We start from the raw sequence: 57671 nt of genomic DNA on the forward strand, positions 1-57671 counted from the left end.
CAATATATACGCAATATGTGCCAAAAGCTTCTCGCTAATACGGTTATTGAGGATTATCGCTATGAAATCGAGGAGGTAGTAGCACAATGAAGTTTGCGGTGATTGTTTTTCCCGGTTCGAACTGCGATGCCGATATGTATCATGCAATCAAAGATGAGCTTGGTGAAGAAGCGGAATATGTCTGGCATACTGAAAAGAATCTGGATGGCTTTGACGGCATTCTGCTGCCTGGGGGATTTTCATATGGGGATTACTTGCGCTCAGGAGCCATTGCCCGCTTTTCCAACATTATGGCGGAGGTTATAAAGGCAGCAGAGGCCGGAAAACCTGTCCTGGGAGTGTGCAACGGATTTCAAATTTTACTTGAAGCAGGATTGCTGCCGGGCGCGATGAGAAGAAATACAAACCTTAAGTTTATGTGCCGACCGGTCTCTTTGCGAGTAGAAAATAATACTACCATTTTTACAAACAGCTATGATAACGAAGAAATCATTTCTGTTCCAATTGCACATGGAGAAGGAAATTATTATTGTGATGAAGCGACACTGTCCCAATTGAAAGAGAATAATAGAATTGTATTCAAATACCACGGGGAAAATCCTAATGGCAGCCTTGGGGACATAGCTGGCATCATCAATGAAAAAGGAAACGTCCTGGGAATGATGCCGCATCCGGAACGCGCGGTAGATCCGCTCTTGGGTAGTGCTGACGGATTAAAACTGTTTCAATCAATCGTAAAAAGCTGGAGGGAATCATATGTCTTTACTGCTTGAGCCAAATCCGGAATTGATCAAAACTAATAGAATTTATGCGGAGATGGGATTATCGGACGAGGAATTTGAGATGGTTGAGAAGATTCTAGGACGTCTCCCAAATTACACGGAGACGGGGTTATTCTCGGTTATGTGGTCTGAGCACTGCTCATACAAAAATTCAAAACCTGTGCTGAAAAAGTTTCCTGTTACCGGGGAAAGAGTGCTTCAGGGGCCGGGAGAAGGTGCAGGAATCGTCGACATTGGAGACGGCCAGGCGGTAGTATTCAAGATTGAGAGCCATAACCATCCTTCTGCGATCGAGCCATATCAGGGAGCGGCTACAGGTGTTGGGGGAATTATCCGAGATGTATTCTCGATGGGAGCGCGTCCCATTGCCCTTTTGAACTCTCTGCGTTTCGGGGAACTGGATAATGATCGTGTTAAATATTTATTTAAAGAGGTTGTAGCCGGAATTGCAGGTTACGGCAATTGCATCGGAATCCCTACAGTGGGCGGAGAAATCCAGTTCGATCCTTCCTATGCGGGCAATCCGCTTGTAAATGCAATGTGCGTAGGATTGATAGATCATAGGGACATTAAAAAGGGCCAAGCCCATGGTGTCGGAAATACTGTAATGTATGTCGGGGCAAGAACCGGCCGCGACGGAATACACGGGGCAACCTTTGCATCAGAGGAATTATCTGAAGCATCTGAAGAAAAACGCCCGGCCGTACAGGTAGGAGACCCTTTCATGGAGAAGCTCCTTTTGGAAGCATGCCTGGAATTGATCCAGTCAGATGCACTTGTCGGGATTCAGGATATGGGAGCAGCAGGCCTTACGAGCTCTTCGGCTGAGATGGCAAGCAAGGCTGGCTCAGGTATTGAAATGCACCTGGATCTTGTGCCGCAGCGGGAAACAGGTATGACTGCTTACGAAATGATGCTGTCTGAATCACAGGAAAGAATGCTGATCGTGGTGAAAAAAGGAGGCGAACAGGAAATAGTGGATTTGTTTTCTAAATACGGCCTTGAGGCGGTTTCAATCGGAAAGGTTACCGATGACAAAAATCTTACCCTTTACCATAATGGCGAAATTGCTGCACGAGTGCCTGTCGATGCATTGGCGGAAGAGGCTCCAGTATATCATAAGCCATCCAGCGAGCCGCAGTACTATCGTGATTTTCAGGAAATGGAGGCATGGATTCCTGACGTATCCGACTACAAGGACACGCTGCTGCGGCTTTTATCCCAGCCTACCATTGCCAGCAAAGAATGGGTTTATGACCAATATGATTATATGGTACGTACAAATACAGTAGTTGCACCGGGATCCGATGCCGCTGTGCTGCGAATCAGGGGAACAGAAAAAGCGCTGGCTATGACGACTGACTGTAATTCCCGCTATTTATATCTGGACCCTGAGACGGGCGGGAAAATTGCCGTTGCGGAAGCAGCCAGAAATATAATCTGTTCGGGTGGAGAACCTCTTGCCATTACCGATTGCCTCAATTTCGGGAATCCTGAGAAACCGGAGATCTTCTGGCAAATTGAAAAGGCCGCCGACGGGCTAAGCGCAGCTTGCCGTGCTTTAGAGACTCCTGTAATCGGTGGAAATGTGTCTTTATATAATGAAACGAACGGTGTTGCCGTTTACCCAACACCGGTGGTAGGAATGGTAGGCCTTGTAGAAAATATCAGGCATATCACTACACAGCATTTTAAAAATGAAGGCGACCTGATTTATGTTTTGGGAGAAACCAAGGCTGAATTTAGCGGCAGTGAACTTCAAAAAATGGAGGAAGGCCGAATTTTTGGGCAGGCTCCCGAGATCGATTTAGAAGTAGAATCAAGACGCCAGCTTGAAATTTTAGCGGCAATCAGGGAAGGGCTTGTTGCTTCTGCGCATGACCTTGCTGAGGGCGGTTTGGCAGTCGCTATTGCTGAAGCCTTATTCAGCAAAGGGCAATTAGGGGCAGAGATTACCCTTCAAGGGGACGTTATCGTAGAATTGTTCAGCGAAACGCAATCCCGATTCTTAATCTCGGTCAGACCTGAAAACAAGACAGCTTTCGAAAAAATGGTGGAAGATGCAAAGTTGGTAGGAAAAGTGACAGACCAGGCAGTTTTAACATTCACAAAAGACGATACTGTCATTCTGGAAGCAGAAGTAGAACAGCTGCACAATTCCTGGAAAGGAGCTATTCCATGCTTGCTGAAATAAAAGGTCTTAATGAAGAGTGCGGAGTATTTGGGGTTTGGGGACATTCGGATGCGGCACAAATCACGTATTACGGACTTCACAGCCTGCAGCACAGGGGACAGGAAGGCGCCGGAATGGTGTTGAAGCAAGACGCTCTGCTTAAAGGAGTCAAAGGTGAAGGCCTCGTAACTGAGGTCTTTACCGCCGAAAAGATGTCCGGGCTTTCCGGGATGGCAGCAATCGGACACGTGCGTTATGCTACTGCTGGAGGCGGAGGCATTGAAAATGTCCAGCCTTTGCTGTTTAATTCACAGAGCGGCAGCCTGGCACTCGCACACAATGGGAACCTGGTAAATGCAACCCAGTTGAAGGTACAACTGGAGGCGCAGGGCAGCATTTTTCAAACCACCTCGGATACCGAGGTACTGGCGCATTTAATAAAGCGCGGCGGATTTTCCGGAATGAAGGATCGTGTAAAAAATGCGCTTGGCATGTTAAAGGGCGCATATGCGTTCCTTATCATGACTGAAACAGAACTAATTGTTGCGGTAGACCCGCACGGTCTGCGTCCGCTTTCCCTGGGCCGGCTGGGCGATGCTTATGTAGTGGCATCGGAAACCTGTGCGCTTGATATAGTAGGAGCAGAATTTATTCGCGATTTTGAGCCGGGAGAACTTGTTATCATGAACGATGAAGGCATTTTCTCAGAACGCTTCGCCATGTCAAGCCAGCGTTCCATGTGCACGATGGAATATGTTTATTTTTCACGTCCTGACAGTAACATTGATGGGATTAATGTTCACACTGCCAGGAAAAACCTTGGCAAACAGCTGGCTGCTGAAGCGCTTATAGAGGCTGATGTCGTTACTGGAGTTCCGGATTCCAGTATCTCGGTTGCGATTGGATATGCTGAGGCCTCAGGTATTCCTTATGAAATGGGTTTGATCAAGAATCGGTATGTCGGAAGGACATTCATTCAGCCTTCTCAATCACTAAGAGAACAAGGCGTAAAGATGAAGCTGTCACCGGTAAGGGGAGTAGTCGAAGGGAAACGTGTCATTATGGTGGATGATTCTATCGTTCGCGGCACAACAAGCAGACGGATTGTCACCATGCTTAAGGAAGCAGGCGCGAAAGAGGTGCATGTGTGCATAAGCTCGCCGCCGATTAAAAACCCTTGTTTTTACGGAATCGATACGTCGTCCCGGGAAGAACTGATTGCTTCCGAAAAATCGGTGGAAGAAATCAGGGAACTGATTGGAGCAGATTCGCTAACCTTTTTGACAGTGGAGGGAATGGTTCAGGCGATAGGCAGAGACTTTGCTGGGGAAAACCGCGGCCAATGCCTGGCTTGCTTTACAGGACAGTACCCGACAGAAATCTATGACCAGGCACTGCCTGATTATCAAAAATGCTAAAAATGGAGGAATTCCCTTGGCAAATGCATATAGACAGGCTGGTGTAGATATCGAGGCAGGCTATGAGTCAGTAAAGAGGATGAAGAAGCATGTAAACCGGACCATGCGTCCGGAGGTTCTCAGCGGGCTCGGCGGCTTTGGGGGGATGTTTGATCTGTCCTCCCTTGGACTAAAAGAGCCCGTATTGGTTTCAGGTACGGACGGCGTTGGAACGAAGCTGATGCTCGCCATGATGATGGATAAGCATGATACCATCGGGATTGATTGTGTGGCAATGTGTGTCAACGATATTGTCGTCCAAGGTGCACAGCCTTTATATTTCCTTGATTATATCGCTTGTGGTAAACAGGAACCGCTGCAGATCGAGAATATTGTAAAAGGTATAGCTGATGGCTGTGAGCAGGCAGGGTGCACCCTGATTGGAGGAGAGACAGCCGAAATGCCAGGCATGTACTCCCCGGGAGAATATGATTTGGCTGGTTTTACGGTCGGAGCATGTGAAAAATCCGCCCTTGTGAACGGCAGCAGCATCAAACCTGGTGACACTGTCATTGGACTTGCCTCCAGCGGCATTCACAGCAATGGCTACTCCCTGGTTAGGAAGACCTTGCTTGAGAATGGAAAGCTGAAGCTGGAGGATTATATAGAAGAGCTAGGCTGTACTCTTGGAGACGAGCTCCTCAAACCTACAAAAATTTATGTAAAATCCATTCTATCCGCGATGGAGAGATTTACACTTAAGGGCATGGCGCATATTACCGGCGGCGGCTTTATTGAAAACATCCCGAGAATGCTTCCCGAAGGCATAGGGGTCGAGATTGAAGAAAATACATGGAGCATCCCTCCGGTGTTTGACTTGATTCAATCAACAGGCCATATTTCCCGCCATGAGATGTATAACATATTTAATATGGGAATTGGCATGGCGATCGTGGTAGATTCGCAGGATGCGGAAGCGGCTGTCGGGCATTTTACAAGCCGCGGCGAACAGGCAAGCATCATCGGCCGGGTTGTAGCCGGGGAAGGAGTTTCCTTTTCCCGATGAAACAAATGGCCGTATTTGCATCCGGCAATGGCAGCAACTTTCAGGCTCTTGTTGATGCGATTAAGTCAGGCTCCTTGCAAACTGAGTTAAGTCTATTGGTATGTGATAATAAAAATGCCTTTGTCCTGGAACGGGCGCTGGCTGAAAATATAAAGGTATTCGTATTTGATCCAAAACAATATGAGACGAAATCAAGCTTTGAAAAAGAAATATTGCGGGAGCTTGCTATCCATGATATTGACTGGATCGTGCTGGCAGGATACATGCGATTGATCGGACCGACACTGTTAAGCAAGTATTCAGGCAGGATCATCAATATACATCCGTCTTTGCTGCCGAGCTTTCCCGGAAAGGATGCAATCGGTCAGGCACTGCAGGCTGGAGTGGGCACAACCGGGGTAACCGTCCATTATGTCGATGAAGGGATGGATACAGGAACAGTAATTTCTCAAAGAGAAGTACCGATTCTTTCAACCGATAGTAAGGACAGCTTACAAAAAAGGATTCAGGCTGTCGAGCATGAATTATACCCGGCCGTTTTGGCAGAGCTGCTCCGCAAATAGGTTGGTTCGGACCGATACAAGACATATACTGTGCTTTGATAAAGCAGATTTGGAACTATGGGAAAATCACATAAGAGGGGGTACAAGTATGTCTAAACGGGCATTGCTAAGTGTTTCAGATAAAACTGGGATTGTTGAATTTGCCAGAGGGCTTAAGGAAGCTGGTTTTGAGATTATTTCAACAGGCGGAACGAAAAAAACTTTGGTGGATAACGGTGTTGAGGTAATTGGAATCAGCGATGTTACAGGGTTTCCTGAAATACTGGACGGACGTGTAAAGACCCTGCATCCAAATGTGCATGGTGCTCTTTTGGCGCGCCAGGATGATAAAAGCCATAAGGAACAGCTGGAGGAGCATGGCATTATGCCAATCAGTCTGGTTTGTGTGAATTTATATCCATTTCAACAGACTATCGCAAAGCGGGACGTTTCTGTAGACGATGCTATTGAAAATATCGATATCGGCGGTCCTACGATGCTGCGTTCGTCAGCAAAAAACCACGATTATGTGACTGTGATTACCGATCCTAAGGATTACAGCAACGTCTTGGCTGAACTGTTTCAAAATGGGGAGGTGTCTCAAACAACCCGCAGAAAGCTTGCTGCGAAGGTCTTCCGCCATACAGCAGCTTACGATGCCGTTATAAGTGAATATATGACTGCGCTTGCCGAAGAGGAAAATCCCGAAAGCCTGACTGTAACTTATGAATTGAAGCAGTCGCTAAGATATGGAGAGAATCCGCATCAAAAGGCAGCCTTTTATAAAAAGCCGCTGGGCTCCGCTTTCTCCATTGCATATGCAAAACAGCTCCATGGCAAGGAACTGTCATACAATAACATTAACGATGCAGACGCAGCTATCCAATTGGTTAAGGAATTTTCCGAGCCGGCAGCCGTAGCGATCAAACATATGAATCCATGTGGAGTGGGTACGGGTACGACAATCTTCGAGGCTTTCAGAAAAGCATATGAGGCTGATGAAACCTCTATCTTCGGGGGAATCATTGCTTTAAACCGGGAAGTTGATAAAGAAACGGCTGAATTGTTAAAGGACATCTTCCTGGAAATTATCATTGCGCCAGGATTTACTGAAGATGCATTTGAGATCCTTACAGTGAAGAAAAATATTCGTCTGCTGGCAATAGACTTTAACGGCGAAAAGAAATCAGAAAAGAAGCTGACTTCTATTGAAGGCGGATTACTGGTTCAGGATATGGATACATACGGGTTGGAGCAGGCAAATATCACGGTCCCTACAGAGCGCCGGCCGACAGATGCGGAATGGGCTGCATTGAAACTTGGATGGAAGGTAGTCAAACATGTTAAATCAAACGCAATCGTCGTTTCGAGTGACAGCATGACGCTGGGTGTTGGTGCTGGCCAGATGAACCGGGTAGGTGCTGCAAAAATAGCATTGGAACAGGCCGGTGACAGGACGAAAGGCGCTGCACTGGCATCAGATGCATTTTTCCCAATGGATGACACGGTAGAAGCAGCAGCGAAAGCAGGAATTACTGCAATCATTCAGCCAGGCGGCTCGGTTCGGGATGAAGATTCTATCAGAAAAGCTGATGAATATGGAATTGCAATGGTATTCACTGGAATCCGCCATTTTAAACATTAATTTCCTTCTGCTGAAAGACTGATTTATCGGGATCCGGGGTAAAAACAGATAAATCATTTTAATCAGTAACAGAGGCGTCAGCATATTCGGCAATGGACAGAAAAAACGAAGGGCGGACCCGAGCAAGAATAAGGAAGAATGCGAGTCGGAAGTTCCTAAGGTGCAATATCAGGACGGCTTAGGAATCTAGCGGCGCCCATGTTTGAGTTAGATAACTTATTGCAGCCATTGACTGGATTTTGCAGGCGTTTCATTTTACAAATGGGGTGTAAGGATGAACGTATTAGTTGTTGGAAAAGGCGGAAGGGAACATGCAATTGCCCGTAAGCTGGCTGAAAGCAGCAGGGTAGGAAAGGTTTATGCGGCACCTGGGAATCCAGGTATGGAAGATGTCGCAGAGCTTGTCGATATCCAGGAAAACAATCATAAAGCCCTGATTTCTTTTGCGAAAGAAATGCAGATCGGGTTAACCATCATTGGTGCAGAGGTACCCCTTCTGGATGGGCTGGCAGATGACTTTGTCAAGGAGGGGCTGCGTGCGTTTGGACCAAGCAGGCTGGCTGCAGAGATTGAGGGCAGTAAATCCTTTGCGAAAGACCTGATGGAAAAATATAATATTCCTACAGCACAATTTGCCACCTTTACCGATTATGAAGCTGCAAAAGCATATGTGGAGGAAATGGGTGTTCCCATTGTAATCAAAGCTGATGGATTAGCTGCAGGCAAGGGAGTGGTTGTAGCTAAAACAACGGAAGATGCACTGAAGGCACTTCATGAAATGCTTGTTGACAGACGATTTGGTTCCTCCTCTGCCAAAGTAGTCATTGAAGAATTTCTGGATGGCGAAGAGTTTTCCTTCATGGGTTTTGTCAATGGAGAAAAGGTATACCCCATGGTGATTGCCCAGGACCATAAACGTGCATTTGACGGAGACACAGGCCCTAATACAGGCGGAATGGGAGCATATTCGCCTGTCCCTCAAATACCTGAGGTGATCGTTGAAAAGGCGCTGGAGAATATATTAAAACCGGCGGCTGCCGGTATGGCTGCAGAAGGGAGACCCTTTACAGGTATCTTGTATGCAGGTTTAATTACAACCAAGCAAGGCACGAAGGTGATTGAATTTAATGCCAGGTTTGGAGACCCAGAAACACAAGTGGTGCTTCCACGGCTTAAAACCGATTTTATCGATGTGATCGAGGCGGTACTTGATAAACGGGATATTGAACTAGAGTGGGATAAACAGCCGGTGCTAGGAGTTGTCATTGCAGCCAAGGGCTATCCGGCAGAGTATGCACAGGGTACCGTCATCACAGGTCTGGAAAAACTTGATGGCAATGTCCACGTATACCATGCGGGAACCGATAAAAATGAAAAGGGCCAATATATTGCGAACGGGGGCCGTGTCCTTTTGATAGCGGCTAAGGGTGATGATTTATTGGCTGCACAGGCTGCAGTCTATAAAGAGGTGGAATATTTGGAGAACAGCGGATTGTTTTGGAGGAAGGATATCGGGCATAAAGCCATACAATTCGATTTCTCCTAGTAATATTTCTTTTTACAACAAATTATTGTCCAATATTGCAATTTAGCCGCTGGACCTGAACCATGTTTTTATTGGCGCAAAAAACCCGGATCGTCAGAGACCGGGTTTTTGCATGCTTTGTGTAAAAATCTTTTATTGTAAAGATATATTCCGGCTTTGCTCTTCATCCTGGCTGTCCACCCTGCTTTGTTCATACAGGTCTGTCAATGGGCAATAGCGGAGCATTCCTTCGCCGACCTTCATTCCGCCAAGCATTGCGGCGACCAAATAGGAATCGCGGTGCCTTTTTCTGGAAAGTCTTGCAGTTGCCCAGGCCAGCATTGTAAATCCGCATGTAATCCGGATTAAAGCGTTCATTATACTGATATTTTGTTTGAATTGCATGTAATGGCACTCCCTTTACACAAATATTGCATTTAAATTTTAAAACTTTAATGTGTTAAATTAATACATATGTTAAAATAAATAAGAATTAGTAGAAAATTGTAACTATTTTTGTAAGCGCTATCTTTCAGAGCGTTCTAATAAATGATGATCAGCCTATGGCAGGTAAGACAGGAGGAATAATGTTCATGCTTGAACAACGATACAGGTGGAAAAACATACATTTGCGTGAACATGTGGATGTGTTGGATGGTGGAAAAGCACCAACCATATTATTAAAAAATGCTACATACCTAAACCAGGTGTTGCGAAGATGGATGACAGCCAACATTTGGATTTATGAAGATCGGATTGTATATGTTGGAGATAAGCTGCCGGAAAAGCTAAATAATTGTGAAGTAGTGGATTGTGAAGGACGTTACCTCGTCCCTGGCTATATAGAGCCCCATTCTCACCCTTTTCAAATATATAATCCCCTAACGCTGGCCAGGTATGCGTCTAATTTCGGGACAACAACTTTAATCAATGATAATCTGGTGCTTTTTTTACAATTGGAAAAAAAGAAAGCGTTTACTTTATTGAAGGAATTGCGCAATATTCCTGCAACCATGTATTGGTGGTGCCGATTTGATGCCCAGACTGAAATCCAGAATGAAGAAATGGTTTTTTCACATGGTGAAGTTAAATCATGGCTGGAACACGATGCAGTTCTTCAGGGCGGGGAGCTCACTGGCTGGCCTAAGCTTTTGGCAGGCGATGACATGATGCTTCACTGGATGCAGGAAGCAAAGAGGATGAGGAAGCAAATCGAGGGCCATTTTCCAGGTGCCTCGGAAAAAACACTGGCAAAGATGATGCTGTTTGGTGCCGATTGCGACCATGAAGCCATGACAGGGCAGGAAGTGATGGCACGATTGATGCAGGGCTATACCGTTTCGCTGCGACATTCCTCCATCCGTCCGGATTTGCCGAAGCTGCTCGAAGAAATCAAGCAGCTGGGGATTGATCAATATGATAAATTCTTCTTTACTACAGATGGGTCGCCTCCATCTTTTTATGAACGAGGCTTGCAGGACATGATGATCCGGATTGCCATTGAAATGGGAGTCCCGGTGATTGATGCTTATAATATGGCCACGATAAATGTGGCCCGGTATTACAATATTGAATATTTGCATGGGAATATTGCAACAGGGCGCGTCGCCAATATTAACTTCCTGGAAGATCCCCATAATCCTACACCGATATCTGTCCTTTCAAAGGGACGATGGATAAAAAGGGACGGAGAAGATAAAGGGGAATATGGAAGCATTGAGTGGTCCGAATTTGGCATGGAGCCATTAGAGCTCGATTGGGAAATTAACATGAGTGATTTTGAGTTCTCTATGCCGTTTGGGATTCAAATGGTCAATGAAGTCATTACAAAACCTTACTCTATAGCTTCCGATGTTTCGTTTGACGAACTATCCTTCGACCATGATGAGTGTTTCTTCATGCTCATTGATTCAAAAGGAAAATGGAGAATTAATACGATCCTAAAAGGCTTTGCAACAAGGCTTTGCGGTTTTGCCAGTTCTTATTCGAGTACGGGCGATATAATTATCATCGGTAAAAGGAAGGAGGACATGCTGCTCGCGTTCAACCGTATGAAGGAGCTCGGAGGCGGCATTGTGATGGCGGAACAAGGTGACATCCTACATGAATTGCCTTTACGAGTAAAAGGACTTGTGTCGGATGCACCGGTCGACCAGCTAATCACAGAGGAAAACAAAATTAAAAGTCTGCTAAGCGAAAGAGGATACGGGTTCACAGATCCGATTTACAGTCTGTTGTTTTTTTCGTCTACTCACCTTCCGTATATCCGCATCACTCCTGGAGGAATGTATGATGTCATGAACAAAAATGTACTCTTTCCTCCAATAATGCGTTAAAATGGAAAAGAAACAGTTTGAAAATCTCTACAGAAGAACTTCTTAAGAGCTGGGATCAATAACAGAGTAATTTGACATAAGGAAAAAGGCAAAGAGTACAGTCTGCAAAGCTTCTGGTGTCGGTATGCAATAAAAGGGTTAAGCAAGATTAAAATCAAAGCTGGGGTCGGAAGAGCACGGACATCATTTTACGCTGCATTGTGCTTGCAGGATGATCACGACGGCGCACTCAAGAAGTACAGCTGTCATGATCCTGCTGCCGAGAATATTAAAAACGGAACTAACAGAAAACTATATTATCGAAGCAAGATTCGAAGCTGCTCTGATTTACTGATTGTTACTTGAGAAATGAACTATCAATTAAGGGGCTGGCACCTTATTGTTAAAACGGCTGCAAATTCCCCGCTGTCGGCAAAAACAGGGGAAGTACACCCGTTTCAAGAAGAAAACCGAAAAGCCAAGTATACAAAGTTCTTGTATTCTGGATAATATTTGCAGGTATAGATATAGAACTATTGACAAGTAAGGCATGCGTGAGATTAACTTAAGAGCGGGAGAAGCTATACTCCGGCGAAAGAGCAATGATAAAGTTTAGGAACCAAAATCGCGGACCAGGCGGCATACAGGTTACAAAAGCTGGGGAGTTTCAAAACGCGGATATTTGGGATTTGTAATTATTCCAGTGGAATGCAAAGTCTTGGACTTATATAAATCGTTAATAAATAAAAGGGAGATATGCTATGCAAATCGATAAATTACGTGGAAAAGAGCTTGATCAGCTTTTTAAAGCCGTTTTATCTTTGGAAAATCTGGAAGAATGTTATCGATTCTTCGATGACCTCTGTACCGTCAATGAAATCCAGTCGCTGGCTCAGCGTTTGGAGGTTGCGCGGATGCTGCAGGAAGGAAAGACTTACCATAAAATCGAAACCGAGACAGGCGCCAGCACTGCTACCATTTCTCGTGTGAAAAGATGTTTGAATTATGGAAATGATGCTTATACAATGGCTTTAGACCGCATTAAGCCAGAAGAAACGGAAGAAGTAACGGAATAATCATCAGGACAGCTCAATGACTATCACATTGAGCTTTTTTGTTAAATTGGCTCCAATCGACGCCGCAGGCAGTTTGTAATTTAATGGCATGTATGTTAAATATATAAGTGCCTTAAAAGGGAAGAACATTTATTAAACGTAAGGGTGGCTAACATGGAGAACAGTAAATCGGAAAAAGAACTCGCTAGCTTTATTGCACGGACACTGCGTGAGAATTTTGGCCGCGGCCCTGACTCCGTCTTTGTCAGTATTACTCCTCCTTTTGTTACGGTCTATTTCACGAATTTCCTATCTCCTATGGAGAAAACCCTACTGCAAAAAAGAGGCGTCGTTTTTGTACAGGAAACCCGTGATTTCTTGATGGAAACATTAATAGAAGAGATGAAGGCTTATATTAAAGTGAATGTAGGAATGGAGATTCAGGAGTTTTACTATGATTGGAATCTGGATTCCCGTTCAGGCATGTTTGTAGGTATCAGTGAAACAACTCGTACTGCCTTCGAAGCATCATACAGCAATCAGGATAAAATACATAATGAGATATCAAATTTTACTGCCGAAATTCAAAAGCGTCCGGATAAGATTTTTTCTTATTTGATAAATCCGCGGACTATCCTTATAATAAGGGAAGGAATATTTATCAGCATTGAAAAAGAACTCATACAGTTAGGATTCCATGAACAGCTCAGAATCTCCAAGAGGAATCTGGAAAAAAGAGTTTTGCATCAGCATAGAGAAAATTTTGAAAAGTATTTGCATGCTCAATTAACAGACATATTGGTTGACTGGGATTTTGACCGGGATAAAAGCAGTATTCTTTTTATATTTAAACCAAGAACATAAATATGGCAGCAACAAGCTAGGCATGGAACTAGATGTAGCCAAAAAGCAGGGTTGTCATACCCGCTTTTTGGCATTTTTAATTTTTGCGCAAATTGAAAGCTATGGCAGGTTGTTGCATTTGGAGGGGGAAATCATGAGGATTCCTATATTAAAATTATACGACATTTTACTGGTGTCGATTCAGTTTGAGCTGGATGACGAAAGTGCTTTAACCCTGCAGGAAGACTTGTTGGCCAAAACACATGAAACAGGGGCAGCTGGAATTGTCCTGGATTTAACTTCACTGGATATCGTCGATTCATTTATTGCTAAGGTATTAGGCGATACAGTAGCGATGGCAGAGCTGATGGGAGCGAAGGTTGTCCTGACAGGCATCCAGCCCGCAGTGGCCATAACACTGATAGAGTTAGGGATATCGCTCGAGGGGATTGGAACCGCCCTTGACCTCGAAAAGGGAATTGAATTATTAAACCAATCCGGCGCGGGTGCAAAAATATGATAGAGATCAATACAGAAATGGATATTGTAACTGCACGCGGAAAAGGACGGGAAATCGCAAAAGCCCTAAACTTTGGCGCGGTTGATCAGGTGAGGATTATTACCGCCATTTCTGAGCTGGCCAGAAATATCTTCCTATACGCTGGAACAGGTTTTATTGATATCGAGGCCATTGAACAGCAGGGGAAACGCGGCATCAGGGTAATAGCATCTGACGAAGGGCCGGGAATTGCGGATATTCGAAAAGCGATGGAGGATGGCTACTCTACATCTGGCGGCCTGGGTGCAGGGATTCCTGGAGTTAAGCGTCTGATGGATGAATTCTCCATTGATTCTGAGGTTGGGAAGGGAACAACTATAACAGCGATCAAATGGACCAAATGAAACATCTTGGGTAAGGCGCTGCAGTGAATCGCGGTTACTTAATAATAGAAAAAATCCACTGCCGGCATGAGGCAGTGGATTTTTTATTCGCTCTTTTCATTTCCTCGTTTAAACTGGCTGAGGGAGTATTGTTTTTGGCTTGGTTCTCCGTGTCCAGCCTTTCGATAAGCAGAAAGCGCCTGCTGCAGGGTTGCGAAGGTATTGACATGGCTGAAATCCAGTCCAAGACTTACGACAGTCTGGGCGATTTCAGGACGTATGCCTGTAATGGCTGCTTCTATTCCTAAAAGCCTTAATGAATCAATCACCTGAAAAAGCTGATGGGCCACCATCGTATCAATTATGGGAACACCGGATAGGTCCAGGATAAAATAAGATATATTTAGCTTTGTACTGCGTTTTAATGCTTCTTCCATTAAAAGTTTGGCGCGGTCTGTATCCACCATCCCAATAATCGGCAGGACTGCGACTCCTTCTTCCAGGGGAACCACCGGGACTGATAGCTCATTTAAAGCTTCTTTTGCTGTCATCATTAAACGATTGTGATGTTTAACAAAAGCTACACTGAAGCTGTGCGCTGCCTTGTCAATGATGCGATGAAGTTTGCCCGTGGCCTCGCTGTACTCATCAAAACTGGCATTTTGTGCCTTTGCCTCCTCGGAGATAATAGTCGCCATGACTTCTCGGTAGATGGGCAATTCATCAAGGGCCACATCTATGGTCATGCCCAATCTCGCACAATATTCTCCTGTCTCTTCTCCCCAAACGGCGATCTTTTGCAAGGCGACATCAATTGGATCCACCAGCAGCTCCTGATACATTTCTATGAGCTTCATTCGCTCTTCCAGTAAAGTTTCTGAAAGGGGGACTTGCTGTTCAGGGTGGTTTTCGTTTTGGATTTTGGTAATACGTTTAGCCAGCTCCATTTTCTGAGCGGCTATTTGATTTGCTACTTCTTGTATATTCCAGCTCATTTTCTCACCTTCCAAAAGCCCATAGCGATTTTTTAACTTTAATATGTTTTTTAACTTTAACCTTTTTATGATAAGCCTTCCCTAAAATGTATGACAACTCTCACGACTTATCCAATTATTTACACATCGTACCGGGGGGGGGGAGCGCAGGGCGATCTAAGAATAAATGGCCAGAGGTATAACAAGCAGCTAAAAGGAAGATATTATGACCGACTTTCAAAAGAAAAGGGGGATACCGATGCCGCAAAGTGAGCGGGAAAACAAAGGGCAGATAATCGAGGGCGCCGGAACGGAACAGCCCTTAATGACAACCGGTACGGTTGAAGCAGGGTTTGAATGGAAACATAAAGATGATGATCCACCGGAAAAGCCGGGTATAGGGGAGAAAATAGTGGGTGAGCAGAGCCTTCCTTAGGAAGAACAGATGGCCCTGCTATTTGTATATTGATTAAGAGTCATAGCTTTTATTGGATTACCCAATAAAATAATACGGCCAGCGTCTGTGGCAATATCAGACACTGGCCGCGATAATATGTGTTTTTTTTACTCTCTCAGGTAAAGGCCATCATTATTCATTTCCTCAAGAATTGACTCCACTTCTCCGGCTGAATGCCCGATAACAAGTCCAACTACCTTGTTAATTCGCGCTTCTCCAGGGAAATAATCAGCGTCGAGGAGACTTAACGGGATAAATTGGTCGTTTGCCATGTATTTTTTAACCACAGGAATCAGATTCTCAAAATCAGAGGTCCACTCTAAATTACACAGGCGCATAATATCCTTTCCGTATCTTTTTTCTATATCGTCATATAGCAATAAACCACATGTGGATGCATTGAACCGTACATTCAAATCAATGAAATAATGACGGTCTCCCCTAACCAGAACATCAAACCCGGCGACCCCGACATATCCTTTTTCAGCGACTTTTTCCATTACTTTATAACCGGTTTCTACAATCTTTGAGATTTTATCATCCACTTTTGTAGTGATCCAGCTGCCGCGGAAGCAGCCATCTTTATTGACAAGCTGTTCGGATTTACCGAGAAAACGGATCTCGCCGTGCTTGTCCACTAGAAAATGGACCGAAATATTTTCATCATATTGGATAAATTCTTCGACTATAATACGTGACAAATCACCGAAATCCTCACCCAACTCATGAAGCTGCTGTTCCCTTTCGACCAGCAAAACACCGCATCCTCCCGAGGTCGGCCGTCCGTCCCCTGTCTTTAATACCAGCGGGAGTGCCGGCTTTTCTTCCAAGATTTGATGAATGCTCATCATACTTCGTCCAGGCACGTTTTCTGGTGGAACCAGTTCAGGTATATTGCGTTTGTCGCATAAATACGCAAGCACCTCCGGATCAATCCAGTATAAATCCGGCGACACCTCTTCAACTGGATGAGGATACTGGAAAATAAGTTCTTTATTTTGCTGATTTAGCATATTTAAAATTTCGACGTATTCTTTGTCATTCCGATAGGTATATATAACAGGAGGCACCTCAAGACCTGCTTCCCGCAAAAGGGCCAGTGCGGGCTCGGTTACAGTTCCTGCATGGCACACGGCCGGTAAATCTCCCAAAACACTTAGTTCCCTGCCTGTCAGTGCCTCTAAGCTAAGTACATCGCTAGAAAAATGCTTATAATCCCGGGCATATAATTTTGGAGCATATATTAATTCTTTTCCGTAAACGTCTCTTAAGGAATATGACGGACGTATTGGCAAACTATCATGCTCTCTCATAAAGGCCATAGGACGTGCTGTTTGTGCCATATTAATCTCTCCCTTATATAAGTAGTACACTTTTAACCATCAACAAGGTGCCAAAAAACCGATTTTTGACACCCTGAAACAGCGAATTAGTAGATTTATATTTTAAAAGTAAAAAAGACAAATGTTGTTATATACATTTAGACGTTTTACTAAACTTTCAAACCCTTGGTGAAAAATATTTATTCTATGGTTGACAAAGTGGCAGCAGATAAGGTAGTTCCATTGATACGCTCCTCCGAATTTGTTTTTGATAAAATGGTTTTGTATAGCGAAGGATAAAGACAGCGAAGGTTCACATTCCAACGAATCTATTTCTTTTTACTTTATATAAGGGAGGAATAAAGCATATGTCATGGTTGGTTTTTGCGATTCTTTCGGCTATTTCCGCCGCTTTTGTCTCCATCTTTGGAAAAATTGGCCTGCAAAATATTGATGCCAATACAGCAACTGCTGTCAGGTCAATTATTATGGCGCTTTTTTTAATAGGAGTCGTTGCTTTTGAGGGGAACTTGAGTAAAATACCCGAGATAGTCGGGGAGAGGAAAACGTTTATTTTTATTATTTTGAGCGGCATTGCAGGAGCGACTTCCTGGCTGTTCTATTTCCTGGCGTTAAAGAATGGGAAGGTGTCACAGGTAGCGCCAATTGATAAATTAAGTGTGGTAATAGCGACTGTGGTTGCCATTGCCTTTCTTGGAGAAAGAATCAGCCTGTTGAATGGGATTGGAGTAGCGCTCATTACGGTGGGTGTCCTGTTAACTGCCCTGCATTAAGTAATTATATATTGCTGCTCAAATGTATATTATTAGTACTTCCGGCCTCTAGGTATGTGTCTTAGAGGTTTTTTATGTCAGTCTTTTTTTCGTTCTTACCCTTGATGTTTAATGAAGTTATGAAGGGCACTGCTTGTTTATGAAGAAATATACTTTAAAAGTGACTAGAAGTGAGGTGCAAGTGAGTGACCGATATTCATATTAATGTGTCTGGCCATGTTCAGGGTGTGGGTTTTCGTTATTTTACGCAAATGAAGGCCCGTGAATATCAAATAGCCGGATGGGTTAGAAACAAAGATAATGGCACTGTAGAAGTGTACGCTTCTGGAAGGGAAAAGGATCTGGCCATGTTTCTTTCCTGCCTGAAACGCGGAAATCGATTTTCGAAAGTAGAGAAAGTAACTGTAGCTCCTCTAAACAGTGACAAACGATATTATGATTTTGTTATAAAATCATAATGAAAAAACAGTTCTCGCGATTGTATGTAAGCGTTTGTATGAATGGCTTCTGTAATCAAGGAAGCGGAGGCAATTTAAGAAAAGGATAAGGTGAGTGATGAAATTGCCAGCATGTACGATGCAGTAAAGTTTAACAAGGAGACTGGTTTTTATATGGTGCTTTTGAAGGTGTGCTGGGTAAGCGGAAGGTTCGATATCCCACCCTCTATGCCGGAGAGCAGCCAACAAGTTATGCACGTCAAAATTCCTATCGCTTCTGTTTTCCATTTATTGCTTGAACTTGCGTGGGGACGGAAGTGAACAAATATTTGATACAGTGAGCCACTTGCGAATGCGGTGGTTTTTTATATACAAATGTTTAAATGAGTCCAGTACGTAAAAGTGTGCACTTTACTCTTTCATTGCAGATGTTTTTAATGGATTTTCATAATGTTATAATGGTGTAATGGAAAATAGAATGGAGGATTAAGATGTACGATTTTCGCGAGTGGAAGCATGCTTTCAAGCTCGATCCCAATAAAGAGATATCTGATGAGGCTCTGGAGAAGATCTGCGAATCAGGAACAGATGCCGTGATTGTTGGCGGTACGGACGGTGTTACACTGGAGAAGGTCCTTGATTTGATGGCAAGGATCAGGAGATATACGGTTCCTTGTATTTTGGAGGTTTCTTCTGTTGACACGGTTACTCCGGGGTTCGACTTATATTTTATCCCCACCGTATTAAACAGCACCGATCCTGACTGGATGATGAAGCTCCACCATAAAGCTGTAAAGGAATTCGGTGAGATTATGAATTGGGACGAAATTCATGTGGAAGGCTACTGCATCTTAAATCCGGATTGCAAGGCGGCGCAGCTGACGAAGGCGAATACGGAGCTTGATCCTGAGGATGTGGCTGCATATGCCATGATGGCGGAAAAAATGTTCCACCTGCCTATCTTCTATCTCGAATACAGCGGGAAGTACGGCGATCTCCATGTGGTAGAAAAGGCGAAGGGCAATCTATCTGAAACCGTATTATTTTACGGCGGTGGAATTAAGACTGCTGAACAGGCAAAGGAAATGGCGGAAATTGCGGATGTAATTGTTGTGGGAAATGTTGTATATGATAACCTTTCTCTAGCCTTGGAAACCGTTTCAGCTGTAAAATAATATTTTGGGATTCAACCGGTTGCCATCGTTACAATGGAGTGTAAGAATGATAGACGGGAAAGCGGCTGTATCAATAAAAACAAAAATACTCCTCCGGAAGAAGCTGGCGATTGTCTGTAAAGGAATTTGTGGATGACAATCCTTGAAAAATAAGAAAAAATCAATCATAAGAGTCTTGGATTTATTGATCTTTTTAATAGGATTTCAGTTTTATTTTTTGTTGGATCTGTAATTTTGTGTTTAGTTTATTGATTATATATAGTGGTTTGACTAAGTTTATGAGCGAATTGAGGGAATTGTTGATCGATTCAAGGGACTTAGGGTCAGAGAATTCATGATCAGAATCTGAGATTTATGATTGATCTATCATTTTATTATGATGGTAGCTTGAGACCTGATATACTGATTTTTTTCCATTGTCGGCACATGTTTTTTTCGTTCAATACGAGGCTTAAAATATAAAAATTGATGAGCTAACTAATCTTCTAATTAATATGTGTATGCAGATATAGTATAATAAGAACAAATGTTCGTTAAAAGGCGGTGTTCAAACATGCAATTTTTATCTGATAAATTGGTTAATGGATTAAATGAGCAGCAGCAAAAGGCTGTGAAAGCTACCGATGGCCCGCTATTAATCATGGCGGGGGCCGGCAGCGGCAAGACCCGTGTCCTTACTCATCGAATCGCCTATTTAATGGTCGAAAAACAGGTCGCTCCCTGGAACATCCTGGCCATTACGTTTACGAATAAAGCAGCGCGTGAGATGAAGGACAGGGTCCGGGGACTGCTTGGAGGCGCAGCGGATGAAATTTGGATTTCAACGTTCCACTCCATGTGCGTACGTATCTTACGGCGTGACATCGATAGAATCGGGATTAACCGGAACTTCTCGATCTTGGATACAGCAGATCAGCAGTCAGTGATTAAACAGATTTTAAAAGATAAGAATATGGATACGAAGAAGTTTGATTTTCGAGCTATTCTGGGAACGATCAGCTCTGCAAAAAACGAGCTGATGAGCGCAGAGGAATTTGCCAAGACAGCCGGCGGTTTCTATGAGCAGAATGTGGCCGAAGTCTATACGGAATACCAGAAGCGTCTGCGCAAGAACCAGGCCCTGGATTTTGATGATTTAATCATGACGACGATCCAGCTATTCCAGCGTGTGCCAGAGGTTTTAGAGTACTATCAGCGCAAATTCCAATATATACACGTGGATGAGTATCAGGATACAAACCGTGCACAGTATATGCTTGTCAAGCAGATGGCTTCCCGGTTCCGCAATCTTTGCGTAGTGGGTGATTCCGACCAGTCGATCTATCGCTGGAGGGGAGCGGATATTGCCAATATCCTTTCATTTGAAAAGGATTACCCAAATGCGAATGTGATCTTCCTGGAGCAGAATTATCGCTCTACAAAAAGAATCCTCCAGGCTGCAAACGGGGTCATAGAAAATAACAGCAATCGTAAACCAAAGAAGCTGTGGACTGAAAATGCAGAAGGCAATAAAATTTACTATTTACGTGCAGACAGTGAACAGGGTGAAGCCCAATTTGTAGCTGGAAGAATTATTCAGATCGTCCGGGATGGTTCTCGCAAATATTCGGATATCGCGATTCTATACCGTACGAACGCCCAGTCCCGTGTTATGGAGGAAGTATTGCTGAAATCCAACATCCAGTACAGCATTGTGGGCGGCACTAAGTTCTACGACCGCAAAGAGATCAAGGATATCCTTGCGTATCTCCGCCTTATTGCCAACCCCGACGATGATATTTCGCTTCGCCGAATCGTAAACGTACCGAAGCGCGGTGTAGGTGCATCCTCACTTGATAAGATTGCCGATTACGCACTGATGAATGATTTATCCATGTTCCAGGCACTTCAGGAAATCGAGCAAATTCCAGTGAGCGCTAAAGTCTCAAAGGCGTTGAAAGAATTCCGTTCCCTTATTGAAAACTATACAAATATGCAGGAGTATTTGTCTGTTACAGAACTAGTCGAGGAAGTGCTGGAGAAATCCGGTTACCGTGAAATGCTCGAGGCCGAGAAATCGCTCGAATCACAGAGCCGCATTGAAAATATCGACGAATTCCTGTCTGTTACCAAAAATTTCGAAGAAAAGAATGATGATAAATCATTGGTTGCTTTCCTAACCGACCTTGCTCTTGTCGCAGACATCGATAGCCTGGATGAGAAAGAGGAAGCACAAGATACAGTAACATTGATGACCTTGCATTCTGCCAAAGGGCTTGAGTTCCCGGTTGTATTCCTGCTTGGGCTTGAGGAAGGAGTCTTTCCGCATACCCGCTCACTTATGGACGAGGAAGAGATGGAAGAGGAACGGCGGCTGGCATATGTGGGAATCACACGTGCTGAAAATGAGCTTTATATGACTAATGCGCAGATGCGGACTCTTTTTGGGCGTACGAATATGAATCCTGTGTCCCGCTTCATCTCCGAAATTCCGGAGGATCTGCTTGAGGATTTAATGCCGAAGAAAAAGCAGCCATCCTTCATGTCTTCGGGTTCTGCTGCGTCTTCCGGCTATGCATCTTCACCTGCAAGGCAAAGGGCATTGGGACGGGCAGTTTCCACACCTTCCACAACGGGCGGAGATGAGATTGGCTGGCGAGTCGGCGATAAAGCCTCTCACAAAAAGTGGGGCATTGGCACAGTAGTCAGCGTCAAAGGAGAAGGGGAAGGAAAAGAGCTTGATATTGCATTCCCAAGTCCAACAGGTATCAAGCGTCTCCTTGCAAAGTTTGCACCAATAGAAAAGGCGTAAAGATTTCGATAGTTTTTCTTTCACGATTAGTACAGGTGCACCGAACAATTCTTTTCCTGCAGGTCCAGGCCAAGCCGCTCCAGAAGGATTTGTTTTACTTTACAAGCAAGTAGCCTGGGCGGCGGAAGGCTGCCGGCTGCAGAATAGGATGTTCGCATGGAAGAAAGGATTGAATTTATGGACGTTCAAATGGCTGAGAAGCGTGTTAAGGATTTGCAAAACCTTTTAAATCAATATGGATATGAGTATTATGTTCTGGACCAGCCCTCTGTGCCGGATGCAGAATACGATCAGCTCATAAGAGAGCTGATTGAACTAGAGGAGAATTATCCGCAGTTCCGCTCGCCTGATTCGCCGACACAGCGCGTGGGCGGAGCTATTCTCGAGATGTTTGAAAAAGTGGAGCACAGGACGCCGATGCTCAGTCTTGGAAATGCCTTTAATGAAGCGGATTTGCGGGATTTTGACCGGAAGGTGCGTCAGGCGGTTGGCGAAGATTACGCCTATGTCTGTGAATTGAAAATAGATGGGCTGGCTGTGACGCTGTCCTACGAGAACGGCTATTTTGTCCAGGGTGCGACTCGCGGTGACGGTACAACCGGAGAAGATATTACCGAAAACTTAAAGACCATTAAGTCGATTCCGTTAAGGATTAAGGAACCTATCAGCATCGAGGTTCGCGGTGAAGCCTTCATGCCGAGGCGGTCATTCGAGGCGCTTAATAAGGCAAAGGAAGAACGCGGTGAAGAGCCATTTGCCAATCCGCGGAATGCAGCGGCGGGGTCTTTGCGCCAGCTGGATCCGAAACTTGCGGCAAAGAGGAATCTTGATATTTTCCTTTATGCGGTGGCTGACCTTGGCGGGATGGATGTCACTGCCCACAGTGAAGCGCTTGACCTTTTAGACCGGCTGGGTTTCAAGACAAACAAGGAAAGACGGAAATGCGCCACTATTGATGAAGTGCTGGCTTATATAGAGGCCTGGGTGGAAATGCGCCCTAATTTGTCATATGATATCGACGGGATCGTCGTAAAGGTCGATTCACTTGAACAGCAGCAGCGGCTGGGATTCACAGCTAAGAGCCCACGCTGGGCCATTGCATACAAATTCCCTGCGGAAGAAGTTGTCACTACATTAAGAGACATCGAGTTAAACATAGGCCGTACAGGCGTTGTAACGCCGACAGCGATTCTCGATCCGGTACGTGTTGCAGGTACGACTGTCCAGCGTGCCACATTGCATAATGAGGATTTAATCCGCGAAAAAGATATAAAAATCGGTGACCGGGTTGTCGTGAAAAAGGCGGGAGACATTATCCCGGAGGTCGTAAATGTCCTTGCCGACCAGCGAACCGGGGACGAACTGGACTTCCATATGCCTACCCATTGCCCTGAATGCGAGAGTGAACTTATAAGGCTGGATGGCGAGGTGGCACTCCGCTGTATTAATCCGAAATGCCCTGCTCAAATAAGGGAAGGCCTGATACACTTTGTTTCCCGCAATGCAATGAATATTGACGGGCTTGGCGAGAAGGTTATCAGCCAATTATTCAGTGAACACTTGATAAAAGATGTAGCCGATATCTATAAATTGACAGAGGATCAGCTTCTTGCGCTGGAACGTATGGGGAAAAAATCAGTCAGCAATCTTTTGGAGGCGATTGAAGCATCTAAAGGCAATTCCCTTGAAAGGCTTCTATTCGGGCTTGGCATCCGCCATGTGGGTTCAAAGGCTGCCAGGACATTGGCACAGCAATTTGAAAACCTTTATGCACTGCAAAAAGCTACACGCGAAGATTTGACTGCCATTAATGAAATTGGGGATAAAATGGCTGATTCGATTGTGTCCTTTTTTGAAATGGAAGAGGCTAAGGAGTTGATTGCCGAGCTGGAAGCAGCGGGAGTCAATTTCGATTATAAAGGGCCTAAGCCAGTATCAGTGGAAAGCTCAGATTCATTCTTTGCCGGTAAAACGATCGTGCTGACAGGAAAGCTGGAGCAGCTGACCAGAAATGATGCCAAGGAAAGACTGGAGGCTTTGGGTGCCAATGTAGCCGGAAGCGTCAGCAAGAAAACGGACCTTGTCATCGCCGGGGAAGACGCAGGTTCGAAGCTGGATAAAGCACAGAGCCTGGGAATTGAAGTATGGGACGAGGAGAGACTTGTACAAGAATTAAAGATATAGAGGTGAAACCATGAAGAAGATCTCCTTGGTCGGACTGTTATTCGTTTTACTTTTGGCGGGGTGTGCGCCGAAATTCGAAAAACAGCAGGAAGTGGTCCAGGATACGGAAGAGTCTAAGCAGAAGGCGATCATTCCAAAATATAAAATTTCCGACCAATACTACCGGACGATTCTGCCATTTGAGCCTGCCAAGGCAAGGGGCCTTGTCGTAGCCAATTTAAACACCAGGTATGATATTGAGGAATTCGAAACCGGGTTAATGAGAATCGCGCAGAACCAATTTGATACGGATAAATATTTATTCCAGGAAGGGCAATACCTGGACAGCAAAACGGTCGAGCTTTGGCTAAACCGTAAATTTACAAAAGAGCAATTAAAAGAAAAAGGTTTTAAAGCAAGCGAGAATGTCGGATTGAATCCTCTTGACCCAGGAAAAGGCAGTATCGAGGAACGGAATAAAAAGAATCCGATCTATCTGTCACACATTCTGGAGCATGATTACTTGATTAAGAATGACAACAATAAGGTTGGCCTCGGAGGTATGACAATCGGGCTTGCGCTAAACTCGATACACTACTACCAGAAGGAAGAGTTTGGTGCCACATACGAGGTAAAGGTGCAAAATGTTGAAAAAGAAGGAAAACGTATTGCGCAGGAGGTCTTGCAGCGCCTGCGGAAAGATAGCAAGCTACAAGACATCCCCATCACCATCGCCCTTTTTGAACAGAAGGAAAGCAACTCGGTCGTGCCGGGCAATTTTATTGCCTACACTAATGTGGATAGCGGAAGCTCGAACATTGACGATTGGAAAGAGATAAAAGAACAGTATATCCTTTTTCCTCCGGATCAAAAGACAGAAAACAAATATCGTGAGGATGTAACCTACTTTAAGAACTTTAAGCAGGATGTAGAAAAGTACTTCCCGAATTTCAACGGGGTGATTGGACGTGCCTTTTACGTGGATGAGCAGCTGCAGGATCTGTCCATCAACATACCGATCCAGTTCTACGGAAAAGCAGAAGTGGTAGGATTCACACAATATGTGACCGGACTTGTCATGGAGCACTTTCCTGACTATTATAATTCGGTTCAGGTATCCATAACATCAGTTAACGGCCCTGAAGCATTGATTGTGCGAAAAGCGAACCAGGAAGAACCATTCGTTCACATTTATAATTAATCATTTTAACAGCCCGCTGAATGCGGGTTTTTTTATGGTTTCAACCGGGATGGGGAATGCTTTATGAATCTTTATGAACGATAGGTTTATAGACCGGTGTCCAAAAGATAATTTTGAATTATTGAGCAATATTTACATGTTTGAACAGTTAGATAATATCAGTTAAAATGAAAATTGAGTGTAATTATAAGATACATAGGAGGGGGATTCAATTGGTACAGCAATATAAGCATGAACCGTTTACTGACTTCTCGCAGGAGAATAATAAAAGAGATTACCTTGCAGGTATAAATACAGTTAAAAGCTATTTGGGTCAGGACTACGCCTTAGTAATCGGCGGTGAGCGCATCTCCACCGAGGATAAAATCGAATCTTTTAACCCTGCTGACAAGAATGAGCTGATCGGCCGTGTTTCCAAGGCGAATCGTGAATTGGCTGAAAAGGCTATGCAGGCGGCTGATGAGGCTTTTAAAACATGGAAAAAAGTTAAGCCAGAAGTGCGTGCAGATGTACTGTTTAAAGCAGCGGCCATTGTCCGCCGCCGCAAGCATGAGTTCTCGGCACTTTTAACGAAAGAAGCGGGTAAGCCATGGAATGAAGCGGATGCTGATACCGCAGAAGCAATTGACTTCCTTGAATTCTATGGCCGCCAAATGCTTAAGCTGAAGGATGGAATTCCGGTAGAGAGCAGAGCCAATGAATTTAACCGTTATGATTACATCCCGCTGGGTGTTGGAATCATCATTTCTCCATGGAACTTCCCATTTGCAATCATGGCTGGTACTACGGTGGCTGCGATTGTAACAGGAAATACTGTACTGTTAAAACCGGCTTCTACAACACCTGTTGTGGCTGCTAAGTTTGTTGAAGTAATGGAAGAAGCTGGCCTGCCTAAGGGTGTGCTGAACTTTGTACCGGGAAGCGGTGCTGAAGTCGGTGATTATCTGGTGGACCACCCTCGTACCAGGTTCATTTCCTTCACTGGATCGCGTGATGTAGGAATCCGTATTTACGAACGTGCTTCAAAAGTAAATGAAGGACAAATCTGGTTAAAACGCGTCATCGCTGAAATGGGCGGTAAAGATACGATAGTTGTAGATAAAGAGGCAGACCTGGAACTGGCTGCGCAATCTATCGTGAAGTCTGCATTCGGCTTCTCTGGACAAAAATGCTCTGCATGCTCCCGTGCCGTGATAGTTGAAGATGTTTACGACCAGGTATTAGCGCGGGCTGTCGAGTTAACAAAGGAATTGACTGTAGGTAATCCAGAAGCTGGTACTCACTTCATGGGGCCTGTCATTGATAAGAATGCTTTCAATAAAATCCTTGAATATATTGAAATTGGAAAAGAAGAAGGCAGGTTAATGGCAGGAGGAGAAGGAGACGATTCTACAGGCTACTTTATCAAGCCAACCATTTTCGCTGATCTTGACCCACAGGCACGTTTGATGCAGGAAGAAATCTTTGGACCGGTGGTAGCCTTTGCCAAGGCAAAAGATTTCGACCATGCCATTGAAATAGCGAACAACACCGAGTATGGTTTAACTGGAGCTGTGATTACCAATAACCGCTTGAACATGGAAAAAGCACGCGAAGAGTTCCATGTCGGCAACCTGTACTTTAACCGCGGATGCACTGGTGCCATCGTTGGATACCAGCCATTCGGAGGCTTCAACATGTCAGGGACCGACTCTAAAGCGGGCGGCCCGGACTATCTTGTTCTGCATATGCAAGGCAAGACAACATCTGAATCGTATTAATAGAAAAACAGGATTAAATGTTTTATGCCCTTTCTGTCTTCAAGGCAGAGGGGCTTTTTGGGTTACGTGAGGCTTACACGGTTGTGGCAGGGGGAGTGAAGAAAGAATCTGGGCAGAAAAGAATATAGTCTGAACCTGGCAAGAAGATATTATAATAGAAGGATTGCGGCAGACGTATTTGAATGAATAGACAGAAAATATAAATTGGTGGGTGTTTTTTCGATTTTCGGTTTGAAAAGATGCTCCAAAACTATATTTTAATAATTGTTTTCTGGTTTATGAGCGAAATTAGGTGTTATATGATCGAAATCCGTAGAAGAAAAATAGTATCTTTCTTTCAATATTATTTAGTAAACTAAGCACTCACTAGCCACTATATGCAATATTTTTAAACTAAGAGAAATATAAAACGACAAATTATTATTTCCCAGACAATATTTCTAGATGAGATTACAAGTTTTATAGGGAATCATGAAATTCCGCAACCAATTCGACAGACGATACTGGAATAAATTGTAGCAGGGCACATGCAGGAAATTTGTTTACACTAGTTCCTCAGCGGGAATAATAGAACATATCTTAGGGAGGGACTAATTATGGCAAATTCAAAAAATAGTTTGTTAGGCTTTGCTTTATTAGGTGCTGCAGCATACTTGTTCAGGAATAAGGAATCACGTGACAAAGTAATGAACCAAATTCAATCACTTGTTCCACAAGAAACCCGGGATAAGGTCAAGAATCAAGTCAGGACTTTAAAAGATAATGTCACTGGAAATGCAGGGAAGAACTCAGAGAATGTTGTGTATCCTTCTCAACCGAACGAGCAGGCATTGACGACTGCGGAGCAAATGAACGAACAAACTGGGAAATTTATTGATCCCAACAATAAAGAAGGCATCAGTGAAGTGGAAGTAAAAAATCCATAAGCATAAAGAATTAGCTTGGGGCTCTGAATAGGGCCCTTTTTGTTTTGGTAAAAGACAGAGTTGAAGGATAACGACTTGAGTATTCTTGCTTTAGAGCATGAAAGTCTGATATGATTTAAAGGTCAAAATCAACATAGAATTATGAAAATTTAAGCCATAAAATGACGGCAGCTTATATGCCGTTTTTTCTCTTATGAAGGTTATTTTATCCTTACATAAAACAGATTAATGGGGGTGGAATGGGTGTCAAGAATTTCTGAGGAACAAGTAAAGCATGTTGCTCATCTAGCGAGACTTGCCGTTACAGAAGAGGAAGTTGAAAGATTTACGCAGCAGCTTGATCAGATCATATCCTTTGCCGAACAGCTCAATGAGCTTGATACAGAACAGGTCGAGCCAACTTCCCACGTTTTAGATATGAAAAATGTGATGAGAGAAGATAAAGCAAAGAAAGGGCTGCCGGTTGAAGAAGTGCTGAAAAATGCTCCAGACAGCAAGGATGGTCAAATCCGCGTGCCGGCAATCATGGAGTAGGGAGGGAAAATAATGTCTTTGTTTGAGCGCAAGGTGTCAGAACTGAGCGAGCTTCTACATAAAAAAGAAATAACGGTGTCAGATTTAGTTAATGAATCCTATGAACGTATCAATCAGGTAGAGGATAAGGTAAAAGCATTCCTGACTTTAAATGAGGAACATGCGAGGGCTGCAGCCAGGGATATGGATGCTAAGAATGAGAAAAATGGAATCTTATCCGGGATGCCGATTGGGATAAAAGATAATATTGTTACAAAGAACCTGCGTACCACAGCGGGCAGCAAGATATTGGAGGATTTTGACCCAATATATGATGCGACAGTCATAGAGAAGCTTGGGCAGGCAGGAACCATCAATATCGGAAAGCTGAATATGGATGAGTTCGCCATGGGCTCATCCAATGAGAATTCCGCATACCAGGCTACCAGAAATCCGTGGAATACAGAATTTGTTCCCGGCGGGTCTTCGGGTGCTTCCGCAGCATCGGTTGCCGCAGGACAAGTATTGTTTTCTCTTGGATCCGACACTGGCGGTTCGATTAGACAGCCGGCAGCGTATTGCGGCGTGGTTGGGCTAAAACCAACATATGGACGGGTTTCCCGATTCGGGCTGATCGCTTTTGCATCTTCTCTTGATCAAATTGGGCCGATTACGAGAACGGTTGAGGATAACGCTTATCTTCTGGAGGCAATCTCCGGGGTAGACCCGATGGATTCCACTTCTGCCAATGTCAATGTTCCGCGTTTCGTCGAGTCCCTAACAGGAGATATCAAGGGCCTGAGAATTGCAGTGCCAAAAGAGTATTTGGGTGAGGGGGTAGCGAAGGAAGTACGGGATTCTGTGCTGGAAGCCTTAAAGGTATTGGAAAAGCTGGGTGCAGCATGGGAGGAAGTTTCACTTCCGCATTCTAAATATGCTTTGGCAGCCTATTATTTGCTTTCTTCTTCCGAAGCTTCAGCAAACCTGTCCCGATTTGACGGAGTCCGATATGGCTATCGCACAGATAACGCTTCTAACCTGCTCGAAATGTATAAGCAAACCCGTGCAGAAGGGTTTGGAGATGAGGTAAAGCGCCGTATTATGCTCGGTACATTCTCATTAAGCTCGGGCTACTATGATGCTTACTATAAAAAGGCCCAGAAGGTCCGGACATTAATCAAGAAGGACTTTGAGGATGTTTTTGAAAAGTATGATGTAATAATCGGGCCAACTACACCGACCCCTGCTTTTAAACTCGGTGAAAAAACGAGCGATCCGTTGACGATGTATGCGAACGACATTTTAACGATACCTGTTAACCTTGCAGGGGTTCCCGGTATATCGATTCCATGCGGTTTTGCAGGAGGCCTTCCGCTAGGGCTGCAAATCATTGGCAAGCATTTTGATGAAAGTACCATTTATCGTGTTGCCCATGCGTACGAGCAGGCAACAGATTTCCATAAAAAAAGGCCACAGCTGTAAGGGGGGAGAAATATGAATTTTGAAACGGTAATCGGCCTCGAAGTCCATGTCGAGCTAAAGACAGAATCCAAGATCTTCTCATCTAGCCCGAATCATTTCGGTGCGGCACCAAATACGAATACATCCGTAGTTGATTTGGGATATCCAGGTGTGCTTCCGGTGCTGAATGAAAAAGTGGTGGATTATGCGATGAAGGCTGCAATGGCCTTGAATTGCGAAATTGCAAGTGAAACGAAATTCGACCGCAAGAATTATTTTTATCCGGACAATCCGAAGGCGTATCAGATTTCCCAATTTGATAAACCGATCGGTGAGAATGGCTGGATTGAAATTGAAGTGAACGGCAATAAAAAGAAAATCGGCATCACAAGAATTCATATGGAAGAGGATGCCGGAAAGCTTACTCATACAGGAGATGGCTTCTCTCTATGTGATTATAATCGCCAGGGAACACCCTTGATTGAAATTGTGTCAGAGCCTGACATCACTTCGCCGGAAGAGGCGTATGCTTATTTGGAAAAGCTTAAATCCATCATCCAGTACACAGGTGTTTCCGATTGTAAAATGGAGGAAGGCTCACTGCGCTGCGATGCCAATATTTCCATTCGTCCTGTCGGGCAAAAAGAATTTGGAACAAAGACTGAGCTTAAAAACCTGAACTCCTTTAATTTTGTCCGCCGCGGACTTGAATATGAAGAAAAACGCCAGGAAGAAGTGATCCGTGCCGGCGGTGTGATCGAACAGGAAACACGCCGTTTTGATGAGGCAACGGGCAAGACTCTGCTGATGAGGGTGAAAGAGGGGTCGGAGGATTATCGTTATTTCCCTGAACCGGATCTTCTTTCTGTGTTCATTGATGAGGAATGGAAGGCACGCATGAAGGCTGAAATTCCGGAGCTTCCGGATGAGCGCAAACAACGCTATATGGAAGAGCTTGGATTACCTTCTTATGACGCTGCTGTTCTTACTGTCACAAAGGAAACTGCTGACTTTTTTGAGTCTGTGGTTGCAGCTGGTGCTGACGCGAAGCAGGCTTCCAACTGGATAATGGGCGAGCTATCAGCTTACCTGAATGCAGAAGGAAAAGAACTGCATGACATCGCCCTTACAGCAGCTTCTCTGGCGGGGCTGATCAAGCTGATAGAGAATGGCACGATTTCATCCAAAATTGCCAAGCAGGTATTCAAGGAACTGGTGGAGAATGGCGGAGATGCCGAAGCCATCGTAAAAGCCAAAGGTCTGGTCCAGATTTCTGACGAAGGGGCCCTTCGGAAGATTGTTGGCGAGGCTTTGGATAATAATCCACAGTCTGTAGACGACTTTAAGAATGGAAAAGAAAAAGCGATTGGATTCCTGGTAGGGCAAATCATGAAAGCGACAAAGGGACAGGCTAACCCTCCGCTTGTAAACAAAATACTTCAGGAAGAAATCAGGAAACGATAAACAAAATATTGAAAAATAAACCCGCTATCAGATATGAAGCGGGTTTTTGCTTTTAGTAGTAATTAATCCTGCTTTTAAACAGATTTTGCAAGCCCTGTGCAAGGGCATTAAAGCCAATAATGGCGTATGTCATGGCTAAAGCAGGATAAAACGGAATCCAGGTAGCCGAGCGAATATCATTGAAAGTATTCACTAATAGATTTGGCCACGCAGCAGTGTCGCTTAATAGCTCCCAGTTCGGTTCTACATAGGTAAGTGCCTGAGATATAAAAATTTCCAGGAAAGCCAGCTGCCCAAGCATGAACATGACTCTTGCTGTATCGGTAACCATATTAACGATTAATTTATCGTAAAGGTAAGGAAGATAATAGGATTTTAGCAAACGGAAGGGTGATGCACCTATGGCATTTCCGCCGGTAATAAAATCCTTTGTTGACAGCTCGTCCAGTTCAAATTTAAACATTTGGGCCGCTCTTCCCGTTTCCACAAACGCAATGACCAGCACCAGGTAGACAGGCCTTAGATCGGTTGTGAGAATGGGCGGCAGCGACGAGAGCAGCATGACAATGATAATCGATGGGACATATGATAGAAATCCGTCAAGCCATTGAACTAAGAGTGCTACACCCTTTATCCGTCTATGTGCCAAGTAGCCAAGCGGAACAGCAACTATATAGCGAATAGCGGTGATGAGAAGCACCACAAGCAATGTGTGTTTAGCTCCTATTACAATTAAGCTCAGCAAGTCCCGGCCTTCCCGATCAGTGCCGAACGGGTGATTGGCAGACGGGGCGTAAGGAGGAGCGAGCGGGATTTTATCCTCCGTCCATATATAGTCTATTGTATGCAAATCCTCATCCACCATTGGCAGGTATCTGCCAAAGAATGCTATAAAAAAGAGCGTCAGCATCATCAGAATGCCAAGCAGCAATACCGGATTTTTCTTCACAAAAAACATAAAGCGCCTCATATCTCAGCTCATTGCTGCTGGGGCAATAATCGATGTTTGACAATTTGTGAGGACAGGATGGTGAGGAACATCAAGCATAGGAAAGGAAGCATATAAGCAAGCGCCCGTATGTCATCATGGCCCTGGATACTTTCCAATAATACATACCCTGCTCCTTTATAGCTCGAAAGCTTTTCTATGATCGGCAGACTCGATAAAATATATAGCATGATTACTTGCGTCTGGTTTAATAAGCCGGGCCAGCAATTCCAAAGCATATGGCGCAGCACTTGTGAAGACCCGAGTCCTTTGGCATAAGCTGTCCGTATATATTCCTCGCTCGCTTGGCTTTGAAGGGCGGATGCCGTGAATTTCGCCATATGAAGCAGGGGGAAGATCGTGATTGCGAGGCATGGAAAGATGAAGCTATACCAATAATCATGGCCGTATATGTGCATATGTGGAAGGCCGCCCCTATTCATCTGCTTTATTAATATCAGCTGGATTACTATGTAAAGGAAAAAATCCGGGATGGATGAGAAAAGCCATGACACCGAAGCTTGAAATTTCCCTAAAATACTGTTCCGGGATAGAAACTGAAGAACTCCGAACAGAACGCCGAAAACCATACTGCATACAAACGCTGGTATAATAATCATCAGGCTTCTCGGTAATAATCGTTGAAGCTCTTTCGAGATTGGTTCTCCCCGTCGCTCGCCAAATCCCTTTTCCGTTTGTATGTAATCGATAAATGCGGTCATTTTGGCCTGATACAGTTCAAAACTGAACGGAAATTCTGCTTTAGTAGCGAATGGTGATACCACAGTTACCTTCATTTCTCTTGGAAGCAACAGAATCAGGATGAAGCCTAATAAAATCAGGATAAAAATAAAAGAAATCTTTATTGCGCGTATTGCCAAAAATGTACCCCCTTCTTTCTCTATGTGTGTCTAGTTACTTCAAAAAATTGGAAAACCGTAAAAATATTGTTACAAATATTTCAAAATTAGTCAAATGAGATTATGAAACTATTACAAGATATATCGCCAGTAAATCACTCCTGCTTATTTTAATTACATAAAGATTAATAAAGTTTCATTAACTATAATTTTTTTCTGCGAGATTTTAAGATAAAGATAGAAAATATGTAAACGTTTTCAAATAACGATAGCATTTTATAAAATATGAGGAGGCGCAAAAGATGAAGATTAATTTTAAGAGTCTCACTACCCAAGTCATTCTCGGTATTTTACTGGGTATTTTAATTGGCTTCTTATTTCCGGAGTTCGGTTCAAAGTTAAAGGTAATTGCCGATATTTTTATTAAACTGGTAAAAATGGTAATCGCCCCTATCATCTTCCTGACTATTGTCATTGGTATTGCCGGAATGGGCGATCTGAAAAAGGTTGGGAGAATTGGCGGAAAGGCACTTTTGTATTTTGAAATTGTCTCTACGCTAGCCTTGGCTATTGGAATTGTTGTAGCAAATATTATTAAACCTGGTAAAGGAATCGATGCACATTCTGCAAAAGGTGATATCTCCCAATACACGAAGGCTGCCGAAGAAACGAGCCATGGATTCATGGATTTCGTACTTTCAATTATTCCAGATAGTTTTATAGGAGCATTTGCTGGTGGGCAGCTCCTGCCTGTACTGCTTTTGGCTGTTTTATTCGGAGCTTCTCTTGCGCATATGGGGAACAGCGGAAAAACGATTCTTCAGTTCTTCGAGAAGATATCTGAAGTGTTCTTTGGAATCGTAAATATTATCATGAAGGTTTCTCCATTCGCTGCGTTTGGGGCTATGGCATATACCATTGGGGAATTTGGTATCAGCTCATTGAAATACCTTGGATTGTTAATGGGTTCTGTGTATACGACTATGGCGTTATTTATCGTGCTGGTGCTTGGCGCCATCGCGAAATTTTACGGATTCAGCATTTTCAGCTTCATTCGATACATTAAAGAAGAAATTTTCCTGGTTATCGGAACATCTTCTTCTGAAGCAGCACTTCCAAAAATGATGGAGAAGCTGGAGAAGTACGGATGCTCTAAGTCGGTAGTAGGATTGGTTCTGCCAACTGGCTATTCATTCAACCTGGATGGGACGTCCATCTATCTTTCCATGGCCGCATTGTTTATTGCACAGGCTTATGGAGTAGACCTGAGCATTACACAGCAAGTCACATTGCTTGGAATCCTTATGCTTACTTCAAAAGGAGCGGCGGGTGTAACTGGTTCAGGTTTCGTGACATTGGCCGCAACACTCGCTGTTTTCCCGACCATCCCGGTAGCAGGTATGGCGTTGATCATCGGTGTGGACCGCTTCATGTCGGAAGCAAGGGCGATTACAAACCTGATCGGAAATGGTGTCGCCACGGTTGTCATTTCAAAGCAGGAAAAAGAATTTCGTCCGCTTCAATCACAAGCTAAAAACAGCAAGCAAGTGAAAGCAGTGTAATTTTGTGAAATAGAAAAAGCTCGAACCTGATTAACTGTACTCTATAGAGCAGAGACCGGATAAAGTCTGCCTATAGGGTACTTTATTTGTTTAGGGAAAAAATTAAAAAATCGAATCATTAAAAGGCCATTACAGAAAGAGAGATTGTGCTGCTTTTATATGATCCTTACATTAAATCAAATGTAAGGGAAAGGAATTATTCTGTGCGTATTTCTTGCTATTGTTAAAGGGCTGCGGAAAGGTTTGGTGAAAGATGTGCACAAGTTCCGGAGCTGAAAAAAAGATCTGCATGAAACCGATGAAGGCCGGAAATCATTGAGGGAGTAGGAAAAAGGTTCTTCGAGAAGCAGGTGAAGGACGGAGAACAGCATCGGAGTCGGAAGAAGGTTTTTCATCAAGCTGATGTGGAAAGACAAACTTCAAAGTCCCGTCGCCAAACAAGCACTTCCTTATGGGACAGAAACTCACATCCCATCATTAAATTCATTCTATAGGCACCAGTTATTTTAAAAAACAAACTGAAAACGTGAACCTAATCATCCATGGTTCACGTTTTTTTCTTTAAATTTAACAGGTACTCAAAGCTGCCTCGCTTCTTTTATAAAAGATTGCTTATTTGCCTGAGCTTGTCCGCTTTCAAGCTGTACAAATATACCGGCCTTCCAATTCCGTAAGTCAATGACTCCTCCAGTACTCCGAGATCGGTTAGAAACTTTAAGTATTTTCGGACAGAAACCCTGGAAATATAGGTTCTTTCTGCAATATCCTCGGTTGAAAATGGACCCGTACCCCGTTCCTTTATCACGTCCATTACGACCTGCAAAGTGGTCCTTGTCAGGCCTTTAGGTAGTGCCTCGACCAATTCCCCGGATGACTTTTGCTCTGAATTCAGCACTCGTTCGTCCAGCTCTTCCTGATTAACAAAACTATTGTTGGTGAAGAATTGAAACTTCTCTTTGTAATTGAGAAGAGCCTGATTTAACCGCTCAAATTCAAAGGGCTTGATTAAATAGTCTACAGCACCCATTCTTAAGGCACTCTGGATTTTTTCTGTATCAGAGGCAGCCGTGATCAGGATGACATCAGAAGGGATATTATGTTCCCGGATATAGCTTAATAATTCAAGACCATTTGCTCCCGGCATATAGAAGTCAAGCAAAATTAAGTCTACCTGCTTATTTTGGATAAAATCAATCGTATCTGCTACATTATGGACGACCCCGGCCAAAGTATACCCCTCGACCTCGGAGAGATAACGTTTATTAAACTCTGCAACCATTGGGTCATCTTCAACAATCAGCACCTTAATCATGATGAGTTTCCCCCTTTACTGTGTATGGAAGATTTACATGGAAGGCCGTTCCCCCCTGTGGAAGTGAAGTTTGCCGAAATTCGCCTCTCAGCTTTTGGACACTTTGGGATACTAAATATAGGCCATAGCCTCTGTACTGTCCCTTTGTTGAAAATCCCTTTTCAAAGATCCTATCCGTTATGGCAGGATCAATCCCAGGTCCTGAGTCGCACACATCAATGACAAGCTGCTTATTGGAGTAACGCAGCCTTAATTCAATTGTCTTGTCTTTAGATGCCCTTAGCGCTTCAATCGCATTATCAATCAAATTGCCAATGATGGTCACAAGCTCATGGGTAAGATCAGGATCTGCCGGCTCCGGGATGATGCTGTGGGTAACGATGGACAAGCCGGCATTTTCTTCACGGGAATAGCTTAATTTGCCCATTAAGAATCCTGCAAGTGCCGGATCCTTGATGTGCTTTGTAATGCTTTCAAGCTCATGGTTTCTGTGATCCACAATCTTATGGATAAATTCAGCCAGTTCATCGTAAAACTTCATCCGCACCATGCCCAATATGACATGGAGCTTGTTCATGAATTCGTGGGATTGGGCACGCAGGGCATCCGCATAAGTTTTGACACCTGTGAGCTGCTCAGCCAACTGATTGACTTCTGTCTTATCACGGAACGTGGAAATGGCTCCGACCACCTGGCCATTCACAATAAGAGGGACCTGATTCACAACGATCGATATTCCGTTTATATTCTGTTGTTCATCCAATTCAGACTCTCCTGTCGCGAGGACTGTTTCCAATCTGGAGGAGGGCATGAAAGCACTAATTTTCATGCCAACAGGATTGTTCTTCAGGCCAGCCCTCTGAAATATTTGCAAGGCGGATTTATTTACTAGAGTGATCGTAGACGAAGCATCGACTGCTACGATTCCTTCGTGGACAGATTGCAGCATTGTACTACGTTCTTCCAGTATTTTTGCTATGGCTGGCGGCTCAAGTCCGAGCAGGATCTTTTTTATATATCTGGCCAGCAGGATAGCCCCGACAATCCCAACTAAAAGCCCAATGATGGTGCCAATCAAGAATTTTTGCATGTTTCGCTGCAGGGCTGTCTCAACATTTTTGGATGAAATTCCGACAGCAACAACCCCAATCTGCTTATGATTTCCATCGTAAATCGGCGAGAAGGCGCGAAGCGACTTTCCCAGTGTACCTAGGGACTGGGACGTATATTCCTTACCTTTAAGCGCTTTTGTTTCGTCACCGCCTACGAAATGCTTCCCGATTTGCTCAGGGTTGGGGTGTGACTTGCGTATTCCGTTCATATCCATTACTACAATGAACATTACATCGGTAGCAGACTTGATTTCATTGGTATAACTTTGAATGGCTTCCGAACCTGAATGATTCGTCAATCCATCTATTACTATATTAGATTTTGAGACGGTTCTGGATACAATTAACGCCTTATGCTCCAGATTGCTTGTAATATTTTCGCTGACAGTCCTGCTTATGAGGGCCTCTGTAATTAATAAAGCCAGGAGTACCACTAAACATACAAAAAAAGTGATGATTGTGCTTAATTTGAACTTTTGTTTTCGCAATGGCTCACCCCTCATATAAGCAATTATGGTTATATAATATTTTACACGAATTAAACTCTGACAGAGCAATGTTTTTTGAAGTTTAAGATATTTTAAAAAAGTCTCGTAGCTCTATCCGAATATGCAGGAGGATTTGCCGGTGATGAAGTCGAATCAATCGTTATATAGCTTTATTGACATAGGAGAATCAGAAGTGAATCATGAAAAATTACAGGAATATCTAATCGTCTTTGAAAAAAGGCTTAAAAAGGATCAACAGTCATAACTGGGTAAAATTCATTCTGGAAAGGGAATTAATTGCAAGAGCCGGGAAAAAAGATGAACTATGATTCAGGAGCATCACATGTTTTAACAGCCATCATGAAAATGGCGACAGGCATGCCACTGACAAAATATGCAGAGAAGCATTTATTTAAGCCTTTAGACATCAATAAGTATATGTGGCACTGTGATTCCAAAGGAATTGTGATTGGCGGGTTTGGATTACCCCTTTTTGCAGAGGATATGGCGAAACTGGGCAGGCTGATGCTGCAAAGGGGAAACTGGGAGGGAGGGCGAATCGTATCAGAATCCTGGGTGGTAAAGTCAACGACAGCATACTTGCATACGTATCAAATCGGTTCTATGGCTACCATTAGTGGGTGCTGAATGGTATAGCTCTAAACCATCTGAACCCCAGGTTTATTTTGCATTAGGATATGGCGGGCAATTTATCATTGTCGTTCCTGAATATTAGACAGTCGCTGTCTTTACCAGCAAATGATTTAAGCAGCCTCTGAAGCCTTTGCAATATTTTAAGGAGCATGTCCTGGCTGTAATGTCTATTTTGTGGCCTGACTGCAGCGGGTCAATTAAACGCGTTTGACGCTAGTGGATTGCATCTGTTTTTTTAACAGCTTTAAAGGTTTACTATCTAAATGAGAATGGCAAATAGTTCAATCCACAAATAAATAAAGCACATTCAGGAAGAAGGTGCTTTTTTTTGCAGTATTTCATGGATATCAACCTGGGTCATTCCAATTGCCTGGGAGAACGTCTGGACCCCTTTGTTTGCCCAATGGTCATAGACTCTGGCCAAGTCTTTTCGGTCATACACTTTGTTTTTAAATGTATTGAAGAAATACACCAAAAGTACATTCACCACAACTGCAGGCAATCGTTTTCTCTGTGAAAGAGTATTTAAGGCGAGCTTGTCCAATCCGCGTATTTTTCCATTCGTCACTTGACTTACTATTTCGAGATGCGAGGCAGTGCTTTCGCAAAAATCCCGGAAATCTGGTGCGTTAACATCAATCATGCTACTACTCTGCTCCTATTTTGTGATATTACTTTATATACCTTATAACGGCTCATTTCAAACCCTGAAAAAAGCGTTTTCTTTGTGTGTTGGCATGATTAATATGATGTTACATCGGTGTGAAAAATATGTTAAATTTGTATATTTTTTTAGGAGATGTTACATCAGAGTCATGTTGGGAGTTGGAATATGATGACTGAACCTGGTTACCTTTGAAGGCTAAGGCAGTTTTAAAGGAAAGAGGAGAAAAATATAAGAGTCTTCTGTATTGATGTCCTAAATGGAAGAAACGGTTGATGGTGATTTAATTCAATTTTTCATGCGACTATTGTCTGAATTTTGGGAAAAAATATTGCTCTACATCATATATATTGGTATACAATGGTATATACGTACAAGTCGGCAAGAAAGGTAAGGGAGGGAGTTTTGCATGAGCATATGGGTAAACATTGATATACCGTCAAAAACCTTTGGAATTAATTATACCGATTTATCTGGCGACCTGACATTCAAAGGGATCAACCAAATACTAAGGGATGGGGGCTGGCTGCAATTCAGCACCTACGGAGAGGCTTTCGATCTTTATACGAAGAAATATCCGGATTATACCCTCGTCGATAAGAGAAAGTAATATACCTTTGAAACGGCCCTTAACCGGGAGATCTAAAATAAAGGTTCGGAACTTATAAAATGCATGGCTATATAGCTATGCTATTTTTTTTGGCTTTTTTAAGAAGTATTTTTCGGGGGTGAAAAATGGGTTGACGGATTGAAAATGGCTCAAGGATGAGAGGGAGCGAAACATATCGAAATTAAAGCAGAACAGTGATATTGAGGAACAGTATCGTTTAGACACATTCCAAAAATTTTCCCTGGAATATGGAATCAGGATATCAAAAATGATTGTTGAACTAATTGATGAGGAACTAATCAAGCTGGAAGAGGAAAGGGGAGAAAAGCAATGGATTTGTCCACTATAAGAATTAGGGAAACGGCGGACTTCTTTCCTAGTTCTTTTTATAATGATTAATACGCGAAACAGCAGCCATGATAATATGGACTGGAAATGGTAAAATAAAAAGCAACGTAGGTTAACAGCTAAATTGTGTACTTTCCGGGGATGTGATGCATGATGGAAGCTCCTAGAAGTGAACAGGAAACGAAGTATATTCAGCAGCATTTGGCAAATGAGCGAACCTTTCTCGCCTGGGTGAGGACGGCAATCACTATTGTCGGGATTGGGTTTTTAGTGATCAATTTGCATGTGACTGGCTCCACCGGCGGATTTGCTGATATGCTGGTATTATTGATTGGGGCGGCAGCTGTTATTACTGGCATTTTGACCATTTTAGCTGCATTATGGAGCTATTTTGATAAGACGAGCCGCATTAATCAGCAAACGTTTCGGTCGGCAAAGGCAACCATTTTATTATTGGGAATTATGATGGTACTGATCATCACTATATTTGGAGTGTATTTTTTTTCTTTGCAGATCGGCTGATGAATGCCAATCGTCCGCGAATCGGGAACAAAAGAAGTAAGTGATGCAGGATTTGAATATGGAAAGGAAGAACATTATACATAGGTTATCCAGGTCAGCATACTGGTGTAAACTCCTTGTGTTTATACCCTTAAAGGTATAAGATTAAGTGTAAAAAAATGTAATGGCGGTGTGTGTCTTGTTTCAAATTATTACTTTAACCACGATATTTGTTTTACTGGCTCCGGCTTTATACAGACGCTACTATCCAGTCAGGAATATACCATGCCAGAATACAGCAGATATTAGGGGAAACTCTGGCATTACAATATTGGATATAAGAGATTATAATGAAACACCTGGCTATCCAGGTGCGACAAATATCCCTTATGCTTATATGAAGCGTTATAGCCGTGATATTGCTCCAGGGAAACTGCATGTGGTTGCTTCCAACCGGCTGGAGTTGAATTTAGGTGTCCGATATCTTTTATCCAAAGGGTTTACGATCAGCAGCTATGAGATTACTGAATGTCCTTGTAAAAAAGGGGTCCTGAATCATGGAATGTAATGAGTTCATTGACTACATGTAGTTGATGGACTATTTTTTTTGGCCTCGGCAGGTTGGAGATTTAATGCATATAAAAAATCGGCAATCAAGCAAACTATATAGAGGTATTTTGGGTGGGTAAGCCGCTTGTTAATAGGTGAATTCCGGTCAGCAGAGTGAGGCGATCATAGGAACAGGGATGTCATAACAGGGAGGAGCATAAAGATGAAAGAAGTCACACCACAGGAAGTAGAACAGCTGTTAAACGAAAAAAAGCCAATTCATATTATCGATGTCAGGGAAGTGGATGAGGTAAAAGAAGGCAAGATCCCTACTGCCATGCATATCCCCCTTGGGCTGGTGGAATTTAGAATGCATGAATTGGATAAATCGAAGGAATATATAATGGTTTGCCGTTCAGGAGGCCGTAGCTCCAAGGCCGCCAAGTTTTTAGAGGAACATGGGTATAATATAATGAATATGACCGGAGGAATGCTGGAGTGGAAGGGACCTAAAGAATAAAAGAGAAATTAAACCGGAGACCCTGGTTCGAAAAACGTATGAATCGCTCTATTAACAGAAGTTTTCATAAAGTATTGTTTTATTGCGCTCTGCTGGATCTGAGATTTGGTCAGTACTAGGATGGGGCGTCCCGGGAAACTAGTTTTACTTTAAAAGATTAATGAAACAGGCTGTTCCCTTATTGGAAGGGAACAGCCTGTTTTGCATTTAATCGATCAGATCCATGCTTAAGTATCTCTCGCCTGTGTCAGGGGCAATGCATAATACCCTTTTGCCTGAGCCCAGCCGCTTCGCCACTTCGATGGCTGCATATACAGCTGCGCCTGCAGACGGTCCGACAAATATTCCTTCTTCACGTGCCAGCCTGCGGAAAATATCAATAGCATCTTCGTCAGTTATTTGAAAAATTTCATCATAAATATCTGTATTTAAAATGCTTGGAATAAAGCCTGGACTTGTTCCTACCAGCATATGCTTTCCAGGCTGGCCTCCGGAAAGTACTGGAGATCCTTTAGGCTCAACCACGCCAATGTACAGGCCAGGGATGAGCTCCTTTAGCTTTTCGCCTGTCCCGGTAATGGTTCCCCCGGTGCCGGCCGTGGCGACAAATGCATCAAGGTTCCCCTCCATCTGGTCGAAAATCTCCAAAGCTGTCGTATGGCGGTGAATATCAGGGTTTGCTTTATTTTCAAACTGCTGTGGAATAAAGCTTCCTGGAATCTGCTTTTGAAGCTCCTTCGCCTTTTCTATTGCACCCGGCATTTTTTTATCGCTCGGGGTCAGTACTACATCCGCTCCGTAAGCTTTCAATATATTAATTCTTTCTTTCGTCATATTATCGGGCATGATCAGGATTGATTTGTAGCCTTTTGCTGCAGCAGCCATGGCTAGGCCGATACCGGTATTTCCGCTGGTCGGTTCAATGATTGTGTCTCCAGGCTTAATCAAGCCTTCTTCTTCAGCCGTCTGGATCATATTATACGCAGCACGGTCCTTTACGCTCCGGGACGGATTAAACATTTCGAGCTTTACATACACATCCGCGGCTCCCTCCGGAACCAGCCTATTCAGTTTGACGACGGGTGTGTCCCCGATTAATTCTGTAACGTTATTTACAACCTTCATCGTTATCCTCCATACAAACAGTTTGCTTGACCTGAATAATATCTTCATCTTACCAAATAGGTCCCCGGTATAGAAGCCCTGTGCTCATAGAAAAGAGACGGGCCGGGAATGAACATTCTCGTTATATTTATTTTCAGTTCAGCTGCTTTTTAGGGTGAGAGTCGTTTGTGATATTTAACGTTACAGAAGTTCGATCGTAAAAATAGAAATACACGCATTAAATGGCAGTTATCGTGCATAAATAAGATTTCGATCTACGGATCCAAAGTTTCGCTCATAAAACCGGAAATAACGATGATAAACAGCTAGCAATCTATAAAACTATGTAATTAAATATGGCTTTATCGCTATGACGGACAATTTTTATATAATCGCAGCGAAAAAGTATCGAATCAGCTGTGTCTTGTTAAAAGATAAAGAAGAATTCAAGTTGGAAATTAAAAATGTTTATTCTGGTTAAATAAGTGAGCTTAATCCCTTTTCACTGTTTATCGTGGTGGAAGCCAGGGGAGGTAAAAAGGAATATATATGACTGTTTCGTTTTCATTTTACGGACTTACTCCGGGCAGTTCACGTTAGGGTTAAACTTACTAGTATTTCATTCCCCTGTCCCTGGCCTATCGCTGTTAATAAACCGGGACTAGAATAAAAACTCGCTCCCCTGTTGGATTTTCTATGGCAAAACCTTTCCGACCCGCCACAAAAAAGATGCCTTTGCAAAGGGACGGCATCTTCTATACTTCCATTTCTATAATTAATCTTCAAATTTCATTAATTTAATATTGGTACAATATCTTTTTAGCCAGGCACTGACACCCTGCAGGCCTGGATAAATCATTCGCTCGTTAATATTGGCCTGGTCAAGCTTATCTCTGACCTCTAACTTGAGGGAGGCGGGAATGATGATTTTTTTATAAAGATCCGGATAATGGTGGAGCCATTCATCAAGCCTTCGGACTGGATTTGTCATCACTGTGAATAGGGCATATTGGTTGACGATACGTTCCTCCATGGAGGGAGGCTCCAGGCAGATGACAAAGTCGTCATCTTCTCCCTTTTTTGCATCAAAGCATTTTAAATCGGGGCAGACGTCTTTCAGCATATCAACAGTAAAAATATGTGATTCCTCGTTGCTCAATGCTTTTTTGAAAATAGGAGGCAATAGTTGATGGACCTTGATGATGTCCAGGCACCAGATTGCCCCGTCTTCCCGATATCTGGTTATATCGGATGTCGCAAAATGCATGGCCACATAGGGAGAGAAGGACCAGTCAAGGAGGCGTGTCGGCAGGCCGTAATGCTGCGCGACGGCCAGCAGCTCCCAGTCGTTGTGTTTATCTTTTAACACGGACCGTGAATATTTATTGAAGTTACGGAGCAGGTGGGATTCCATTCCTGTGTTTTCAATTCTCATCAGGCTGGTCGCCAGTTTGAATGCTGCGCTATCGACACCCCGATAGGCAAAGGGGGAGCGATAGCGTCCATGGATGGGATGTGCCGGAAAGTTAAAGAGCTCTTGTTGAAGATCCAGCCAGCTTTCTGCCACAAGTGTGCCATTGTCCAATGACTTCACCATGCATCACCCTCTTTCGCTGTTATTTTCTATTCATGGGGTTTGGACTTTCTATAAGGATATGCATCACAATCATTATAAAGAAATAAAAAACTGGACCTTGTAGAGTTTAACTATGGCAGGAATAGAAAAAGGCTGCGCAGCGAGCAAGCCTGTATCAAAGTTTTCCCGCTGTACCCCGCCTTGAAACTTTTTTATAAAGTAAAATAAAGATTAGGAAAGAAAGGGCTTAATGTACATAACAGTTTTGGTCTTATTAGAGATTGATTTATTTGTGATAGGGATTTTTACCCTTTGATCTGACCACAACGGCTGTCTTATTGTGACAAAAGAATCAAATTGAAATAGTAAAATATAGGAATAATTATTTACACAGTTGGATGTTAATGGTAATATTTAAACAATTCATCATTACGAAAAAGGCAAACTCATCGAAAGGTGGGGACGCAAAGCCACAGGTCTAAGGTCAGATGACTACGACGGCTGGGTTACCGTTTCATTGTGCAATAGTGATATTCGGTAAAGTGGCTATCTTCATTTATGGGGATAGCCTTATTTATTGGGCAATAACGGCATAGTTTTAATGGTTTACTACTATGCAGAGGTGAAGCGCATGTTGAGAGACTATAATATTATTTTAGTAGTGTTTTCGTTTATCATTGCTTGGATGGCTTCTTTTGCTTCGTTTAATCTTACAAAAAGGGTGAGCCAGACAAAGGGTGCCTCCAGGTTCTATTGCCTTGTCAGCGGTGCGCTCTCAATGGGCCTTGGTATCTGGGCAATGCATTTTGTTGCCATGCTTGCTGCGCATCGGACTGGCCACATCACCTACAGCATTCCTCTGCTATGGGTATCATTGATCATAGGTATCGTTTGTTCCTTCCTATGCCTCATTATAGCCAGTCAGCCTCAAGTATTTTTACAGCAAATATGCCTTGGAGGATTTGTAATGGGGCTTGGGGTTATAGGGCTGCACTATACAGGAATGGAAGCGATGGAAGGAGTGGATATCACATACCGTACCCAACCTTTAGTTTTATCCGTGGCTACGGGATTTGCTTCCTCCATACTGGCGATTTATCTAAGCTTCTATTTCCGTGATAAAGTGAGTGCCGGGTGGGACAGGCAAAAAGCTGCAGGGAGCCTTGTGATGGCATTGGGAGTGGTGGCCATGCATTACCTGGGCATGTCAGCCGCTATTTTTCATGATTCATCCCTTCACAGCAATCATACATCCTCCTTGATTATCAATAATTCGTTGCTGGGCCTGTCCATAGCTATTTCGGTGATGGTGATTCTATCGCTGGTCCTTATACGAAGTATGTTTCTGGATGGAAAGTACAGTGAACAAGTGGCATTTAATATGGCCATATTGGAATCGACACCGGATTGTGTCTTTATCATAGATTCAAATGGAATCATTCTCGAAGCTAATTCTGCCGGGGAAGTAACCTTTGGGATCAAGCGGAAGAAATTGATCGGTGAACAGCTGGCCAATCTAATCCAAATTCCTGGAACGGGCGACGCTGAACAAGGCACTGGCATATTGGAATTTGATCGATACATAGGAGAAAGACTCCCTGCCAAGGGGTATTTTCAGGCTAAGGAAACTTTTCCGATAGAATTTACGATTACTAAAATTGAAGGAAAAAGCAACTATGCCGCTTATATTAGTGATGTCACGTTCCGGAAGCAGGCTGAAGAAAAAATTAACTACATGGCATACCATGATTTCCTGACTGGACTGCCAAACCGCCATTATTTTCATTCGAATCTGGCTAAAGTATTACAGCAGGCAAGTCAGTTCGATTTTTCCCTGGCCATCCTGTTTCTAGATTTAGACAGGTTTAAGGTTATTAATGATACCTTTGGGCATAGCTTTGGGGATCTCCTGCTTCAGCAGGTTGCAGAGCGGCTCTCTGCTTGTGTGGAAGGGAAAGATACTGTTTCAAGACAGGGTGGCGATGAATTTATCATATATCTGCCAGGTTTATCGCGTACACATGTATCGGAAGTGGCGAAGAGCATTCTAAAGGCCTTGTCCCAGCCGTTCAGCATAGCCCAGCAGGAGGTATATATCACACCGAGTATCGGGATCAGTATGTTCCCTGAGGATGGGGCAGATGTAGATGAACTGATCCTGAATGCGGACACGGCGATGTATCAGGCAAAGGCTGCCGGCAAGAATATGTATAAATTTTATATGAAGGAAATGAGCGAAAAGAATGCGGGCCAGGCGCTCATGGAGGCCAAGTTGAGAAGAGCCCTCGAGCATGGGGAATTCGAGCTGTATTACCAGCCAATCATAGATCTGAAAACAAATAGTTTAAAGGGGCTTGAAGCTTTAATCAGATGGAACCGTCCCGATCAAGGAGTCATATCCCCGGCTGAATTTATTCCTTTAGCTGAAGAGACTGGCCTCATCGTTCCAATTGGTGAGTGGGTGCTTTCTGAAGCGTGCCGCCAGGCGAAAAAATGGCAGGAGGAAGGATTTGAACCGATACACGTTTCGGTTAATATTTCTCCGAGGCAGTTTATGGAAAGGCGGTTTATTGGCTCAGTAAAAAAAATCATTACGGCAAGCGGTCTCGAACCCGGCTGGCTGAATCTTGAAATTACAGAAAATGTGGCTATTCATGATATCGAGAGCACTGTGAGCAAGCTGAAGGAGCTAAAAACGTTTGGGGTATTTTTGTCCCTCGATGACTTTGGTACGGGATATTCTTCGTTAAGCTACCTGAAACAGCTTCCTGTTGATTTTATCAAAATTGACAAAACCTTTGTCAGGGATCTGGGCAGCGGAACTTCAGATTCTTCCATTGTCAAAGCAATTATTTCCGTTGGCCACAGCCTTCAATTTAAGGTCGTGGCAGAAGGTGTGGAAACCGAGGAACAGAGAGAATATCTCAAGTCGAGGAATTGTGATTTTGCCCAGGGATATCTGTTCGCACGATCTCAGCCTGCTGAAGAAATTGAAACATTTCTAAACGCTTCACAGACTTCTCTGGTAGAAGCTTAGTTTTTCATATTAAAAAAGCAAAAAGCATTGGCCAGTGCAGCCAATGCTTTTTGAGCACTTATCCCTTCGTGCCGGAAGAGATATTGGATCCTTCAATAAAGAATCTTTGGAAGATAAAGAACAGAATCAGTGTAGGCAACAGAACCATGACACTCATTGCCATTAGGTAATGCCATTGAACCTGGACGCTGCCTTTGAATGTCTGCAACCCAACTTGCAGTGTATAAAGGCTTTCATCGTTGAGGTAGAGGAGCGGCCCTAAGAGATCGTTCCAGGAACCAACAAACGATAATACCGCTACTGTGACAAGGGCCGGTTTTGTCAGCGGCAGCATGATATGCCACCAGATTCGAAAATGGCTTGCCCCGTCCATGATGGCAGCTTCACTGTATTCATTCGGAATCGTGAGCATGAATTGGCGAAGCAGGAATATGAAGAATGCACTTCCCAGGAAGGCAGGCACAATTAACGGATAATACGTATTGATCCAGTGAAGCTTTGAGAACACCATATACTGCGGGATCATTGTTACAAACCCCGGTATAAGCATTGTTGAAAGAACAAGGACAAACAGTTTGTTTTTGTATTTGAAATTAATTTTGGCAAAACCATAGGCTATGAATGAATTGACGAGTACATTCCCAATGGTGACAAACACGGCTATAAGTAATGAATTTAAACCCCAGCGAGTGAATGGTCCGGTTTTCCATGCCTCAATATAGTTAGACAAGTGGAAGGACTCGGGCAGCAAGGTAGGCGGATGCTGCATGATTTCCGCCGGTGTTTTCAAAGAGGTGGACACCATCCACAAAAGGGGCATTAATAGCACAATGCTGCCCAGTATCAAAGCGGTGAGAACAATGGAGTTTTTGGCCAGCCTCCGGAATTTCATGGTTTGATAGAATTTTACCTGGTTGTTCACTTTCCGTCACCTCCATCGTAATGCACCCATTTTTTACTGAACTTCATATTAAATACTGTCAAAATCAGAATGATAATGAAAAGGAACCATGCCATGGCAGATGCATATCCCATGTTGAATACTTCAAACGCGTTATTCCACATATGCAGATTATAGAATAATAGGGAGTTTGACGGTCCGCCGTCTCCGTTTTGAGTCATGACATAGGCTTCCTGGAAAATCTGGAATGCACCAATGGTACTTGTTATGATGTCAAAGAAGATGATTGGTGTAAGCATTGGCAGCGTGATATGGAAGAACTTCTGGAATACATTTGCCCCGTCCAGGTCTGCTGCTTCATAGAGGGCGTTTGAGATACCCTGAAGCCTTGCCAAATAGAGCAGCATTCCGCCTCCGACGCTCCAAAGCTTCATAAGTATTAATGCCGGCTTTGTCCATTCTGGATCAAACAGCCAAGAAGGGCCTTCAATGCCAAACCATGCAAGTGCTGTATTTACTAAACCGCTTGCCGGGCTTAACAGCTGCATCCAAAGAAAGTAAACCGCAACACCTGAAAGTACTGCAGGCAAATAATAGATGGTCCTGAAGATTTTCATCCCAGGAATCCTTTGATGCAGGAGAACAGCTACAAATACAGCTCCGGCCGTGGTCAACGGTACAGAAAAAATGACAAAATATAAAGTGTTCCATAAGGAAGTCCAGAATAACTGGTCAACGGTAAACATATGCTTATAATTCTTGATTCCTACAAAATTCATTTGGGACGTAATATTGTAGTCTGTAAAGCTGACAAATAAAGAGAATAATAATGGACCGGCTGTCAGGAATATAAGGCCGATCAGCCAGGGAGAAATGAAAAGGTAGCCCATAAGATTTTCCTTGCGGCTCCGTTTACTTTTGGTTGTGGCGGCATTCTTTACATTGGGGGCTGCAGTGATGGTCGTCGGTTGTTGTTTTGTGGACACAGCATCGGTAAATGCTGCTTCTTGCTTTAACTCATTTTTTAACACAGTGCTTTTCATGGTCTTGCTCCTCTCTGTTTTCTAGAAAGCTGGAGCCTCCGCTGCTTCCCATTTCCCAAATATCTTTGTGTCTAGGCAAAAATGCCTAGTTTCTGTGTAAAAATAAAACTCCATTCATATAGAAGGGGCCGTTCGGTGCTATCAATCGATAACACCGACGGCCTAGTTACATATCTTTATTTCTTTGATTTCTTTACATCGTCTTCAGCTTTCTTTAAAGCCTTATCCGGAGAGATCTTGCCTTGAAGGGCTGCATCAATCTGTGGATTTACCAGACTTGGGTAATCCGGATAACTGATTGGAACCGGATGAAGCCTTGTATCTTCAAGATTTTTAACTGATTGCTGATATACTTGTTTTTCTTTGCCTGTAAGGTCATTGATGACACTGTCAGCGGCCTTGATATTCGCAACGTTGTCATAGTTTTTCATAGCCCAGTACTTCTGAGCCTTTTCGCCAGCCATGTATTCGATAAACTTGGCTGCTTCTTTAGGGTGTTTTGCACCTTTTGGCACTTCAAGGACAAATCCGCCGCCATCATTCCAGTTGCGTTCTCCTTCTTTAAATGCCGGAATCGGTGCGACACCAAAGTCCATATCTGTTTTTGAATCACGAATCTGTGTATAGAATGTTCCTACATCAGCCCAAATTGCCACTTTACCGGAAATGAATGGGTTGGTTTGGCCGCTGCCAAATTCAGCTTCAAAGGCTTGGACATTCTTTTCGCCAATCCGTTTTCTGTAGTCGGCTAACCATTTCAGAGCTTCGGTCTTTCTAGGTGTGGCAATATGCATTTCTTCTCCTTCAAAAAAGCCCTTGCCGCCGTCCGCGTTCGCCATCCAGCTTGGTGCTCCAAAACTGCCCCAGGTAGGATAGAAGCCAACTCGTTCATATTTATTTCCTTTTTTGATATCAAGCTTTTTTGCGTGTTCTTCCAACTCAGCCCATGTTCTTGGCGGTTTGTTCGGGTCTAGACCTGCTTCTTTATAAGCATCCTTGTTGTAAAATAGCAGGCGGGTGTCAGTTGTAAATGGGACTCCGTAGAATTTCCCATTATATGCGACTGAATCCCAAAGGTTAGGGTATAACTGATCTTTAATACTTTCATCAATATATTTGGATAAATCCTCAGATTGTTTGTTCTTTGCGCGGTGGTCAACTGTATTGATATCACCCACAATTACATCGGCCGGATTGCCTGCAGCTACAGATGCAAGGTTCTTCGTCCAAATATCTCCCCATGGAACGAAAGTATGTTTAACTTCGATTTCATCTTGGGAATTATTAAAGTCCTTAATCATTTTTTCAATAACAGGCCTTCTTGTTTCGGAGCCCCAGAAGCTCCAAAAATTCACAACTACTTTGCCGTCCTTTGTTTTTGTATCAGCTTCTGCCGCATTTCCGCCGCCAGTGCCGCCTGAACAGGCGGATAAAATCAAGCTGAACAGCATCATAAGCACAAGAGAAGCACGCAAGCCTTTCTTCATTTTTCTTTTACCCCCACTAAAATTATTTTGATATAAATGCACAAAGGCTATTTACCACGCTTATAGAGAAGTAAAACCTGTAATTATTATCCAAAAAACAAGGTCCATTACACTATTGGCAGTTAAAGGCTAATTAATCACGCATATGAACATAATATTTTTATATATTTGATAGGGATTTAGTCTTATTAGTGATGCTTTTTTTTCTCGTTAAATAGGTCTGTAGCACGTATTTGAAATGTATGAATTTTTGGTCATATTTTTTATTAAGTGAAAATATCTATTATGTGGCAATTATATTTGCTAATCAAAGGGGCGACAGAGTAAGATATATAGGTGATTTACAGGTACATACAATTGGAAATCCGTGCTTTGGTGCGAATACCAACAGATGGACGGGTTTGATTTTCGGACGAAAAGTGGGTAACATGAAAATATTGGATATTCTACTTAATAGGATGATGGGATAATGAAAAGAGCAAGATTGATTTACAATCCGACTTCCGGGCGGGAGGCCATCAAAAAACACCTGCCAGAGGTGCTGGAGCGGCTGGAACTGGCAGGTTATGAAGCCTCTTGCCACGCTACCACCTGTGAGGGGGATGCAACCCGGGCGGCAAGGATTGCGATTGAACGGGGTTATGAAGTCGTTATAGCAGCAGGCGGCGATGGGACGATATATGAAGTCGTGAATGGACTAGCAGATGCCGAATACAGGCCAAAGCTTGGCGTGATTCCTGTCGGGACCACCAATGATTTTGCGCGTGCGATCCATGTTCCGCGTTCAGTCGTTGCGGCAACTGATATCATTGCGGCAGGCCATACGATGCCAATTGATATTGGGAAAATGAATGATAAATACTTCATTAATATTGCGGGCGGGGGCCGCCTGACAGAATTGACATATGAAGTGCCGAGCAAGCTGAAGACCATGATTGGGCAGCTGGCCTATTATTTGAAGGGTATTGAAATGCTGCCTTCCATTAAAGCGACGGAAGTCTCCATTGAATACGATGGAAAGATTTTTGAAGGGGAAATCATGCTTTTTCTTGTGGCCAATACAAACTCGGTGGGCGGCTTCGAACGGCTCGCACCAGATGCTTCTTTAAATGACGGCATGTTTACCTTGCTTATTTTAAAGAAGACCAATCTCGCTGATTTTATAAGGGTAGCGACACTTGCCATCCGCGGTGAGCATGTGAACGACAAGAATGTGATTTATGCAAAAGCGAATCGTATCAAGGTCATGACAAAGGATAAAATGCAATTGAACCTTGATGGAGAATTCGGTGGTGTAGCTCCTGCTGAATTCGTAAATCAATATCGCCATTTTGATGTATTTGTTCCGAAGAATGAACTTCCGGATGATCCGGATAATCAGCAATGAGATAAAAACTCATAAAGCAATGGGCGGGAGCCCATTGCTTTTTTATATACAAGAGAGATGATGATGTGGGCAAGAGACTTAATTTTAAAAAATCTGTTAATTTTTAATTGAAAATGATTATCATTATTGATAAGCTAATCATATCAAATACATAACCTACACGAGGAGTCTTATAAATGATGATGAGATCACTTTTTACAGTTTTAGTATCTGCAAGTCTTCTAGCGGGGTGCGGGAGCACGAAGGATAATGAAAATGCCAGTGGGACACAAAAAGAATCGGCTACAGAAGAAAAAGCCTCGGCCGATTTAAGCAGCGTGGCAGCGGATTACAGGGAATATGCCATTGGGGAAATAGATCAGTTTGTCACATCGACAGAAGAATTTACAAATGCTGTGAAAGCAGGAGATGTAAAAAAGGCAAAGCAGCTTTATGCGCCGGCGCGCATGCATTATGAACGGGCTGAACCGATTGCCGAGGTTTTTGGCGATCTGGATCCGAAAATTGATGCACGCGAAGGAGATGTTCCAGAGGCTGAGTGGACTGGTTACCATCGTATTGAGAAGGGTCTTTGGATAGAAAACACGACAAAGGGCTACGAAAAATATGCAGATGCGTTAATGAAGGATGTCAACCTTCTTCGCGCCAAGGTGGAAACGGTCGAGGTGACTCCTGAACTATTGATAACCGGTGCAGTGGACCTGTTAAATGAAGTTTCTACTTCGAAGGTTACAGGAGAAGAAGACAGATACTCCCATACAGATCTTTATGACTTTGCTGCAAACGTAGAGGGCGCTGAAAAAATCTATCAATTATTAAGTCCGGCATTGAAGCAAAAAGATGAAGAGCTGTCCGCAGAAATACAGCAGCGATTTGATGATGTTTATAACCTGCTAAACCAGCATAAAAATGGCGATGCGTACAAATTATACACCGAATTGACCAAAGAAGAAGTCAAACAGCTAAGCCAGTCCATAGATGCACTTGCAGAGCCTTTATCTCAAATAGGAATCGTAACGGAGGGATCCTGATTGGAAAAAAATGAACCAGGCAGTACAGAGGAAGCTTCTTTTGTTACGAAAAAGGTTACACGGAGAAATATGCTGAAGACTGCTGGTGCTGCAGGGGTTGGGTTATTAATAGGAGGTTCAGGAATCGGAGGGCTCCTGACTTTGACAGATGCAAAACAAACGAAGGAACAATCGAAGAAGGACATCGTCCCTTTCTATGGCGGACATCAGGCAGGCATTACAACTCCAGCTCAGAATCATATTTACTTTGCCGCATTGGATCTCACCGCCACAGACCGTAATGAGCTGGTCAAGCTGTTTAAGGATTGGACGTCAGCAGCAGCTGCCATGACGGAAGGGAAGGCGGTCGGAGAGCTATCCTCCAATGAGTATGTTCCGCCTAAGGACACAGGAGAAGCAGCGGGATTATCGGCTGCTAATCTAACGATTACTTTCGGAGTGGGGCCAGGTTTGTTTGTGAAAAATGGAGTGGATCGATTTGGACTAAAATCCCGTAAGCCGAAAGAATTGAACGACTTGCCGTCATTTGAATTCGATGCGCTGGAAGAGCAATGGACAGGTGGAGATATTTGTATACAGGCCTGTGCTGACGATCTGCAGGTAGCTTTCCATGCAGTAAGGAACCTGGTGAGGATTGCCCGGGGCAAGGCGGTCATTCACTGGGCCCAGTCCGGTTTTCAGCGTGCGAAGCAGGCGGGATCAGAGAAGGAAACTCCGAGGAATTTGTTTGGATTCAAGGATGGATCCATCAATCCGGACGTGGCCAATCAGAAGGAAATGAATGGGCAGGTATGGGTCCAGCCGGGAGACGGCCAAGATTGGCTGGCCGGGGGAAGCTATATGGTTGTCCGTAAGATCCAGATGTTCATCGAGGTGTGGGATCGATCGACCTTACGTGAACAGGAGGCCACATTTGGCCGGCACAGGGATACAGGCGCACCTCTTGGCCAGAAGAATGAATTTGATAAAGCGGACTTCAATGCTAAGGACAAAAACGGACAGCCTGTTGTTCCTATCGACTCACATATGCGCCTCGCAAAAGGGGATGGCAAGCAGCAAATTCTGCGGCGCGGATATTCTTATGCGGATGGAATGGACCCGCAAACAGGAAGCTTCGACGCAGGGCTTTTATTTATCGGATTCCAGAGAAATCCTGAAACACAGTTCATTCCCATGCAGAAGCGTTTGGCGAGAAACGATAAATTAAATGAATATACCTCGCATAAGGGAAGTGCGATTTTCGCAATCCTTCCAGGAGTTGAAAGGAATGGTTCTATAGGGGAGACGCTTTTTTTATGAGTGGCTTCTACTAGCTTGATAGATTGGATGCGGTTAATACTAAAGACAGAATGGTGAGAAGGAGAGATGATCATGCGGTCCAAATGGTTTTCAATGGCAGGTATTCTTCTGCTTTGTTTCATTCTGACGGGATACAAGGCGGAGGCACAGGAAAGCCATGATGACCTTTTTGTGCTGATTGGCCAAAGTTTGATGAAAGTAAAAGAGGGGGACCTTTCTTCTGTTTCAAAAAATATGGCAGAATTCCAGGCGGAGTGGGATTCCGTCAGGATTAAGGGTGACAAAGACGCTGCAGCTGTCGGCGACGCCTTGCAGAAACTTCGGGATGCCCTGTCCGGGGAAAAGCCTGACCAAAAAGAGATAAAGGGACTGCTTTCTTCCTTATCATCTTCTCTTCTACAATATGAAAATGCAAACCAGCCATCAGATAAACAGAAGGATAAAGATAAGATTGCCTCCCTTTTGCCTTTGATCGACCAGCTTGAAAAGTCATTTTCGGTACAGGAATATGAACAGGCAAAGGCTCAATATTCCACACTTCTTTCTAGCTGGACAGAGGGTGAAAAAGCGGTCCGGAACAAAAGTGTAGTTTCGTATGGAGATATTGAAAGAAATATGGCTCTATTCCGCATTGCTTTGACCAAAGAACCTGTCGATCAAGAACAGGGTCAGTCGAGTCTAATCAGTCTGAAGACATCGATCAATGAATTCTTAGCCGGTAAGGAAAAGAAGAGTCCTAAAACGAGTTATACTCTTTCAGACATCACTTCGCTCCTTGAGAAAAGTGAAAATAGCATGGATAAAAACCAATACAGCCAAGCGAGCGGGGACCTAAATGAAATCCTGACGATCTGGCCAATGGTTGAGGGGGACGTCCAGACACGCAACAGCAAGTTGTACAGCGATGTCGAAACAAGGATTCCAGAAGCGATCAGCATTCTGGAATCCAAAAAGCCTGATGCGACAGAAGCGAAATCCATCGTTACAGATTTACGTGATAGGCTGACACCACTGAGTGTGAGTACCAGCTATTCTGTTTGGGATGCCATGCTGATCCTCCTTCGTGAAGGACTGGAGGCATTGCTTATTGTTGCAACATTTATTGCGTTTCTTAGGAAGGTGAATCATGGCGACAAACAGAAATGGATTTGGGCCGGTGTTGCAGCGGGGCTTGCCTTCAGTGCCATGCTTGCTGTAGGGATTAAGCTTGTATTCTCGCAATTGACGGCTGCTTCAAGCCGTGAATATATCGAGGGAATCACAGGGATAATTGCTGTAATCATGATGCTTACTGTTGGCGCGTGGCTTCATGGGAAATCCAGTATCCAGAGCTGGAACCGTTATATAAACAAGCAGATGGGAAACGCAATCGCAAAGGGCAGCCTTCTATCCTTTGCGTTCATCAGCTTCCTCTCCATTTCTAGGGAGGGCGCAGAAACGATCATATTCTATACAGGAATGGCACCATATATGAGCCTCCAGAAGCTTGCCTCCGGAATTGCGGTTGCTTTGGTGATCCTGGTTATTATAGGGTTCCTGATCATTCGCTATAGTGTGCGGATTCCAATCTCTTTATTCTTTTCGGTTGCTACTGTCCTGATTTACCTGATATCTTTTAAAATTCTGGGTGTGAGTGTTCATTCGCTTCAGGTTTCCAAGGTGATTGAAACACATACGATATCCGCTTTCCCTTTCATAGACTTGATTGGACTTTATCCGACATGGGAAACGCTTATTCCACAGCTGGCCTTGTTGGTTGTCATCCTATCCTTGACATACTGGATAAAAGGGAAAAATAAAGAACAGGCTGTACCTCACAATAAGCCTGTAATGGAGTAAAGATGAGCAGTGTTTTCAACACTGCTCATTCTAATTGTCTGCGATTTGGCCAAAGTCAGAATGATAAGTGCTTTTATATGAATGATTAAATATTCGATTCTTAGCTTTTGTTGTAAGATTGGTTTGGCAGGCAACAGGTACATATATTTAGCCAGCTTTGCAGATACGTCTACTGTAATCTAGCACTATGTTATGGTCATTATATGCTTTGAGAGACTTGCTGATCTCATCCCCCTTACTTTTTTAAGGGGAATAAATGGGATAGACTAAGTATTAATAGCTTGGTCATGGCTTAAATCGGCGGCTTTTTACTAAAAACTATGTACATATGGGAGGGGGAGGAAGTAGCATGATATTTTAATAGGTCCGCCATTTATTTATGTTCGATTTGAGGAGTTTATGCTCGAACTCCGGTATTTATGGGCGAAAAGAGCCCTAATATGCTCGAACCCTGGAATTTATGAGCGAAATGGGCCCTTTTATGCTCGAAGTCCGGAATTTATGAGTGAACACTGTTTTTATAAGCGACGGGGGCGTAGGGCCCTAATCTCTGGTTTTTCAGAAATAAAATAGGTGCACCAGGATAAGTGCACCCACGTTAAAGACTTTATTAAGGCAGCAAATCAATCTTCTCTACAACCAGACCATCCGGAGTTTTGACCAGTGCTACACTGACCTTGTCCCCGATGCTAAATTGTTGGTCGAGTTCGTCTGCTGTTACATAGGAAGATAATTTATATGTTACGGTTTCGTTGTTAACGATCACTTTCACCGTATCAGCATCTGCCAATCCTGCATATTCGCCTTCCGTAAATTCAGATAAGTCACCGGCTTCCGGGTCATAAACGACAAACAAATCTTTTATGATTTTCTCGCCTTTAGCAGTTTCTATAAAACGAATTACCACACCCGAACCTTCTATGATCTGGCTGATTTCTTTTTGCAGCTCAGGATTTCCATCACAATTGAATACTTCGATTTGCCCTTCGATATCCAGTTCAATCGAGTTTACATCTGCAAGGCCGGTTACTGTGCCAAGTGTTTCCTTAATCTCTTCCTTCTCTACCGGAGGGGCGGAGGGAGTCTTTTTAGGCACAGCCGGTGTTTTCACCTTGGCTTCTGCTGGTGGTGTCGCC

General features: G+C 43.6%; 52 protein-coding genes and 1 riboswitch (2 of these 53 cut by a window edge). Of the genes, 38 read left to right on the forward strand and 14 right to left on the reverse strand.

Features of this window, described 5'->3' with window-relative positions:
* The 8 genes from purS to purD form a co-directional block, all read left to right on the forward strand.
* Positions 1–90: the end of a phosphoribosylformylglycinamidine synthase subunit PurS gene (gene purS / locus V1500_RS02250; protein WP_409304015.1), read on the forward strand. 165 nt of this gene lie to the left of the window's left edge; the window shows 90 of its 255 coding nt (coding positions 166–255); the start codon falls outside the window, past its left edge; its stop codon occupies positions 88–90.
* Positions 87–773 carry a phosphoribosylformylglycinamidine synthase subunit PurQ gene (gene purQ, locus V1500_RS02255; RefSeq protein ID WP_409304016.1) on the forward strand — a complete coding sequence of 229 codons (687 nt, stop codon included), beginning with the start codon at positions 87–89 and terminating at the stop codon, positions 771–773. The genes purS and purQ overlap by 4 nt, the downstream gene beginning before the upstream one ends.
* A complete protein-coding gene (gene purL / locus V1500_RS02260) occupies positions 757–2976 on the forward strand; it encodes a phosphoribosylformylglycinamidine synthase subunit PurL (protein ID WP_409304017.1) in 2220 nt (739 codons plus the stop codon). The genes purQ and purL overlap by 17 nt, the downstream gene beginning before the upstream one ends.
* The gene (gene purF / locus V1500_RS02265) at positions 2961–4373 is read left to right on the forward strand and encodes an amidophosphoribosyltransferase (protein WP_409304018.1); all 1413 of its coding nucleotides are present in this window, start codon (positions 2961–2963) and stop codon (positions 4371–4373) included. Before purL ends, purF begins: the two co-directional genes overlap by 16 nt.
* 16 nt (positions 4374–4389) lie before the next feature.
* Positions 4390–5418, forward strand: a complete 1029-nt coding sequence (gene purM, locus V1500_RS02270; protein ID WP_409304019.1) for a phosphoribosylformylglycinamidine cyclo-ligase — start codon at positions 4390–4392, stop codon at positions 5416–5418.
* Positions 5415–5981, forward strand: a complete 567-nt coding sequence (purN, locus tag V1500_RS02275) for a phosphoribosylglycinamide formyltransferase (protein ID WP_409304020.1) — start codon at positions 5415–5417, stop codon at positions 5979–5981. The genes purM and purN overlap by 4 nt, the downstream gene beginning before the upstream one ends.
* An 88-nt stretch (positions 5982–6069) precedes the next feature.
* A complete protein-coding gene (gene purH / locus V1500_RS02280) occupies positions 6070–7605 on the forward strand; it encodes a bifunctional phosphoribosylaminoimidazolecarboxamide formyltransferase/IMP cyclohydrolase (RefSeq protein WP_409304021.1) in 1536 nt (511 codons plus the stop codon).
* Positions 7606–7879: 274 nt separating this feature from the next.
* Entirely contained in the window at positions 7880–9151 is a 1272-nt protein-coding gene (purD, locus tag V1500_RS02285; protein ID WP_409304022.1) for a phosphoribosylamine--glycine ligase, read from the forward strand.
* A 132-nt stretch (positions 9152–9283) separates the two neighbouring features.
* Here purD and V1500_RS02290 read toward each other — a convergent pair whose 3' ends face one another.
* Entirely contained in the window at positions 9284–9535 is a 252-nt protein-coding gene (locus tag V1500_RS02290) for a YgaP-like transmembrane domain (protein ID WP_409304023.1), read from the reverse strand.
* Between the two features lie 188 nt (positions 9536–9723).
* On the opposite strand from V1500_RS02290, the gene V1500_RS02295 reads away from it, so the two are divergent.
* The 5 genes from V1500_RS02295 to V1500_RS02315 all read left to right on the forward strand — a co-directional run bounded on the left by V1500_RS02295 (position 9724) and on the right by V1500_RS02315 (position 14246).
* Positions 9724–11466: an adenine deaminase C-terminal domain-containing protein gene (locus V1500_RS02295; protein ID WP_409304024.1), complete on the forward strand. Its 1743-nt coding sequence runs from the start codon at positions 9724–9726 to the stop codon at positions 11464–11466.
* A 740-nt stretch (positions 11467–12206) separates the two neighbouring features.
* On the forward strand, positions 12207–12521 hold the full coding sequence (locus tag V1500_RS02300; protein ID WP_409304025.1) for a YerC/YecD family TrpR-related protein: 315 nt from the start codon (positions 12207–12209) through the stop codon (positions 12519–12521).
* A gap of 153 nt (positions 12522–12674) precedes the next feature.
* A complete protein-coding gene (locus V1500_RS02305; protein WP_409304026.1) occupies positions 12675–13364 on the forward strand; it encodes a DUF2294 domain-containing protein in 690 nt (229 codons plus the stop codon).
* Positions 13365–13497: 133 nt separating this feature from the next.
* Positions 13498–13863 carry an STAS domain-containing protein gene (locus V1500_RS02310; RefSeq protein WP_409304027.1) on the forward strand — a complete coding sequence of 122 codons (366 nt, stop codon included), beginning with the start codon at positions 13498–13500 and terminating at the stop codon, positions 13861–13863.
* Positions 13860–14246 (forward strand): anti-sigma regulatory factor, encoded by a 387-nt coding sequence (locus V1500_RS02315; protein ID WP_409304028.1) that lies wholly within the window; start codon positions 13860–13862, stop codon positions 14244–14246. Before V1500_RS02310 ends, V1500_RS02315 begins: the two co-directional genes overlap by 4 nt.
* An 83-nt stretch (positions 14247–14329) precedes the next feature.
* Here the strand turns inward: V1500_RS02315 and V1500_RS02320 are convergent, their stop codons facing one another.
* On the reverse strand, positions 14330–15220 hold the full coding sequence (locus tag V1500_RS02320; protein WP_409304029.1) for an STAS domain-containing protein: 891 nt from the start codon (positions 15218–15220) through the stop codon (positions 14330–14332).
* 238 nt (positions 15221–15458) lie between these two features.
* Between V1500_RS02320 and V1500_RS02325 the strand changes: the two genes are divergently transcribed.
* Positions 15459–15635 carry a hypothetical protein gene (locus V1500_RS02325; RefSeq protein ID WP_409304030.1) on the forward strand — a complete coding sequence of 59 codons (177 nt, stop codon included), beginning with the start codon at positions 15459–15461 and terminating at the stop codon, positions 15633–15635.
* A gap of 128 nt (positions 15636–15763) precedes the next feature.
* On the opposite strand, the gene V1500_RS02330 is transcribed toward V1500_RS02325, so the two are convergent.
* On the reverse strand, positions 15764–16999 hold the full coding sequence (locus V1500_RS02330; protein WP_409304031.1) for an ATP-grasp domain-containing protein: 1236 nt from the start codon (positions 16997–16999) through the stop codon (positions 15764–15766).
* Positions 17000–17346: 347 nt separating this feature from the next.
* Between V1500_RS02330 and V1500_RS02335 the strand changes: the two genes are divergently transcribed.
* From V1500_RS02335 to gatB, 12 genes are all read left to right on the forward strand, one after another.
* A complete protein-coding gene (locus V1500_RS02335; protein WP_409304032.1) occupies positions 17347–17772 on the forward strand; it encodes an EamA family transporter in 426 nt (141 codons plus the stop codon).
* 185 nt (positions 17773–17957) lie between these two features.
* Positions 17958–18230, forward strand: coding sequence for an acylphosphatase (locus V1500_RS02340; RefSeq protein ID WP_409304033.1), 273 nt, complete (start codon positions 17958–17960; stop codon positions 18228–18230).
* A 90-nt stretch (positions 18231–18320) separates the two neighbouring features.
* Positions 18321–18530 carry a hypothetical protein gene (locus V1500_RS02345; RefSeq protein ID WP_409304034.1) on the forward strand — a complete coding sequence of 70 codons (210 nt, stop codon included), beginning with the start codon at positions 18321–18323 and terminating at the stop codon, positions 18528–18530.
* 170 nt (positions 18531–18700) lie between these two features.
* Complete coding sequence (locus V1500_RS02350; protein WP_409304035.1) at positions 18701–19384, forward strand: heptaprenylglyceryl phosphate synthase; 684 nt, start codon at positions 18701–18703, stop codon at positions 19382–19384.
* 553 nt (positions 19385–19937) lie between these two features.
* Positions 19938–22175, forward strand: a complete 2238-nt coding sequence (gene pcrA, locus V1500_RS02355) for a DNA helicase PcrA (RefSeq protein ID WP_409304036.1) — start codon at positions 19938–19940, stop codon at positions 22173–22175.
* A gap of 177 nt (positions 22176–22352) precedes the next feature.
* A complete protein-coding gene (gene ligA, locus V1500_RS02360; protein ID WP_409305894.1) occupies positions 22353–24359 on the forward strand; it encodes an NAD-dependent DNA ligase LigA in 2007 nt (668 codons plus the stop codon).
* 10 nt (positions 24360–24369) lie between these two features.
* Positions 24370–25539 carry a CamS family sex pheromone protein gene (locus V1500_RS02365; protein ID WP_409304037.1) on the forward strand — a complete coding sequence of 390 codons (1170 nt, stop codon included), beginning with the start codon at positions 24370–24372 and terminating at the stop codon, positions 25537–25539.
* 212 nt (positions 25540–25751) lie between these two features.
* On the forward strand, positions 25752–27299 hold the full coding sequence (pruA, locus tag V1500_RS02370) for an L-glutamate gamma-semialdehyde dehydrogenase (protein ID WP_409304038.1): 1548 nt from the start codon (positions 25752–25754) through the stop codon (positions 27297–27299).
* A 596-nt stretch (positions 27300–27895) separates the two neighbouring features.
* Positions 27896–28225, forward strand: a complete 330-nt coding sequence (locus V1500_RS02375; protein WP_409304039.1) for a hypothetical protein — start codon at positions 27896–27898, stop codon at positions 28223–28225.
* 243 nt (positions 28226–28468) lie between these two features.
* Positions 28469–28759, forward strand: a complete 291-nt coding sequence (gene gatC / locus V1500_RS02380) for an Asp-tRNA(Asn)/Glu-tRNA(Gln) amidotransferase subunit GatC (protein WP_409304040.1) — start codon at positions 28469–28471, stop codon at positions 28757–28759.
* Between the two features lie 12 nt (positions 28760–28771).
* Positions 28772–30220 carry an Asp-tRNA(Asn)/Glu-tRNA(Gln) amidotransferase subunit GatA gene (gatA, locus tag V1500_RS02385; protein ID WP_409304041.1) on the forward strand — a complete coding sequence of 483 codons (1449 nt, stop codon included), beginning with the start codon at positions 28772–28774 and terminating at the stop codon, positions 30218–30220.
* 12 nt (positions 30221–30232) lie between these two features.
* The gene (gene gatB, locus V1500_RS02390; protein WP_409304042.1) at positions 30233–31663 is read left to right on the forward strand and encodes an Asp-tRNA(Asn)/Glu-tRNA(Gln) amidotransferase subunit GatB; all 1431 of its coding nucleotides are present in this window, start codon (positions 30233–30235) and stop codon (positions 31661–31663) included.
* A gap of 52 nt (positions 31664–31715) precedes the next feature.
* Here gatB and V1500_RS02395 read toward each other — a convergent pair whose 3' ends face one another.
* Both V1500_RS02395 and V1500_RS02400 read right to left on the reverse strand, forming a co-directional pair.
* On the reverse strand, positions 31716–32621 hold the full coding sequence (locus tag V1500_RS02395; protein ID WP_409304043.1) for an ABC transporter permease: 906 nt from the start codon (positions 32619–32621) through the stop codon (positions 31716–31718).
* Positions 32622–32641: 20 nt separating this feature from the next.
* Positions 32642–33532: an ABC transporter permease subunit gene (locus V1500_RS02400; RefSeq protein ID WP_409304044.1), complete on the reverse strand. Its 891-nt coding sequence runs from the start codon at positions 33530–33532 to the stop codon at positions 32642–32644.
* Between the two features lie 281 nt (positions 33533–33813).
* Between V1500_RS02400 and dctA the strand changes: the two genes are divergently transcribed.
* Complete coding sequence (gene dctA, locus V1500_RS02405) at positions 33814–35073, forward strand: C4-dicarboxylate transporter DctA (RefSeq protein WP_409304045.1); 1260 nt, start codon at positions 33814–33816, stop codon at positions 35071–35073.
* Positions 35074–35671: 598 nt separating this feature from the next.
* Here dctA and V1500_RS02410 read toward each other — a convergent pair.
* Both V1500_RS02410 and dcuS read right to left on the reverse strand, forming a co-directional pair.
* Complete coding sequence (locus V1500_RS02410) at positions 35672–36385, reverse strand: response regulator (protein WP_409304046.1); 714 nt, start codon at positions 36383–36385, stop codon at positions 35672–35674.
* Entirely contained in the window at positions 36378–37985 is a 1608-nt protein-coding gene (gene dcuS, locus V1500_RS02415; protein ID WP_409304047.1) for a DcuS/MalK family sensor histidine kinase, read from the reverse strand. The genes V1500_RS02410 and dcuS overlap by 8 nt, the downstream gene beginning before the upstream one ends.
* 139 nt (positions 37986–38124) lie before the next feature.
* On the opposite strand from dcuS, the gene V1500_RS02420 reads away from it, so the two are divergent.
* Both V1500_RS02420 and V1500_RS02425 read left to right on the forward strand, forming a co-directional pair.
* Positions 38125–38250, forward strand: coding sequence for a hypothetical protein (locus tag V1500_RS02420; RefSeq protein WP_409304048.1), 126 nt, complete (start codon positions 38125–38127; stop codon positions 38248–38250).
* Between the two features lie 53 nt (positions 38251–38303).
* Positions 38304–38633 (forward strand): hypothetical protein, encoded by a 330-nt coding sequence (locus V1500_RS02425; RefSeq protein WP_409304049.1) that lies wholly within the window; start codon positions 38304–38306, stop codon positions 38631–38633.
* 313 nt (positions 38634–38946) lie between these two features.
* On the opposite strand, the gene V1500_RS02430 is transcribed toward V1500_RS02425, so the two are convergent.
* Positions 38947–39282 carry a hypothetical protein gene (locus V1500_RS02430; protein WP_409304050.1) on the reverse strand — a complete coding sequence of 112 codons (336 nt, stop codon included), beginning with the start codon at positions 39280–39282 and terminating at the stop codon, positions 38947–38949.
* A gap of 430 nt (positions 39283–39712) precedes the next feature.
* Between V1500_RS02430 and V1500_RS02435 the strand changes: the two genes are divergently transcribed.
* The 4 genes from V1500_RS02435 (at position 39713) to V1500_RS02450 (ending at position 41831) form a co-directional block, all read left to right on the forward strand.
* Positions 39713–39913: a hypothetical protein gene (locus V1500_RS02435; protein ID WP_409304051.1), complete on the forward strand. Its 201-nt coding sequence runs from the start codon at positions 39713–39715 to the stop codon at positions 39911–39913.
* A gap of 498 nt (positions 39914–40411) precedes the next feature.
* The gene (locus V1500_RS02440; RefSeq protein ID WP_409304052.1) at positions 40412–40783 is read left to right on the forward strand and encodes a YidH family protein; all 372 of its coding nucleotides are present in this window, start codon (positions 40412–40414) and stop codon (positions 40781–40783) included.
* Between the two features lie 178 nt (positions 40784–40961).
* Positions 40962–41330, forward strand: coding sequence for a sulfurtransferase (locus V1500_RS02445; RefSeq protein ID WP_409304053.1), 369 nt, complete (start codon positions 40962–40964; stop codon positions 41328–41330).
* 204 nt (positions 41331–41534) lie between these two features.
* On the forward strand, positions 41535–41831 hold the full coding sequence (locus V1500_RS02450) for a rhodanese-like domain-containing protein (protein ID WP_409304054.1): 297 nt from the start codon (positions 41535–41537) through the stop codon (positions 41829–41831).
* A 207-nt stretch (positions 41832–42038) separates the two neighbouring features.
* Here V1500_RS02450 and cysK read toward each other — a convergent pair whose 3' ends face one another.
* Together cysK and V1500_RS02460 are read right to left on the reverse strand one after the other, a co-directional pair.
* Positions 42039–42956: a cysteine synthase A gene (gene cysK, locus V1500_RS02455; RefSeq protein WP_409304055.1), complete on the reverse strand. Its 918-nt coding sequence runs from the start codon at positions 42954–42956 to the stop codon at positions 42039–42041.
* 754 nt (positions 42957–43710) lie between these two features.
* The gene (locus V1500_RS02460; RefSeq protein WP_409304056.1) at positions 43711–44532 is read right to left on the reverse strand and encodes an FRG domain-containing protein; all 822 of its coding nucleotides are present in this window, start codon (positions 44530–44532) and stop codon (positions 43711–43713) included.
* 408 nt (positions 44533–44940) lie between these two features.
* Positions 44941–45025: riboswitch (cyclic di-GMP riboswitch) on the forward strand.
* Positions 45026–45142: 117 nt separating this feature from the next.
* Here V1500_RS02460 and V1500_RS02465 point away from each other — a divergent pair.
* On the forward strand, positions 45143–47548 hold the full coding sequence (locus tag V1500_RS02465; RefSeq protein ID WP_409304057.1) for an EAL domain-containing protein: 2406 nt from the start codon (positions 45143–45145) through the stop codon (positions 47546–47548).
* Positions 47549–47606: 58 nt separating this feature from the next.
* Here the strand turns inward: V1500_RS02465 and V1500_RS02470 are convergent, their stop codons facing one another.
* The 3 genes from V1500_RS02470 to V1500_RS02480 all read right to left on the reverse strand — a co-directional run bounded on the left by V1500_RS02470 (position 47607) and on the right by V1500_RS02480 (position 50979).
* The gene (locus V1500_RS02470; protein ID WP_409304058.1) at positions 47607–48470 is read right to left on the reverse strand and encodes a carbohydrate ABC transporter permease; all 864 of its coding nucleotides are present in this window, start codon (positions 48468–48470) and stop codon (positions 47607–47609) included.
* Entirely contained in the window at positions 48467–49492 is a 1026-nt protein-coding gene (locus V1500_RS02475; RefSeq protein ID WP_409304059.1) for a carbohydrate ABC transporter permease, read from the reverse strand. The genes V1500_RS02470 and V1500_RS02475 overlap by 4 nt, the downstream gene beginning before the upstream one ends.
* A 176-nt stretch (positions 49493–49668) precedes the next feature.
* Complete coding sequence (locus V1500_RS02480; protein ID WP_409304060.1) at positions 49669–50979, reverse strand: ABC transporter substrate-binding protein; 1311 nt, start codon at positions 50977–50979, stop codon at positions 49669–49671.
* A gap of 469 nt (positions 50980–51448) precedes the next feature.
* Here V1500_RS02480 and V1500_RS02485 point away from each other — a divergent pair, with 469 nt between their 5' ends.
* From V1500_RS02485 to V1500_RS02500, 4 genes are all read left to right on the forward strand, one after another.
* Complete coding sequence (locus V1500_RS02485; RefSeq protein ID WP_409304061.1) at positions 51449–52366, forward strand: diacylglycerol kinase; 918 nt, start codon at positions 51449–51451, stop codon at positions 52364–52366.
* Between the two features lie 179 nt (positions 52367–52545).
* The gene (efeO, locus tag V1500_RS02490) at positions 52546–53397 is read left to right on the forward strand and encodes an iron uptake system protein EfeO (RefSeq protein ID WP_409305895.1); all 852 of its coding nucleotides are present in this window, start codon (positions 52546–52548) and stop codon (positions 53395–53397) included.
* A 69-nt stretch (positions 53398–53466) separates the two neighbouring features.
* On the forward strand, positions 53467–54696 hold the full coding sequence (efeB, locus tag V1500_RS02495) for an iron uptake transporter deferrochelatase/peroxidase subunit (protein WP_409305896.1): 1230 nt from the start codon (positions 53467–53469) through the stop codon (positions 54694–54696).
* 72 nt (positions 54697–54768) lie between these two features.
* Positions 54769–56535, forward strand: coding sequence for an FTR1 family protein (locus V1500_RS02500; protein WP_409304062.1), 1767 nt, complete (start codon positions 54769–54771; stop codon positions 56533–56535).
* A 610-nt stretch (positions 56536–57145) separates the two neighbouring features.
* Here the strand turns inward: V1500_RS02500 and V1500_RS02505 are convergent.
* A protein-coding gene (locus V1500_RS02505; RefSeq protein ID WP_409304063.1) for a hypothetical protein crosses the window boundary here: on the reverse strand, positions 57146–57671 show its 3' portion. Its footprint extends 503 nt past the window's final position; only the last 526 of its 1029 coding nucleotides appear in the window; its start codon lies off the right edge, out of view; it ends in the stop codon at positions 57146–57148.

Origin of the sequence: Peribacillus sedimenti (genome assembly GCF_046237635.1) — a bacterium.
GTDB lineage: Bacteria > Bacillota > Bacilli > Bacillales > DSM-1321 > Peribacillus > Peribacillus sedimenti.

Coding starts and splice junctions, on each gene's coding strand:
- purQ (WP_409304016.1), top strand. CDS start 87: ATGAAGTTTGCGGTGATTGTTTTTCCCGGTTCGAACTGCGATGCCGAT.
- purL (WP_409304017.1), top strand. CDS start 757: ATGTCTTTACTGCTTGAGCCAAATCCGGAATTGATCAAAACTAATAGA.
- purF (WP_409304018.1), top strand. CDS start 2,961: ATGCTTGCTGAAATAAAAGGTCTTAATGAAGAGTGCGGAGTATTTGGG.
- purN (WP_409304020.1), top strand. CDS start 5,415: ATGAAACAAATGGCCGTATTTGCATCCGGCAATGGCAGCAACTTTCAG.
- purH (WP_409304021.1), top strand. CDS start 6,070: ATGTCTAAACGGGCATTGCTAAGTGTTTCAGATAAAACTGGGATTGTT.
- purD (WP_409304022.1), top strand. CDS start 7,880: ATGAACGTATTAGTTGTTGGAAAAGGCGGAAGGGAACATGCAATTGCC.
- V1500_RS02290 (WP_409304023.1), bottom strand. CDS start 9,535: ATGCAATTCAAACAAAATATCAGTATAATGAACGCTTTAATCCGGATT.
- V1500_RS02295 (WP_409304024.1), top strand. CDS start 9,724: ATGCTTGAACAACGATACAGGTGGAAAAACATACATTTGCGTGAACAT.
- V1500_RS02300 (WP_409304025.1), top strand. CDS start 12,207: ATGCAAATCGATAAATTACGTGGAAAAGAGCTTGATCAGCTTTTTAAA.
- V1500_RS02305 (WP_409304026.1), top strand. CDS start 12,675: ATGGAGAACAGTAAATCGGAAAAAGAACTCGCTAGCTTTATTGCACGG.
- V1500_RS02310 (WP_409304027.1), top strand. CDS start 13,498: ATGAGGATTCCTATATTAAAATTATACGACATTTTACTGGTGTCGATT.
- V1500_RS02315 (WP_409304028.1), top strand. CDS start 13,860: ATGATAGAGATCAATACAGAAATGGATATTGTAACTGCACGCGGAAAA.
- V1500_RS02320 (WP_409304029.1), bottom strand. CDS start 15,220: ATGAGCTGGAATATACAAGAAGTAGCAAATCAAATAGCCGCTCAGAAA.
- V1500_RS02325 (WP_409304030.1), top strand. CDS start 15,459: ATGCCGCAAAGTGAGCGGGAAAACAAAGGGCAGATAATCGAGGGCGCC.
- V1500_RS02330 (WP_409304031.1), bottom strand. CDS start 16,999: ATGGCACAAACAGCACGTCCTATGGCCTTTATGAGAGAGCATGATAGT.
- V1500_RS02335 (WP_409304032.1), top strand. CDS start 17,347: ATGTCATGGTTGGTTTTTGCGATTCTTTCGGCTATTTCCGCCGCTTTT.
- V1500_RS02350 (WP_409304035.1), top strand. CDS start 18,701: ATGTACGATTTTCGCGAGTGGAAGCATGCTTTCAAGCTCGATCCCAAT.
- pcrA (WP_409304036.1), top strand. CDS start 19,938: ATGCAATTTTTATCTGATAAATTGGTTAATGGATTAAATGAGCAGCAG.
- ligA (WP_409305894.1), top strand. CDS start 22,353: ATGGACGTTCAAATGGCTGAGAAGCGTGTTAAGGATTTGCAAAACCTT.
- V1500_RS02365 (WP_409304037.1), top strand. CDS start 24,370: ATGAAGAAGATCTCCTTGGTCGGACTGTTATTCGTTTTACTTTTGGCG.
- V1500_RS02375 (WP_409304039.1), top strand. CDS start 27,896: ATGGCAAATTCAAAAAATAGTTTGTTAGGCTTTGCTTTATTAGGTGCT.
- gatA (WP_409304041.1), top strand. CDS start 28,772: ATGTCTTTGTTTGAGCGCAAGGTGTCAGAACTGAGCGAGCTTCTACAT.
- gatB (WP_409304042.1), top strand. CDS start 30,233: ATGAATTTTGAAACGGTAATCGGCCTCGAAGTCCATGTCGAGCTAAAG.
- V1500_RS02395 (WP_409304043.1), bottom strand. CDS start 32,621: ATGTTTTTTGTGAAGAAAAATCCGGTATTGCTGCTTGGCATTCTGATG.
- dctA (WP_409304045.1), top strand. CDS start 33,814: ATGAAGATTAATTTTAAGAGTCTCACTACCCAAGTCATTCTCGGTATT.
- V1500_RS02410 (WP_409304046.1), bottom strand. CDS start 36,385: ATGATTAAGGTGCTGATTGTTGAAGATGACCCAATGGTTGCAGAGTTT.
- V1500_RS02425 (WP_409304049.1), top strand. CDS start 38,304: ATGAACTATGATTCAGGAGCATCACATGTTTTAACAGCCATCATGAAA.
- V1500_RS02430 (WP_409304050.1), bottom strand. CDS start 39,282: ATGATTGATGTTAACGCACCAGATTTCCGGGATTTTTGCGAAAGCACT.
- V1500_RS02435 (WP_409304051.1), top strand. CDS start 39,713: ATGAGCATATGGGTAAACATTGATATACCGTCAAAAACCTTTGGAATT.
- V1500_RS02440 (WP_409304052.1), top strand. CDS start 40,412: ATGATGGAAGCTCCTAGAAGTGAACAGGAAACGAAGTATATTCAGCAG.
- V1500_RS02450 (WP_409304054.1), top strand. CDS start 41,535: ATGAAAGAAGTCACACCACAGGAAGTAGAACAGCTGTTAAACGAAAAA.
- cysK (WP_409304055.1), bottom strand. CDS start 42,956: ATGAAGGTTGTAAATAACGTTACAGAATTAATCGGGGACACACCCGTC.
- V1500_RS02460 (WP_409304056.1), bottom strand. CDS start 44,532: ATGGTGAAGTCATTGGACAATGGCACACTTGTGGCAGAAAGCTGGCTG.
- V1500_RS02465 (WP_409304057.1), top strand. CDS start 45,143: ATGTTGAGAGACTATAATATTATTTTAGTAGTGTTTTCGTTTATCATT.
- V1500_RS02475 (WP_409304059.1), bottom strand. CDS start 49,492: ATGAAAAGCACTGTGTTAAAAAATGAGTTAAAGCAAGAAGCAGCATTT.
- V1500_RS02480 (WP_409304060.1), bottom strand. CDS start 50,979: ATGAAGAAAGGCTTGCGTGCTTCTCTTGTGCTTATGATGCTGTTCAGC.
- V1500_RS02485 (WP_409304061.1), top strand. CDS start 51,449: ATGAAAAGAGCAAGATTGATTTACAATCCGACTTCCGGGCGGGAGGCC.
- efeO (WP_409305895.1), top strand. CDS start 52,546: ATGATGAGATCACTTTTTACAGTTTTAGTATCTGCAAGTCTTCTAGCG.
- efeB (WP_409305896.1), top strand. CDS start 53,467: ATGCTGAAGACTGCTGGTGCTGCAGGGGTTGGGTTATTAATAGGAGGT.
- V1500_RS02500 (WP_409304062.1), top strand. CDS start 54,769: ATGCGGTCCAAATGGTTTTCAATGGCAGGTATTCTTCTGCTTTGTTTC.